The sequence below is a fragment of the Oscillibacter sp. PC13 genome (assembly GCF_900115635.1).
GTDB lineage: Bacteria > Bacillota > Clostridia > Oscillospirales > Oscillospiraceae > Oscillibacter.
Map to the genome: position 1 here is coordinate 57672 of NZ_FOXE01000006.1, position 57514 is coordinate 115185.

The following is a 57514-nucleotide window of genomic DNA, read 5'->3' on the forward strand; positions in this document are numbered from 1 at the left end:
ATGGCAGTCAGGGTGGTGGTGCCAAGGCCCCACATCGTATCGTTAAAAATCACCGGGGTAGAGTAGGTGATAAAGCGTTGAAGAATCGCAGTTCCCGGACAGAACAGCGCACGGGGCTGCAGCGGCACCCGGCGGTTGAAAAGTGCATAGGCCACGACGATGAAAAACTCTACAATACGGGAGAGCAGGGTGGCGATGGCTGCGCCGGTAACACCTAGTGCCGGGGCACCAAATTTGCCAAAGATGAGGAGATAATTTAAAAATGTGTTCAACAGCATGGAGACTGCAAAAACACTCATCCCCATGACAGGATTTTCCGTGCTGCGCTGCACGCCGATATAGACAGAACTGGCGGCGTTGAACAAATAGCTGAAGCCTACAATCTGAAGATAGGGCGCACCTGTTTCAATCAGCAGGGCGTTGTCTGTGACAAGCCCCATAAAAAAGTGTGGAAACAGGGACAGAAGCAACGCCACCACTCCCGCAATGGAGACGCCGGTATACAGGGCAACACCCATACAGCGATTAATGCTTTCGGTATCCCCCTTTCCCCAATACTGGCTGACCAGTACCGTCAGGCCGCTGATAAGACCAAAAATGACGAGCTGAACCAGATAGACAGGGGAGTTGGCGGCTGTGACGGCAGAGAGCTCTGTGTTACCCAAAAGTCCCACCATAAAGGTATCCACAAATCCAAGGGAAGTGGTGATGAGATTTTGTAAAATCAACGGCAGAGCCAGCAGCCACATCTGCTTGTAAAAACCCGGCTCCCGCCGGAGAAATGAAAACATATAAAACCTCTTAATTCAGTCATTGTATGTTGGATGGATGAAGGAAAGGTGGCATTTGCGGCCTTTGGCGCTCACAGCATAGGCATCCGGGCGTCGTGGTGGCGCTGGAGCGCTTCGGCGCAGGCGTCAATCTCGGCGAAGGTGGTCTCGGGGCCGAAGCTCAGGCGGATGACACCGCCAGCCACTTTTTTCGGCAGGTGCAGAGACGATACCACATGACTGGGCTTTCCCTGATGGCAGGCGGAACCGGCAGAGATACAGATGCCCTGGGCGCCTAAATCGTTGACGATGTTCTGACTGGGCCATCCTACTAGGGAAAACGCCAGAATGTGGGGGGCAGTGCCGCTGCCCACCAGCTGTAAATCCGGAATTTCCGTGAGTTTCCGGATTGCATATTCCCGGATCTCTGCCATATGTCGCAGCTTCTCCGGAAGACCATCCGCACGCAGTTCCACGGCCTTTGCAAAGCCGGCAATTTGAGCGGTGGCCTCCGTGCCGGATCGCAGTCCAAACTCCTGGCCGCCGCCGGCCAGCAGGGGCCTTGGGCTTCGGACCCGGCTGCCAATATACAATGCGCCGATTCCCTTGGGGCCGCCAACCTTGTGTGCGGAAATCGTGACGAAATCTGCCCCCAGAGCCTTGGCGGAAAAGGGAAGTTTTAAAAATCCCTGTACCGCATCTGTATGAAGCAGCGTTTTGGGATTTCGCGCGGAAAGCCCTTTCGCAATTTTTGCGATGGGGTAAACGCTGCCCAATTCGTTGTTCACCATCATGATAGAAACCAGCGCCGTGTCCGGCCGCACAGCGTCCAGTACCTGCTCCGCCGTAATGACCCCGTGGCCGTCCGGACTGAGGCGGGTGATCTCATACCCCTGCAGCTCCATCCAGCGGCAGCACTCCAGCACGGCGCTGTGTTCCACCGCAGTGGTGACAATGTGCTTTCCCAGGTGCCGGTTCTGCCAGCAGGCGGCGGTGATGGCCCAGTTGTCCCCCTCGGTGCCGCAGGAGGTAAAGAAGAGCTGCCTGGTCTCGCAGCCAAGTGCGTCCGCCACAGTTTTCCGCCATGTGTCTATCCGCTTTTTCATCTCTTGCCCGGCGGGATACTGGGAACTGGGATTGCCGTACTGCTCCGTCAGCACGGTGTACATGGCATCGGCCACTTCTTTTGGAACCGGTGTAGTAGCCGCATGGTCCAGATAAATCATTGTAAAAAGCCTCCCCGTATTGGGACTTGCCCAAATACGTCAAATCACATATAATAAAGGTGCGTTTAGCATTATATAGAGGTTTTGAAGAAAGTGCAAGGAGATTCCATGAAAGTTGCCATTTACACCTTGGGCTGCAAGGTGAACCAATATGAGACCCAGGCCATGGAGCAGGCCATCCATGCCAGGGGCCACCAGACGGTGCCCTTTTCTGAGGCGGCGGACGTCTATGTGGTGAACACCTGCTCCGTTACCGCCGTCAGCGACCAGAAGTCCCGCCAGGTGCTTCACCGGGTCCGGCGGCAGCATCCGGAGGCGGTGCTGGCGGTGTGCGGCTGCTATCCCCAGACCCATGCCGACGACGTGCGGGAGCTGGATGTGGATTTAATTGCCGGCACCGGGGACCGCACCGGTTTTATTGACTTGCTGGAGCGGACAGTGGTGGCGAAGGCAGCGGGAATGACCGCGCCGCTGGAGGCCGTTGACCAGTCCTTTGAGCGCCGGGTGTTTGAGGTTCTGCCTGCCGGCGGAATGGAGAACCGGACCCGGGCGATGCTGAAGGTGGAGGACGGCTGCGTCAACTTCTGCTCCTACTGCATCATTCCCTATGCCCGCGGGCCGGTGCGCTCCCTGCCGCTTGCGCAGGCGGCGGAGCAGGCGGCGGTGCTGCAGGCCGACGGTTACCGGGAGATTGTGCTGACAGGCATCGAAATTTCCTCCTGGGGCCACGACTTTAAAAACGGTTTGACGCTGATTGATTTGGTGGAGGCGGTCTCCGCCGCCGCGCCCGGCGTCCGAATCCGGCTGGGCAGCCTGGAGCCCCGCACCATTACCGGGGAGTTCTGCCGCCGGGCATCCGCCCTGCCGGACCTTTGCCCGCAGTTCCACCTGTCTTTGCAAAGCGGCTGCGACGCCACATTAAAGCGAATGAACCGGAAGTATGACACAGGGCGCTATCTGGAGTCTGTGGAGCTGCTGAAAAAGACCTTTGACCGCCCTGCCGTGACCACAGACCTCATCACTGGCTTCCCGGAGGAGACGGAGGAGGAATTTGAAAAGACGCTGGAATTTATCCGTCGGTGCGGATTTGCCCAGATGCATATCTTCCCCTATTCCATCCGGCCCGGCACTCCGGCGGCACGGATGACCCAGGTGCCGAAGGCGGTCAAGGAGGAGCGGGCAAGACGGGCCGCGTCCGTTGCGGCCGAGCTTCACGCGGCATATCTGCAGGGCTGCGTGGGGGAGACTTATCCGGTGCTGTTTGAGCAGCCGCGGGACGGAAAATTTTCCGGCCACGCACCTAACTATATGGAGGTGCTGGCCGGCGGTACGAACCTCCACAACCAGGTGCGGCAGGTAAAGATTACAGAGGTTCGGGGAGAGTATCTGGTGGGAGAACGTTTGGAGAAACAGGAAGGACGCTGAATGAAAAGTCATTTTTTTGCCTATATCTCCCGGATGCGGTTTATCCAGCGCTGGGCGCTGATGCGCAACACGGCGCCGGAAAATGTGCAGGAACACAGCCACCAGGTGGCGGTGCTGGCCCATGCGCTGGCAGTCATCCGCAATGAGAAGTTCGGGGGAAAGACCGATCCCGGTGCGGTGGCGGTGGCGGCGCTGTATCACGATGCCAGCGAGATTTTAACCGGCGACATGCCGACGCCCATCAAGTACGACAACCCCGCTATCCGCAGCGCCTACAAGGATGTGGAGGCGGTGGCGGAACGGAAGCTTCTGGAGATGCTGCCGGAGGAGCTGCAGGGGGTTTACGCACCGCTGCTGACTGTCCGGGATGCGGAGACGGCACAGCTGGTGAAGGCGGCGGACAAGCTCTCTGCCTATATCAAGTGCGTGGAGGAATTGAAGGCGGGCAACACGGAGTTTCGGGAGGCCGCTGCCCAGACCCGCAGGGCGCTGGAGAGCTATGGCCTTCCGGAGGTGGCCTATTTTCTGGAAACCTTCCTGGACAGCTTCTCCCTGACGCTGGACGAGCTGAAATAAGAGAGGGGCACATATGGAGACATACGATGAGCAGATCCGCGCCCTGCGCGGACAGCTGCTCCGCCAAGAGCACCTGAAAACCCGGCTGGAGAGCCTGAGACATCAGCTGCGCCGTCTGGAAGAGCGGGAGGCGGAACTGGCAGAAAGCCGTGCGGCAGAACAGGCGGATGTGGACCGGCTGGAGGGCGGAAGCCTTGCGGCCTACTTTTACCGCTTCACCGGCGCTCTGGAGGACCGGCTGGACCGGGAGCGGGAGGAGGCCTATCAGGCCGCCGTGCGGCACGATGCCGTCTGCCGGGAGCTGGATGCGGTGCGTCAGGACATAGAGACGGCGGAGACAGAGCTTCGGACACTGTGCGGTGGCGAGGAACGTTACCGCAGTCTGCTGGCGGAGAAGGCCGCGGCCCTGAAGGCTGCCGGCGCACCGGTGGGCGGCCGCCTGCGGCAGATGGAGGAGCGCCTGGCGTATCTTACAGGACAGCAGCGGGAGCTGCGGGAAGCCGTTGAAGCGGGAGAGAAGACGCTGCGGACAGCGGACGGCATTCTTGCCAGCCTTTCCAGTGCCGAGGGCTGGGGCACCTGGGATCTGCTTGGCGGCGGACTTTTGACGGATCTTGCCAAACACGGCCATCTGGATGACGCCCAGCGGAAGGTAGAGCACCTGCAGGTGCAGCTGCGGCGCTTCCGGACGGAGCTGACCGATGTGACCATCCAGGCGGATCTGCAGGTGCAGATCGATGGATTCCTGGGATTTGCCGACTACTTTTTTGATGGCCTGTTTGCGGATTGGGCCGTGCTGGATCGGATTCACAACTCACAGAGAAAGGTGCAGGGAACCAGGGACCAGATCTGGAGCGTGCTGGCCAGACTGCGGGATATGGAGGCGGCCGTTGTCCGGGAGACGGAGAGTCTGCGGGCGGAGTCCGACAATCTGATTATACAGGCGTAACGGCAAAGCGCGTCCGGGAATGTTCCCGGACGCGCTTTTTGATGAAAGGAAGCGCCGCTGTGCATAGAGGAACAGACAGGGAAGCCTGGGGTAAAGGACGATGTACCCACTCAGTTCAGGGTATCAGATGCCTCCGTAAAAAGCTCCGTCACCCGCGCCGCTGTGGCGGGATGGGAGGTCAGCTCCGGATCCTCGGCCAGCAGGGCATCCGCAGCGGCCTGTGCCTCCTGCAGAAGTTCTGTGCCGCAGCCGAGATCCGCAATCTTCAGTCCCGGCAGACCGTGCTGTCGGACGCCGAAAAAGTCCCCGGGGCCCCGGAGCCGCAGATCCTCCTCAGCAATTTTGAAGCCGTCGCAGGTTTGCGTCATCACCTTCAGACGCTGACGGGTTTCTTCGCTGCGATTATCGGAAATCAGGACGCAATAGGACTGCCAGCTGCCTCGGCCCACCCGGCCACGCAGTTGGTGAAGCTGAGAGAGGCCGAACCGCTCCGCATTTTCGATCACCATAATTGCGGCATTCGGCACGTCCACGCCCACCTCGATGACGGTGGTGGACACTAGGATGTGGGCCTCTCCCGCGGCAAAGGCGGCCATGACGGCGTCCTTCTCCCGGGGCTTCATCTTGCCGTGGACGAAGGATACCTTCAAATCCGGGAAAACCTCCTGCTGCAGCATGGCCGCATAAGCGGTGACGGCCTTCCGCTCATCGGGGAGCTCGTCGTTTTCCTCTACCATCGGACAGACAATATAGGCCTGCCGCCCCTCCGCGGCCAGCTTGCGGATGAACTGATAGACCCGGGGATGGTAGCTGCCGGGGACGGCAAAGGTCTCGATGGGAAGACGTCCGGGGGGCAGCTGGTCAATGATGGAGACATCCAGGTCGCCGTACAGAATCAGCGCCAGAGTCCGGGGAATCGGCGTGGCGGACATGACCAGCGTGTGGGGATGCAGTCCCTTGGCGGAGAGCGCCGCCCGCTGGGCCACACCGAAGCGATGCTGTTCGTCTGTTACTACCAGCCCCAAATCCGCAAAATCCACACCTCCGGAAAGCAGGGCGTGGGTGCCGATGATAAAGTTCAGCTCTCCTGCCGCCAGTTTGGCGGCGACGGCCTTTTTCTCTCTGGCGGGGGTGGAGCCGGTGAGCAGGGCGCAGCGGATACCAAGGCCCTCCATCAGGGGATCCAGACCCGCGTAATGCTGCTGAGCCAAGATTTCCGTGGGGGCCATCAACGCCGCCTGCCGGCCGTTTTTTACGCAGAAGTACACGCAGGCGGCGGCCACCATGGTCTTGCCGGAGCCTACATCCCCCTGGCATAAGCGGTTCATGGGGACACCGGAGCGCATGTCAGAGAGCGCTTCCTCCACACAGCGGCGTTGGGCACCGGTGAGAGAGAAAGGCAGGGCACGGTAGAACACGTCCATCTCCACGCTGCGGCAGGGGGGGACAGACACCACCTCCCGCCGTGAGCGAATGCGGCGCAGGCCGATGGCGAAGAGAAACAGTTCCTCGAAGGCCAGGCGCCGCCGGGCAATATCCAATGCTTCGGCGGATTCCGGAAAGTGGATATTCTCGTAGGCGTATTCAATGCGGCAGAGCTGATGATCCCGCCGCACTTCATCGGGAAGGGCATCCGGCAGAATCTCCGCGCAGGCATGCAGCCCCTGCCGGACGGATCGGGAGAGAATCAGCTGACTGACTCCTGCGGTGAGAGGATAGATGGGGACGATGCAGCCGGTGACCTCCCGGCGGTTTGCCGGCTCCACCACGGGATTTGCCATCTGCCGGCGGAGAAGGTTACCTTCTGCTTTGCCATAAAAGATATAGGTCTCTCCCTGGTGGAGGCTGTTTTTCAACCAGGCCTGGTTGAAAAAGGTCACATCCAACACGCCGGACTCATCCACCGCCCGGAGCTTGACCAGGTCCAATCCCCTGCGGATATGGGAGACGGTGGGCGGCGAAGTCACCATGGCCGCCACACAGGCAGGCTCCCCGGGGATCAGGTCCGCAATGCGGCGAGTGCTCCGGCGGTCGTCGTATTTTCGGGGAAAATAGGAGATCAGATCCCGCAGCGTTACAATTCCGAGCTTTGCCAGGGCTTTGGCCCGCTGTTCCCCAATGCCCTTAATGAACTGGACCGAGGTGGTCAGGTCTGCCATGGGATCTCCCCTCTCTTTAAAAAGTTTGATACCTGCTATTATAATCGGTTTGGAGAAATTTGAAAAGGAATTCTGCAACAAATCGCGGCAAAATCCTGGCGATGCAGGATTGACGGCCGGAGAATGCGGTGCTATAATATTCCAGTCTGCGGGAAGAGTTTCTGACCGCTGACAGACAAACCATTCTGTCGTTCTGGTGGCAAGGAAGATGTCCGCGCCATAAGACGGGGAAAAGCGGCAAAATCCCGGTGATACGGCGGACCGTTTTGAAGCGGTGCGCGGAATTCCGGTATGTCGTGAAACGGCGAGCCAGCCGTGCGGAGGAACCGTTCCGTGCTGGTGAGACGGTACGTTTCACTCCCCTCTGGATGACAGAGGGGAGTTTCTATTTTATCTGGCAGAGGAGGAAGCGGTATGGAGACCCGCGTGGCTGTGGTGGCCATTATTGTCCGGGAAAATACGGCTGTGGCGGCCCTGAATGAGCTGCTGCACCAGTATGGTGCCTATATCATCGGGCGAATGGGGGTACCCTATCACCGAAGGGGCGTCAATATTATCAGTGTGGCCGTCGACGCCCCGGCGGACGTGATTTCCGCATTGTCCGGAAAGATCGGGCGGCTGGCCGGTATAACGGCGAAGACCGTCTACGCCCCGGAAGAGGCTCTGCAGGGAGCAGACCAATAAAATTTTTGGGAGGAACAACGAAATGAACTGGATGAAAAAAAGCACGGCACTGCTGCTGGCATTGCTGATGACCTTGTCTCTGGCAGCCTGCGGCGGGAAAAACGACCAGCCCGGCGTCACGGACGCCGCGGAGCCGCCGGAAGAGGAACAGGCGGAGCTGACGCCGGAGGCATATTCCATCGCGGCACTGAAGGGTCCCACCGCCATGGGCCTTGTGAAGCTGATGAGCGATGCGGAAAACGGCGGCGAGGTATCCAACGACTATACCTTCACCCTTGCAGGCGCTGCGGACGAGGTAACCCCCGCCCTCATCAAGGGCGAGCTGGACATGGCCTGTGTGCCGGCCAATCTGGCCTCTGTGCTGTACAATAAGACGGAGGGGCAGATTGTGACGCTGGGTATCAATACTCTGGGCGTTTTGTATCTTGTGGAAAACGGCAACGTGGTTCAGTCCATGGCAGACCTTAAGGGCACCACGATTGTGGCGGCCGGCAAGGGCTCCACACCGGAGTACGCCCTGCGGTATCTCCTGAAGGAGAACGGCATTGACCCGGATATAGATGTAACCATCGACTGGAAGAGCGAGCACAGCGAGTGTGTGGCGGCCCTGGCCACAGGCAGCGCCACGATTGCCCTGCTGCCCCAGCCCTTTGTCACCGTGGCGCAGACCAAAATCACAGACCTGCGGGTGGCCCTGGATTTGACGGAGGAGTGGGACGCACTGGAAAACGGCTCCGCCCTGCTGACCGGCGTGGTGGTGGCAAGGCGGGAAGTGGTGGAGAAAAACCCCGCCGCCGTGGACGCCTTCCTTGCTGATTATGCCGCCTCAGTGGAGTGGGTGAACGCCAATACGGCCAACGCCGCGGCGCTGGTTGCAGAGTACGGTATTGTGGAGGCGTCTCCCGTGGCGGAGAAGGCCCTGCCCCACTGCAACATCGTGTGCGTTACCGGTGAGAAGATGCAGGAGAAACTCTCCGGCTATCTCCAGGTACTCTTTGACGCGAATGCGGATTCCGTGGGAGGAAAGCTGCCCAGAGACGATTTTTATTACGGCGCATAATCACACACGCCGCAGCGGAGGAATTCATGAGGAGAGAGACGGGGACATCCCATCACATGCGCTTGTGGGCGGTGGCGTTCTGGCTTTTGGTCTGGCAGGCAGGCAGCATGGTCCTGCGGGCGGCATATCCCCACGGGGCACTGCTGCTGGCCTCACCTCTTTCCGCGGTTCTCCGGCTGACAGAGCTGGCGGGCACCGCTTCCTTCTGGAAGGCGGTTGGGTGGTCTGCCCTGCGGATTCTGGGCGGCTTTGCCCTTGCCTGCGTGGCTGCGGTGCTTCTGGCGGCGCTGGCCGCCGGAAGCCGGCGGTTCAGGGAACTGCTGTATCCGCTGGTGGCGGCGGTGAAGGCGGTGCCGGTGGCCTCCTTCATCATTCTGGCCCTGGTGTGGCTGGATGCGGAAAATCTCTCGTTGTTCATTGCTGCCCTGATGGTGTTTCCGACGGTGTATTTGAATGTGCTGGCAGGCATTGAAGCAACGGATGGCAAACTGCTGGAAATGGCCAAGGTGTTCCAGGTGCCGCTTTCAAGAAGGCTGCGGGGAATTTATGCGCCTCAGGTGCTGCCCTATTTCCGCTCCGCGGTTTCCCTCGGCCTTGGCCTTTGCTGGAAGGCCGGAATTGCGGCGGAGGTGATTGGCCTGCCTGCCGGCTCCATGGGGGAACGGTTGTACACCGCCAAGGTGTACTTCCAGACGCCGGACCTGTTTGCCTGGACTGTCGTTATTGTGGGCGTGTCTGTGGTATTTGAGCGTCTGTTTCTGTGGGGCGTGGATGCGTTGGTACGAAAGGCGGGGGCCGGATGGAAATAAAGGTGGAGAACCTGTGCAAATCCTATGACGGCGTGCAGGTGTTGAAGAACGTTTCCTTTACGGCTGGGCCGGGCGTTACCTGCGTGATGGCGCCCTCTGGCGCCGGAAAGACCACGCTGCTCCGTATTTTGCTGGGGCTGGAGCGTCCCGACAGCGGAAACGTCCGGGGGACTGCGGAAGGACGGTTCGCCGCCGTTTTTCAGGAGGACCGGCTGCTGGAGCAGCTGGACGCCATGGAGAATCTCGGCTTTGTACTGGGAGGCGAGCTGAATCAGGCCGGAGCAGAATCCCTGCTGGCAGAGTTGGGACTGTCAGGGGAGCATGGCAAGCCTGTCCGGGAGTACTCCGGCGGCATGAAGCGGCGGCTGGCCTTGGCCCGGGCGCTGCTGGTTCCCTTTGACGCGCTGGTGCTGGACGAGCCCTTTACCGGGCTGGACGAAGAAAACCGAAAGCATGCCATTGCCTGTATACGATCCAGAACAGCAGGAAAGCCAGTGCTTTTGGTGACACATAGCCGGGATGACGCGGCGGGCCTGGATGCGCAGACAGTTGTGCTGGAGTTATAAAAACAGTAAAAGAACCGTCCTTCCTATCGGGAAGGACGGTTTTATCTGTAAGGTAAAAATTAATCATGTGGTTTTGATGGAAGGACTGGAATTGCTGGGGAAACTATGGTACAATAACCTCTCATAGGTGATATCTCATCACATGAAAAGAATCAGATACGGTTTGACAAACCGGAAGGAGCGTATACCGCATGATCAAAATTACCACCGACAGCACCTGCGATTTGCCGTACCATCTGCTGGAACAATATGATGTGTCTGTCATTCCGCTGGGGATTGTCAAGGGAGATCGGCTTTATCAGGACGGGATAAATATCCATACAGAGGATATTGCCGCCCACGTGGATGCAGGCGGGGATATTACTACGACCAATGCTGTGAATATTGCGGATTACGAGGACCTGTTCCGAACAATGACTGCCAGATACGATGCCGTGATTCACCTGAATCTGGGCATGGGATTTTCCAGCTGCTATCAAAATGCCAAACTGGCGGCAGAGGAGGTTCCGGAGGTCTATGTGGTGGACTCCGCCAATCTGACGGTGGGTCACGGTATCCTGGTGCTGGCAGCGGCAGAGGCTGCGGCAGCAGGCAAGACAGTCAGTGAAATTCTGGCTATGCTGGAGGATATGGTCTCCCGGGTGGAAACCAGCTTTGTGCTGGATCGGCTGGACTATATGAAAAAGGGTGGGCGGTGCTCTTCTGTCACGGCACTGGGTGCCAACCTTTTAAAGCTGCATCCCTGTGTGGAGGTCATTGACGGGAAAATGTCTGTGACGAAGAAATACCGGGGCTCCATGGAAAAGGTGCTGGCGGAATATGTACGTGACCGCCTGGCCGGGCGGACGGATATTGATACCAAGCGGGTATTTTTGGTAGATACCTGTCGGACGCCGGGACTGGTGGATGTAGCCAGAAAAGCCCTGTTGGCAGATGGCCGCTTTGAAGAAATTGTGGAGAGCCAGGCGGGATGTACTATCTTCTGCCATTGCGGTCCGGACACGCTGGGGCTGGTCTATCTGCGGAAGAAATAAGAATATAAAGGGGAGCGGACGGTCTAATCTGTCCACTCCCTCTTCTTACGTAAAAATCGGGCTTTTGCAGAAGTTGGCGGAGGATCTTATCGCCCTTGATATCGCCGGAGAGGGGTCAGCCTTTTGACTGATAAATCACATCGTTCAGCTTTCCGTCGTAACCATAGACCTTGGCGACAACCTTGTCGGTAAAGGCAACGGGCTTGGGCTCGCCGGTCAGATCCCGGGCCATCTTACGCAGCTCATGGATGTCCTTCACCGGGAGACCGGCATCCAGCAGCCGCTCCCGAAGCCCCTGGTGTTTCGGATTGACGGCAATGCCCCGCTGGGTGACCAGCACATCGATAGTATCGCCCATCGTGGACTTGGTGCCCACACGATCTAGTACGGCTGCCCGGCGCTGGCGCAGCAAGGGTGTTACAATCACTGTCAGCTTGGCGCCATAGGCAATGTCGGTATGTCCGCCGCTGCCGCCCATAATGAGGCCGTTGGAATCGGTGTGGATATTGACGTTGAACTCTGTGTCAATCTCTGTAGCACCCAGCATGACAGTGGTCAAATGGGCAGCCACGCAGCTCTTCGCGCACATGTCCGCATAGTGGCCGCAGGCGATCTCCTGATGCCGCACATCATTCTTCAGGGATTCAACTGCTTTCAAATCAAAGCACTGGGTATCGACAATTTTGTTGAAATAGCCTTGTTCCAGAAGGTCGATGAACAGGCCGTTGATGCCACCCAGAATGCAGGCACCGTGAACACCTCTGCGATCCATAGCCTCTTTTAAAAATTTGGTTGTCGCCAGGGAGGTTCTGCCGCCGCCGGTTTGATAGACAAAACCATCCTCAAAATAACCGGAGTTTTCAAAAACCTGAACAGCTGTCTTGGCAATTTTTAGTCCGATGGGATCCTTGCTGATGGTAGTGATACCAGAGGCGATGCCGGAGGTATCTCCGATGGAGTCTACCTTTACCACATAGTCTACGTACCGCTCGTCGATGGAGATGGGGGTCAGCGGATAGTCCACCAGATAGTCGGTGATGACAACCACCTTGTCGGCAAACTGGGCGTCAGCAAAGGCGTAGCCCATGGGACCAAAGGCGGAGGGACCGTCCACACCATTCATGTTGCCCTGGCAGTCCGCCGCAGAGGCGGCGATGAAAGCAATGTCGATGTGGGCCTCGCCGGTGGCCAGCGCGTGGGGGCGGTTGCCGTGGGTGCGGAAAATGGCGGGTGTTTCCAGATACCCCTCGGAAATAGTGGTGCCCACGCACTTGTGAATGAAGTTCGTGTCAATGCCCGTGACTACCTTGCTTTTAATCATGTCCGCAAGGCAGCCATGGGAGCCGTGGATGGAGCTGGCGCTGACGGTGATGTCATGAAAGCCCAGCTCCTCAATCTTTGCCATGACCATGGGAAGCACCTGGTCGCCGTCCCGCAGATGGTGATGGAAGGATACGGTCATGCCGTCCTTCAGTCCGCACAGGCGGATGGCTTCTTCAATTGAAGCGACAAGTTTTCCTTTCATGAACGATGCACCCCATTTATTTTTTCGTATTCCGCCACGGTGTTCCGGGCGATGATGATCACAGGGCCGTCTACCAGCTCTCCGTTGACCGCGACAACGCCCTTGCCCTGCGCCTCAGCCTCTTCGGCGCCCTTCACGATGGCCAGTGCCCACTCGTAGCGCTCCTTGGTGGGGGAGAAAATGTCGTTGACAACCTCCACCTGGCCGGGATAAATACAGGCCTTGCCATTAAAGCCCATGTTTTTCACCATGCGGGTCTCCTCCGCCAGGCCGTCGTTGTCGTGGATATCCCAGGTATAGGGGGTGTCCAGGGCATCGATGCCGGCGGCCCGGGCGGCAATCACCAGGCGGGAACGGGCGTAGGCAATGTCGTATCCCTCGTGGGTGCGGGTGGCCTTCATATCCAGGGCCAAATCCATGGCGCCCAGGTACAGGCCCACCATGCGGGGGCTGGCGGTTGCGATTTCAAAAGCATGCTCAATGGAGGCGGCGGTTTCCAGGAGAGGAAGCAGCTTCACGCCGCCTGCTTCCATGCCGTGGGCCTTTTCGATTTCCGTGATATAGGCGTCAATGGTGCGGATGTCATCGGCGGTATAGATTTTGGTAGGCATGATGACGTCCGGCTTTTCCGGGATGACGGCGTCGAGATCTGCCTGCCAGAAGGGCGTGGTCAGGGAGTTGATGCGGATGATCAGCTCACAGTCATAGTGGAAGGTGCGCATGGCGTGCTTGGTGAGGATACGGGCGGAGTCCTTCTCCGCCAGGGCCACGGCATCCTCCAGGTCGATGATGATGCTGTCGGCGCCGTAGACATCGCCGTTGAGCAGGTTGCCGGGCTTGGAGCCGGGCATGAAGAGCATGGTACGTCTCATTCGTCAGCACCTCCCTGTGCGCGGAGGACAGCCGCTTCCACCCTGGCGCGGATGACATAGTCCAGAGCGCCCTTGTCCTCAATTTTGATAAGGGCGGAGGTCACGCCCATCTCCTGGGCCATGCCCTTTGCCGCCGCAATCAGCTGATCGCCGAACTGAACCTTGACGATACTTTTCAGCTCCACCTCAATCCCCTCCCCGTCCCGGGGGCTGATGGTGATGAGTGCGTCGTTTTTGGTTGCCGTTCCCGCCGACGCTTCTTTTTTTATTTTCATAATTACGTTCACCTGCTCATCTATAAAGTTTTGGTTGCAGAACACTAGACTTTGGCGGCCTTGGCTTTACCCTTTGCCCACTGGAACACGGGCCACAGCAGGGCGACAACTGTCAAAACCAGCAGCACACAGCTGATGGGACGAGACAAATAGTAGCCGATAACATCTCCCCGGGCCATGACCAAAGACTGGGAGAATCCATTTTCCGCCATACCGCCCAGAATTACCGCCAGCACAATGGGGGTCGGTGTGAAGCCGGTGCGGCGCATTAAGTAGCCGATAATGCCGAATGCCAGCGCAATGTATACGTCGTACATATTGCCGTTGGCAGTATAAGCGCCAATCATGCAAAGCACGATCAAAATGGGAGCCAGGCTGCTGATGGGTACTCCCGCCAGGCGGGTCAGGGAAGGCCCAATTAAAATGCCTACAATACCCATCAGAATATTCGCAATCATAAAGCCAATCATGATAGGATAAACCTTATCGGCTTGATCGGTGAAGAGGCTGTTGCCGGGAATCAAGCCGTGGATCATCATACCGCCTAGAATTACTGCAGCTGTGGAACTGCCGGGGACACCCAGTGTAAACAGCGGAATGAAGCTGCCGCCGGTGACGGCGTTGTTGGAAGCCTCTGAAGCACACACACCGGCAATGCTGCCCCTTCCAAACTCGTCCGGATTTTTGGATACGCGCTTGGCAGAGTCATAGGCCACCCAGCAGGCCACGTCGCCGCCTGCGCCGGGCATGATGCCGATGAGCAGGCCGATGATGCTGGAACGGATGGCGTTGGGAAGCAGCTGCAGCATGGTCTTACCGGAGGGAACCATGCGCTTCATGGACTCCACCATACCGTGATTCAGATTTCCATCTGAATCTTCAAACATTTTTTCATTGGCCTTGGCCCAGTCCTCGGCCAAAATTAAGACCTGAGAAATGGCGAAAAGACCGATCATGGTTGGGACGATGGTAATGCCGGAATGCAGCCACGCCTTCCCGAAGGTGAAGCGAAGCTGGCCGGTCATGGCATCCATACCGACCGTGGAGATTAAAAGGCCAAAGGCGCCGGAGGCCAGACCTTTGATGGGGGCGTCCTTAACCAGGCTGCCGATGATGGTCAGACCGAAGATTGCAATCAGAAAGTATTCCGAGGAACTGAACATCAAAGCGACTTTGGAAAGGGACGGGGCAATCATCAGCAGCATGACGCCGCTGAAAAAGCCGCCACAAATGGATCCAAAGGTTGCGATGCCGATGGCCTCCAACCCCTTTCCCTGTTTGGTCAGCTCATAGCCGTCCAGGGCAGTTGCCGCAGAGGCGGTGGTACCCGGCGTGTGCAGTAAAATGGCAGTAAAGGATCCGCCGTAAACTGCAGAGGTGTAAATTGTGGTCAGCATGACGAGAGCGGCCGTGGGGGAAAGCGTATAGGTCAACGGCATCATCAAGGCTGCGGCGATGGTTCCGCCAAGACCCGGCAGGATGCCGATGATCATACCGCCCAAAATGCCAACTATCATGGCCAGCAGGACCTCCGGCTGTAGCAGCGCCATAAAGGCGTTTGCAATAACACTCATAAAACGATGCTCCTTTTCTTCAAACGGACTGGCTGCTCAGGGCAAAGCTGCGTGCAGAAAAACTACAAACATTAGGTAGACGAAAAGCAGGGTGCCGATAGTAACCCCGGCAATCAGTTTGATGTTACGACACCGGAAAAACAGCATAACAACCGGAATAAAGATCGCGGTCGCAGTAAAAAAACCGAGAAAATCCAAGCCAATTGCGTAAGCGACAGTGATGACGAAGAGCGCGAAAGGCATTTTGTTCTGTTCCCACTTCAAGAGCCGGATATCCTTCTTTTCCTGTACATTTGTGGCCGCAATGCTCTTGCGCACACCGTCAACAAAGGTCCAGACCATCAATATCATAAACACACCGAGGGCCATGCGGGGAAACCGCGCCGCCTCGGGCATCATTTTCGTAGTCAAGTAGAAGAGATATACGCCAAGGATCATCAGAAGTACACTGATATAGACATCCTGATGGATAATTCTTTTTTTGTTCATATTGGTTCGTTCTCCTTTACCTTTCATCTGGCTTCCCCGCTGCATGCAGCAGGGAAGCCAGATGCCGGGAGCTCACTGGTTCATGAAAATTATGCCAGTTATGCCGGGAAGCAAGTTACTGCCAACCAAGGACGGGCTTCAGTTTCTCAATGACCTTTTCGGTATCCTTTGCATAGGCCAACAGGTCGTCGCCATTCATGTAGTTGACATTGATGCCGAGATCGGTCATGGCGGCGATGTGCTCGGGATTGTTGATGGCTTTCTCAAAGGCATCCTGCAGGATTTTGACGACTTCTGGGTCGCCGCCGGCAGGCATGAAGTAGCCGCGGTCGGAACCAGCGACCAGGTTGTTGCCAGTAAGTTCATTGTAGGTGGGAACGTCGGGAAGCATATCGCAGGCTTCGGGAGCAAATACACAGAGAGCGGACAACTCACCGTTTTTCACCTGTGTGGCACCGTCGCCTACATTGGCCATCCAGAGATCAATGTGGCCGCCCAGCAGCATCGGCTTAACCTCGCCGGAGCTCTTACCCTGAACGGTGGAGAGCTTGATATCGGGATGCAGTTCCTTCATGCGCTCGACCATCATGTTGTCATCGGAGTCCACGCCGGAGGCACCGATCACCAGCTCATTGGTCTTGGCATATTCGATCATGCTGTTGAAGTCAGTCCAGCGGGTCTCACCGGGCTGGCAGTACAGCGTGGCCCAGTCACTAACCTGGTTGGCAATCATGGTGAAATTATCCAAGTTGGTGGTGCGGTTATTGGCGGGGTTCATATAGCCGCCATAAAAGGAAGGCAGCGTCAGAAGAGAAATGGTATAGCCATCCGGATCGGCTGCGGCAACCTCATCCCATCCCAGCCAGCCGCTGGCACCGGGATTGTTGACAACCGTAATGGAGGCACCGCCCAGTTCCTCCTCTACATAGGGCATCAGGATCCGGGCACCGTTATCACCGGAGCTGCCGGCGGCCCAGGGAATGACCAGAGTGATGGGTTTGGTGGGAAAGTCGACGGTGGTGGAATCGGGGGTTTCTGCCTGCTGCTCGGTGGAAGGTTTATCTGCCGGAGCGGATTCTTGCTTGCTGTCGCCGCAGGCGGTCAGGGACAGGCACAGAGCAAACAGCAATGCAAGAGCGATGAGTCTGTTTCTTTTCATGTTGAGTTCCTCCTAAAAATTCAGAAATCTGGAGACATTTCAAATGGGATATCTGGATTCCGGAAGAACTGCAAAACAACTGGTATCCGAATATCCCAATAGAAATGCCGCCGCACTGTGAGAGCGGACACGACTTTGTGAAAAGCCTCACATCTATCATATCAGCAAAATCCGTGCCGAAGCCGAAAGAACATCAAAATGACTTTTTTTTTGGCAAAGTTGCCTATTTTGTCAAATTCGTTTTTCTGTTTTCTACAAAAAACTGCCGAATGGAATGGAAAAATCTCACAGAATGTGATGGGCGTTTGCTTGCGGTGATTCAGTGAGACAAAAAACGAGAAATATGAAACGAAAATAAAACATTTTGCCAAAGGAACTGTTGACATGTTTTTTATATTTGTAGTACCTTAAGTACGACAGCAAGAACACGTACAGAAGGGCGGCGGCACAAGTTGATTCGAATTCTGTTTATTATTCCCTATCAGGAGATGGAGCAGGAGGTTGCCAAGCTGATTGACAATTTCCCGTGTGAAGAGAAAATTGAATATAAATGTGTACTTTACATGTACATCGATCTGCATAACTACAAGCGGGACTGGCCCTGCGATGTAATTGTCGCGCGGGGATATTCCGCAGATGTCATCGCCGCTGAACAGACAGAAGTCCCGGTAATTAAAATCAATTTTACCAGTGCGGATGCCATCAACGCGATTCAGGCCTGCCGGGAGAAGTTTCACTCCAAGAAAATTGCAATTATTGGACATCCGAGCTTGGCAATTTCCTCTGAGACGATTCAAAAAATCTGCGATATTCCCATCGATATTTACACGATGAATGGGCCGGATGTAGACATCCCGGCAATTGTTCATGCCGCCCTGCAAAATGGAAACGATACGATTATCGGTGGAGGCACAGCCTGCCGCTGTGCCAAAAGCCTGCATGTAAATAATTACAACTCCCTGACCAATCCGGAAACGCTTTATCATGCGGTGAACGACGCGGTGCAGACCGTACGGATTCAGCGGCAGGAACGAGTGAAGACACAGACGCTCCAAACGATTATCGACAACTCTAGCGAGGGGTTTCTCCTCATGAATGCAGACGGAGTTATCAGCAGCTGCAACCGGTTTGTGGAAATATTGCTTCGTGCGGACACAGATGAGATTGTGGGAAAATCATACAGCCAGTTCCTGCCGGAGTTTATTGAAAGCTTTTCCAAGGTGCTGCGGACACAGCAGCCTGCCGAAAATGAGATTTTTCGTCGGGCCGGGAAGATTTACATGGCAAACATTGTTCCAACCATTATAGATGGAACGGTGGACAGTGTATTTATTGACTGCCATGATATCAGCAGCATTCAGGAGATGGAGAACCAGATTCGAAAAAAGCTGTTTGCCAAAGGTATGGTGACGCGGTACCAGTTTGACGACATTATTTATAGAAGCGTACAGATGAAACATTTGATTGAAAGCGCAAAGGAATTTGCGGCTGTGGATTCCAATGTGTTGATTTATGGAGAAACCGGGACCGGGAAAGAGCTGTTTGCGCAGAGCATCCATGTAGCCAGCCGCCGATCCAACCGTCCGTTCATTGCTGTCAACTGCGCTGCAATTCCGGAACACCTTCTGGAAAGTGAGATGTTTGGTTACATCGGCGGCGCATTTACCGGATCGGCAAAGGAAGGAAAACGGGGTTTATTCGAACTGGCCCACAATGGAACACTGTTTCTGGACGAGATCGCCGAATTGCCGTATTCCTTTCAAGGAAAGCTGCTGCGGGTACTCCAGGAGCAGGAGATCCGGCGGATCGGGGATGATAAGGTCATTCCGGTGGACGTGCGCATCATTGCCGCCACAAACCAGAACCTGGAGGCGATGATTGACCAAAATAAATTCCGCAGGGACCTTTATTTCCGGCTGAATGTGCTCTGCCTGTTCGTCCCGCCCCTCCGCCAGCGGACAGAGGATATCGTGCCGATATTCCTGTCATTCCTGCGGGCCTATGCAGTGAAGTTTGAAAAGACGCTGCCACATCTCACGGGACGGGCGCAGGCCCTGCTGCAAAATTACAGATGGCTTGGAAATATCCGGGAACTGCGCAATGTGGCGGAACGCTTTATGGTACTGTATACGGATGGATGCGATATTGAAACAGTTTTGGCGGACAGTATTTTTCCATCCAGGAATTATCCGGCAGAAAGAACGGCAGGAACGATGGCGGAGAAAATGCCGGAACGGGAACGGATTCAGGCGGCGCTGCAGGCCACTGGAAGCAGGGAGGAGGCAGCTGCAAGGCTGGGCATGAGCCGTTCTACTCTTTGGCGTAAAATGAAACAATATGGCTTTCTGGGAGATACGGCAGAAGCGGTGCTTTAAACATGGAAAAGGCCTTGGAAATACTAGAGTATTTCCAAGGCCTTTTCAAAAGAAAGGAAGATTTCATATTGACGGATGCTGCCAGTCAATTCATTTGCTGTGCTCTGCAATATTCAGCAATCGCAGAACGCTTTCAAAGGTGTATCGATAGTTTTCACGGCTGTGAAACTGGGATTCGGAGAAGGGGATTGCCTGCCGGTTGATGGGAAAAACCGCGCTGATGCCCATCTCAGGCATTTCGCAGATGGACTCGGTTTCAGGTGTGATGCCGCCAACAATGGCAACGACTGGAACCCCGTGCTGCTGAGCGCGCTTCCCCACACCGCTGATGACCTTGCCGCGAATACTTTGACTATCCAGACGGCCTTCTCCGGTGATGACCAGATTGCAGTTTTGAAGAAGCGTGTCAAACTGTACCAAGTCCAATACAGCTTCGATGCCGGGCTTCAGCGTTGCATGAAGAAAGGCCATCATACCAGCGCCAAATCCGCCGGCGGCGCCGGCACCAGGAATATTTGCAACGGAAAGACCCAGTTCTTTCTGGATGATATTATCAAACACCAGCAGCTGAAAGTCCAGAAATTCCACCATTGTTTTGTCGGCTCCCTTCTGGGGGCCGAAGACATAGGCCGCACCGGTGGGACCATGAAGCGGGTTGTCAATATCACACATGGCGGTTAACTGAACACCACGGAGGAATCGGTCAGATTCCCGCAGATCAATTTTGGCAATGCGATGTAAGCTGTTGCCAACAGGGATAAAGGAGTGCCCCTCTGTATCCAGAAAACGTACGCCCAAGGCGGCGGCACAACCACATCCCCCATCGTTGGTACAGCTGCCGCCCAGTCCCAGCAGAATGCGGGTGTTTCCATGCTCCACCGCATGACGAATCTGCTGACCAACGCCATAAGTGCTGGTATCACAGGGGTTCTTCTGATCCCCCACCAGCGGAAGCCCTGCGGAAGATGCCATTTCAATGACTGCCTGCTTCCCCTCCAGCTGCAGGTAGGTGGCACGCATGGTTTCCCCATAAGGCCCCTGGACCGGGATGGTGACCTCCGTTCCGTGGCACGCTTCCCGGAAGCAGGCAACCGTTCCCTCGCCGCCGTCAGCTACCGGAATGGTGACAACCTCACAGCTGGGGATAAGCTTGCGGAAGCTGTCTTTTGCAATGGAACAAATTTCCTGACTGGACAAAGTGCCCTTGAAGGAATCCGAGACGATGATGCACTTCTTCATAGATTTACGGATTGACCACGTTGATGGGGCTGCCGGCCAAATATGCCTTCAAATTTTCCACAGCGCAGTCCATAATTCGCTGGCGACTCTCCTTGGGACCCCAGGAGATATGTGGCGTAATAATGCAGTTTTTGGCCTTCAGCAACGGGTTGTCGCCCCGGATGGGCTCCGTGGAAACCACGTCCAGGCCGGCAGCAGCGACTTTGCCCGAATTCAGAGCGTCTGCCAAATCCTGCTCCACCACCATCTGTCCGCGGCTGTTATTAATGATGATGACGCCGTCCTTCATCTTGGCAATGTTCTCCTTGTTGATGATGCCGGTATTGAAGGGGAAGAGAGGCATCTGCAGCCCTAAAACATCGGACTGGGTGAAGAGTTCCTCCAGAGAAACGTATTCCACGCCCAGTTTGTGGGCGGCCTCTGTTTCTTTGCCATCATAAGTAATGACCCGCATTCCAAGCGCCTTGGCAATCTCGGCGGTGTGAATGCCGATATTGCCGCAGCCCAGAAGGCCATAGGTCTTGCCAGCCAGCTCAATAAGGGGATAATCCCAGTAGCACCAATCGGCGCAGTTCTCCCACTTGCCCTCGTGGACGGTCCGATCATGATGGCCGATGTGGTGGCAGACCTCCAGCAAAAGTGCAATGGCAAATTGACTGACGGAGTGGGTTCCGTAGACCGGAACATTCGTCACGGGAATTCCTTTTTCCTTGGCATACGCCACATCCACCACGTTGTAACCGGTGGCCAGCATACTGATGAATTTCATGCTGGGGCAGGCATCAATCACCCGGCGGCTGATAGGAGTTTTATTGGTATAGACAGCCTCTGCATCGCCAATGCGCGCAATGATTTCATCCTCATTCGTCAATGAGGTCCGGCTATAGACCTTCAGATCGCCCAGTTCCTCCAATCCGCTCCAACTTAGATCACCGGGATTCTCTGTGTAACCGTCCAGAATTACGATTTTCATTTGACTACCTCCATCATTTAAATTGTGCATATTACCAAATGCGGTGGAATGTCTCACTCTAATTTTATATATAGCAGAGTTTTGGCTGGCATTGTTACAAAAAATAGCGTATAATATTTGTAAATATGACAAATTTGAAATTTTCTGCGGACAAAGGGAGAGAGAACATGCGGATTAACCGGCAACATGCGCAGAGCATCGTAAATGAGATGAAGGGATCGATTCACCGGGATATGAACATTATGAATCAGGAGGGAGTGATCATTGCCAGCACCAATCCTACACGATGCGGGCAGCTGCATCAGGGGGCTGCAGAGTTGATTGAAAGGAGGTTGCCATGTCTGACAGTCAGAGAGGATAATCCAGCTCATGGCGTCCAGGCTGGGATCAACTTGCCGATTGTGATTGATAATGAATTGGCCGGCGTCATCGGAATCACGGGAAATCCTGATGAGGTTTCCATTTTTGGCGACATTATCAAACGTATGACAGAAATTATGCTGGAAAGTGTTCGGCAAAAGGAGAACTCCGATCTGATGGATCGGGCCAAGGGCTTGTTTATGGAGAATTGGCTATTTACCGACCAGCCTGACTGGCCAGAGCTGGAGGTCCGTGGACGCCTGCTGGGGATTGATATTGCGGAGCCTTATACAATTGCGATTCTGCAGCCGGCAAAGGCCATCCGGACAGATCATGACCGCGCTGACAGAATGGAGGAGATGCAGAGCAGCCTGATTTTGCAAATGATTCAAAGGCACCTTCGGACAAACCGGAACCATTGTTGTGCAGTCATTCGAAATCGCATTATTGTATTGCTGCACCGGAGCAGCCGCTCGGAGAGTGCTTCCATGATCGGGAAGATCTGCCAGGACATTGAGAGCTATTATTCCACGCAGGTGGCCGGTGGAATCAGCAGTGTCTCACAGAGTCCGGCAGATATCCGGCGCTGCTATTTGGAGGCACAGACGGCCAGCGCCATTGCGGTACAGTCAGCCCAAAGCAGCGTGTTGTTTTATGACGAGGTATCCCTGGAATTTATCATGCAAAGCATCCCCCGGCCCATCACAGAGGATTTGCGGCGTCTGGTATTTGCTGCCTGCCAAGAGGATGAGCGGAAAGAACTGCTTCATACCATTCGCCTGTACTTTGACTGCGGCGGAAGTATCCAGCGTTGTGCCGATGCCAGTTTTGTTCATCGCAATACCTTCCAGTACCGAATGGACTGCCTGAGGAAAAAAACGGGATATGATCTCCGGATACCAAAGGATGCAGTGCTGCTGTATTTGGCTGCATATGCGGATTTGGATCCTTAAAGCTCCGTGGCCTGTTAGAGTGCGGAGCACATAAAGCCCGGCTTTCGCCGCCTGCGTATGCATGATATCATGATGCAAGGCCTGCTTTTACAGCATAAAAAGGGGCTGAAAATTAATTTTCAGCCCCTTTTGGCACCCCGGACCAGACTCTAACTGGTGGCCTGTCGCTTAGGAGGCGACCGCTCTATACAACTGAGCTACCGGGGCATGCATATGATATTGAATTTTGGGAGAAGGTGAAACAGAGGAAAAAACACTGATAAAGCATTCCTGAACCTGCACCGCAGCTGCAGGCCGGTGAAATGGACAACTTTTATTTTACCTGTTTCTGCCCCGGCTGTCAATCATGAAACCGGGCCGCCGCATTTGACAGCGGCCCGGTTTGAAAATCAAATGACCCGGAGACGAATGACATTGGGGAGCGCGGCCAGTTCCTCTACCACAGAGGCCTCCGGCTGTGCGCCAAGATCGACAATGGTATAGGCGTAATCTCCTTTGGATTTGTTGCTCATGTTTTCCACATTGACGCTGTCGCGAGAGAGCAGTGTGGTGATACCTGCCAGCATGGCCGGTACATTTCTGTGAATGAGGCACAGCCGGCAGATGCCGCTACGCTCCTGGCTGACCGCTGGGAGATTCACGGAGTTGCGGATGTTGCCGTTCTCCAGATAGTCCCGCAGCTCATCCACAGCCATCACGGCGCAGTTTTGCTCACTTTCCGGCGTAGAGGCTCCCAGGTGCGGCATGGCAATCACATGCGGGGCCTGCACCAGGCGATTGTTGGGAAAGTCGGTGATATAAGCGGCCACCCAGCCGGTGTCCAGAGCCGCCAGCATGGCGTCGTCATCCACAATTTCTCCGCGGGCCAGGTTGATGAACCGGACGCCGCGCTTCATGGCGGCGATGGCTTTTGCATCAATCATCTGTTTGGTCTTATCCGTAAAGTGAATGTGAATGGTAATATAGTCCGCCCGCTTATAGAGCTCGTTGATATCCTTCACCACATGAATGTGGCGGTCCAACCGCAGAGCAGCGTCCACGGATAGAAAGGGATCGTACCCATAGACATCCATACCCATGGAAAGGGCGATGTTGGCGACCAGCGAACCGATAGCTCCCAAACCGATGACGCCAAGCGTCTTTTTATAAAGCTCCGGACCAATGAAGGCGGCCTTTCCCTTTTCCACCACAGTGGTGACATCCACGCCGGCGGCTACCTGCTGGCGGACCCATTGAATGGAACCGTCCACATCCCGGGAACCCATCAGCATGGCGCACAGCACAAGCTCCTTTACAGCATTGGCATTGGCTCCGGGCGTGTTGAATACAGCGATTCCTGCTTCTGAGCAGCGCTCCAGGGGAATGTTGTTGACACCCGCACCCGCCCGGGAGATGGCCAACAGGTTCTCGGGGAACGCATAGTCCAAAAGCTTTGCAGAGCGGACCAGAATGGCATCCTCTTTGGTTTCAGAATCGGAGACGGTATAAAGCTCCGGATCCAGACGATTCAATCCAACGGGAGAAATTTTGTTGAATGTTTTTACGCGATACATGGCAAATTGCCTCCTGGGGTGGTCCCAGCGGACCACAATACTTGCGGAGGAACGTGCGGCGCTGGCGCCGCTTCACTCCGCAGCAATGTCTATCATAAAAAGAAAAAAGCGGGGCGTCAATACGCGAAACGGCGAAAAAAGACAGCTGGCAAAAGGTTTCTTTGTGGAAAAAGGTATTACTTTTTTGGCGGACGATTTAAAAGAGAAAACATCTTGGAAATATCAAAAAAATGTTGAGATTTCTATTGAAATACCGAAAAAGGCAGAATATAATATAATACCGTGTGTAAAGAATTGAGTCGCCGGACCGGAGCGGGAGCCCCCTGCGGCACCGCCGCACAGAAGGAGTATGGAAGTATGCAGAATGAACATTTGAGAAACGTTGCCATTATCGCCCACGTTGACCACGGCAAAACGACGCTGGTGGATGAGATGCTCAAGCAGGGCGGCGTCTATCGGGAAAACCAGGAGACTGTGGAGCGCGTGATGGACTCCGGTGATCTGGAGCGGGAGCGGGGCATTACCATTCTGGCCAAAAATACCGCCATCCAGTATGGCGATACAAAGATTAATATTGTGGATACCCCGGGCCATGCTGACTTTGGCGGAGAGGTAGAGCGAATTTTGAAGATGGTCAACGGCGTCATTCTGCTGGTGGATGCCGCCGAGGGGCCGATGCCGCAAACCCGTTTTGTGCTGTCCAAGGCGCTGGAGCTGGGGCACCGGGTCATCGTGGTGGTCAACAAGATTGACCGGCCGGATCAGCGGATTCACGAAGTCATTGACGAGGTGCTGGAGCTTCTGATGGATTTGGATGCCACGCCTGAGCAGCTGGACAGCCCCATGCTGTTTTGCTCTGGGCGCCAGGGCACCGCTTCCTACTCCCCCGACGTGGTGGGGACGGATCTGAAGCCGCTGTTTGAAACGATTCTGGAGTATATCCCTGCTCCGGAGGCAGACGTGGATCAGCCGTTCCAGATGCTGGTCAGTTCCATTGATTACAATGAGTTTGTGGGACGGATTGCCATCGGCCGCATTGAGCGGGGAACCCTGAAGCAGAACCAGGAGATTGCCGTGTGCAATTACCACGATCCGGAGGCGGTGCTCCGCAAGGCCAAGGCTACGGCTATTTATGAATTTGAGGGCCTCAGCCGGAAGGCGGTGACAGAGTCTACTGCGGGTAATATTATTGCCATGAGCGGCATCCCTGATATCACCATCGGCGATACCATCTGTGCACCGTCTGCTGTGGAGGCGCTGCCGTTTGTGAAGATCAGCGCTCCCACGCTGGAGATGACCTTCTCTGTCAATGACTCACCCTTTGCCGGCCGGGAGGGCAAGTTTGTCACCTCCCGTCAACTGCGGGAGCGGCTGTACCGGGAGACGCTGAAGGATGTGTCCCTGCGGGTTACGGAGACGGATCGGGATACGGCGTTCAATGTGGCGGGCCGCGGCGAAATGTCTTTGTCTATCCTCATTGAAACCATGCGCCGGGAGGGATATGAGTTTCAGGTATCTCCCGCCCGCGTTCTGTACAAGGAAATTGACGGAAAGCGGTGCGAGCCCATCGAGCGTTTGGTGGTGGACGTGCCGGCTGACTGCGTCGGATCCGTCATTGAAAAACTGGGGCAGCGAAAGGCTGATATGGTGGAGATGACGCCGGTGGGCGAGCGTATGAAGGTGGAGTTCCTGATTCCGGCACGGGGCCTCTTCGGCTATCGCAACGATTTCCTCACGGATACCAAGGGCGAGGGTATTATGGCCTCGGTCTTTGATTCCTATGCTCCTTATAAGGGTGATATCTCCCGCCGCGGTACGGGCTCGATGATTTCTTTTGAAACCGGCGAGTCCATTACCTATGGTTTGTTCAATGCCCAGGAGCGCGGAACCCTGTTTATCGGCGCCGGCGTGCCGGTTTACGGCGGCATGGTCATCGGCGTCAGCCCCCGCAGCGAGGATATGACGGTGAACGTCTGCAAAAAGAAGCAGCTGACCAACACCCGGGCCAGCGGATCGGATGAGGCCCTGCGGTTGGTGCCTCCCAAGCAGATGAGCCTGGAGCAATGCCTGGAGTTCCTGGCAGATGACGAACTGTTGGAGGTCACACCCAAGAGCCTGCGGATGCGCAAATCCATCCTGGATCACGAAAAGCGTATGAAGGCCCTTCACGGGAAAAAATAAAAGTTTCTTGGAACAGAAGGTATAGATAGGACCGTATTCAGCAGCGGCAGGCATAAAATCCTGCCGCTGCTTTTTCTGCTCCCCAATACCGTGGAAATACTTGGGCGTTTGAGGAACTTTTTGCGTGTTCCTGCGTCTGTATAAACAACTTACCGAAAGGATGGCGTATTATGAAAAAGACTCTTGTAAAATTGTTTTCTCTGGTACTGTGCGCCGCCATGCTGTGTGCTGTCGGTGCGGCTGCCGCGGAAGAGACGTCCCCTGCCCGTCTTGGACCGGTTCAGGTCTGGGGAACTGTAACCTGGACTGAAAACGGAAGCCTGTTCCTGAAGAACAGCAATGAAAGCGACCCCAATCAGGAGATCATTGTCCATGTGAGTGACGACACGATTCTGATGGATGCCGTGTCCGGCCTTCCAATGGAAAAAACGGCAATTCAGGATGGGGATATTGTCTATGCATGGGTGGGGCCGGCTATGACCATGAGCCTGCCGCCCCAGGCCACTGCTGCTGTGGTGGTTGGAAATATCCCTGCGGACTATGCGGTTCCCCAGTATTACCAAGCAGCAGAGCTCCAGCCGCAGGCTGTAATTGCCATCTATCCCGTGCCTCCGCTGACACAGGTGACATTGACCGCCACCAGCGGCAAGACACTGACCATCACGGATGATGCAGAGATCGTCCCCTATTTAACAAAGAACATCGTAAGACTGGAGGATCTGGTTCCCGGTACGGAATTTATGGTCTGGAGCGATGCACAGGGAAATCCGCAGCGGGTCATGGTGTTCCCCTATGCCTACCGGGGCTATGCGGAACAGACGGAAAACGGGCGCCCGATTGTCAATGGGCAGATGCTGGACGCATCGATTAAGACGGACAGCGATGGGATTGTAATGCTTCCCATACGAGCCACGGCTGAGGTGCTTGGGTTGGAGGTCTCCTGGGAGAACGGCAATGGGGCTGTTGTGAAGGAAAACGGGAAGACGGTCTTTACGGCGCTGCCGGGCCAGGAGGCTGTGCTGCCCGACGGCGAGGAGGCACCCTATGGGATCTGCATGTTTGAAGATGGAACCACATATCTGCCTGAATCCTGCCTGATGTCCCTTCTGAATCTGTTCCGGGTGGGATAAGCATTTACATAACGTCCGCCGTTCTGCGCACACTGGAGGGCAGAGGTGATCAATATGGAAGAACAGGAACTGCCCTTGGGACTTGGGATGGCACTTGCCCAGCATCCGGGAGCGCTGCAGAGGTTTGCTGCCCTTTCGGAGGCGGAACGGCAATCTGTAATTGACAGCGCGCATGCTGTCCGGTCCAAGGCGGAAATGCAGACCTTGGTGGATTATCTGACAGCGGATATGTAAAAGGGAGCGGCATCTGCCGCTCCCTTTTTTACGCAATTTATGCGGTGAACCGCAGGTGAAACCGGGCACCGGAATGACCGGCGAAGACAACATAACCATCTGCCGGCAAAGGAATGCTGGAGTCATTCCACAAAACCGAGGAGGCAACCAACTGCCAGTTGGCATTATAAACCCAGAAGCCACCGCTTTCTGGAAGCTGAACCGTCATGATTTTCCCGGCGGCCGCGCCTGTCCGGTACCAGCGGGCACAGCCGTCTGAGGGAATGGTGGTGTAGGACCAACCGGTGCCTGCAAACAGATTGGGGATACCCGATACGGACAGATAGGCGGTGTGATTGGCCTCCATCCAAGCGGCCTGTCCCTGCGTGGAAAGATGCAAATCCTGGCCATCCCGTCCGCCTGTGCCGGGCAGCTGCAGTTCATACAGAGCTGTGGTGCTGTCAACAATTCGGGCAGCACCCACATAGCCTGGAATGTGCTCTGGCTGCGGGGCGGCGGCAGAAGTGGCGAGACTAAGATACACTTGAGAGCTATACTTCTCATGCAGCGGGACAAAGCTCTGGGCCGCAGCGGCATTCCAGGCAGCCAACGCCTCGGGAGAGGGCGTATTCTCCGGAACCATCACGGCCGCGTAGTTGGAGGTTGGCAGAATGCCAAGGCCGGGCAGCTGTGTGAATCCCTTCTGGTACAAATAAAGTTGTCCATTGCGCTCTGGCACCAGCTTGAGAAGGACGGTTCCAGCGGTATTCCGGAAAGAGCCGTCATTATAGTAGGAGAGAACCTGTACGGGGACGTCAGAAGCATTCAGATACCGCAGAGACATTGTCCCTTCTGCGGAGAGCTGAATCTGATACTGTGCGGAAGTGGAGGCATAATATCCGGCTTTCCCCAGCAATGATTCCGGCATCACAGCTGGTTCGGCAGCCGGAAGTTCCGGAACCGTTTCGTCCACCGGAATACCCTGCTCCTTCAGCAGGGACAGCGCGATTCGGGCAGCGGCAAGTTCATTATAAGTGGAGACGCCTCCGGAGGACACCACTGCCACAGACAGGCTGTATTCCGGAATCACCAGCAGGCCGGCATGATAGCGAAGGGTATCGCCGCCCTTCACCAAAGCGGTGATGCCGCTTTGGCAGAAAGGATACCAATTCACGGCGTCCCACCCAAGGCCAAAGGACAGCTGATCCAGATCGTCCTCCGGCCAAATACCCGTTTGATACTCTGGAGCGGCCATTGCATCCAGCGAGGATTGGCGCAGCAAACTGGATTCCGTGAGGGCCCCGCCAAAAGCGGCCAAATCGGCAGCGGTGGCATACAACCCTCCGGCACCGACAACTCCCAGGCAGTCTTTGGGAAGGGCGCGGGGATCGGTTCCCTGATAGGTTTTTGCCAGACGGCTCTCCTCGAATTTGTCACTTGGAGAAAAGGTATCCTCCAGATGCAGCGGTTCCAGGATATGCTGATTCATATAGGTTGGGAAACTCTGACGGGAAACAGCCTCCACCATCAACTCTGCCAGGGTGAAGCCGTCATTACAGTAGACGCTGTAAGCGCCCGGATCTGCTTTCAGGCGCTGTGTGGCCAGCTGGTCCAGCAGCCCCTCTGCGGCCCCACGGTCCGGGTCGTCAAACAGCAGGGCACTGTCAAAGGTGGAGCCCATTAGACCGGAGGAGTGGTTCAGGAGCATCCGCACGGTGATGTCTTTGTATCGGCTGTCCTTCATGCGGAAATTGGGAAGATACTGCGTGACCGGTGCATCCAAGAGAACTTTGCCCTGCTCAACCAGCTGCATTACTGCGGCGGTGGTGTAAATTTTGCTGACGGATCCAATACCGTACAACTCCTCACCTGTCAGAGCACGATTCTCCGTCCGGGAGTAATTTCCAACGTGACCGGAGAGCAGAATCTCCCCGTTTTGCCATACGGCGTATTGGAGGCTGTCGGCACCGCCGTATTCCATGGCACCGGAGGCAGCCAGGGCAGCCTCGACAGCACTCCCGCCCGCAGCCGAGGAGGGTGTCAAAAGACTCGCAGCCACAAGCACGGCCAGAATAAAAGCAGTCCAGCGCTTTTTTAATATGTGCATCCATTTACTCCCTTCCCGGTTTCAGCGAAATGACCGGCTGGAATTTTAGAAGGCTGTCTGAAAGAATCCGTGGATTTCCCATGAGAATAGGCTCATAGCAATCAAGTTTTTTGCGTGCTGCAGCGGATGGAGGCAGCGGCAAAGGCAATGCCCAACCCGCCGCATAGGGTACACAGCGCCAGCATCGCATTGACCCCGCCCAAATCGATGGCATAGCCCGCCAGGAGATTCCCCACCATGCCGCCAAGACCATTGGAGGCAATCATCATCACGGTCTGCCCGCGGACGCGGTCTGCGATGGGGACGCTTTCGTTGGCATAGTAGACAGAAGAGGGGGTAAAGAGTCCATACCCCAGCATCTGAATAGGCTGTACGGCAAGAACCCATCCAAGGGAGGGAGTCAGTAAAAACAGAAATGGCTTCAGCGCCATAAAAGAGACCGCCAGAGACAACGTACCCTTGCTGCCAAGGCGCCGCCACAAATGCGGAAAGAGAAGCGCCGCCGGAAGCTCAGAGGCCCCCATCAAAAACAATGCAATTCCAAGATGAGTGGAGTTGCCCCCCCGATCTGTTACAATATTCACCATAAAATTGACGATGGGCATCACTGCTGTCATGCCAAAAAATGCAGCTGCCAGCATCAGAGAAAAAGAGCGGCTGCTGCGCAGCAGATACCAAACAGAATGCGGAGCTTCACAGGGAGAACGCTTGGGCAGAAGCTCCGTCGGGAAAGTAGGGTAGAGAGCCACGGCGATAATCAGCAGACTCAGAAGCATCCCGTGCACCAGCAGAACAGATTCCACACCGAAACGGGCCGCCTGACCGCCCAGCACCACGCAGATAACCGCATAGGCAAACGAACCCAGGCCGCGGCCCAGACTGTAATTCACCTGCAGGCCGGTGTTGATGAACTGCACTGCCATGGAATCCACCAGAGGATACGTATTCAGTTCGACCACGCCAAGCGCCAGGAAAATGAGGGCAGTTCCAGCGAAACCAGGACGGGTACAATAAAAAATAACGTTGACTGCCAAGGCAACGATCAAGGAGGTGCCCAGAATCCGTTTTAAGGGAACGTGTGGGTTCCGATCTGCCCAGCCGCCCAAAAAAGGTTGGGCCAGAATTCCGGATAGGCAGCGGAGCGCAGCAAACACTCCCGCCTCCCCGCTGGAAAAGCCGCGGCCCAAGAGAAGGGCGGTCTGAAACCCGGAAAAGGCACCGAACATCGACCAATAAATCAACTGCACCAGAATATACATCCCATTGACCCGGCGCAGAGAGGGAAGCTCCTTCATCGGATACCTCCTGTTGCTGTCAGGGTGCCTAAAAGCGGTTCAAAGTCCACACCTTCCCGCATGGGAAGATTCTCCAGGGCGGTCCGCTCCGCACAGATACGCACGAAGTCCACGGCTTTGGCAGCGGCATCCGGAAGGGAGGCGCCCTGCACCAGTGCGCCGGTGAGCACGCTGGCAAATACATCTCCAGTTCCGTGGAACTCGCGGGGAATCCGGGAGGTCTGCACTGCAGTGGAGCGTCCTGTTTTGGCATCAAAGCACATGGCACCAGTCTGCTCCGGAGAGAGAACAGCACCGGTGAGCACCACGGAACGGCGCCCATCCATGCTCAGCCTTTCCACGATTTCGCAGTAACCTGTCTTCCCCTCCTGCAGGGCTGTATATGGCAGATTCAGCAAAAGGGCTGCTTCCGTCAGATTGGGGGTGATGACATCCGCACACGCTGCCAAGCGGGCCATTCCAGTGCACATGGCTGGCGTATAAGTCTGATAAATCTCACCGTGGTCGCCCATTACCGGGTCCACAACAACAATGGTGTCCCTGCCGCGGAAGTCCTGCAAAAAATGTTCCACCAGGCCAATTTGCTGCACGCTTCCAAGAAAACCGCTGTAGATCGACTGAAACTGCAGGTTGAGAGATTTCCAGTGAGCGGCGACCTTTGGGATTTCCTCTGTCATGTCCAAAAAGGTGAAGCCCTCAAAGCCGCCGGTATGCGTGGAAAGGAATGCCGTTGGCAGAGGGCAGCATTGAACTCCCATGGCAGAGAGAATGGGAATGGCAACCGTAAGGGAACAACGGCCAAATCCGGATAAATCATGGATGGCAGCAACGCGGGGCGTAGGCATAATGGCTCCTCTTTTCTATGATTTCCAAGTGAATTTTCTTTATTGTACCGTAGTTTTTCCTATTGTTCAAGTGCGCGGAATATGGTATACTAAGTTTAACTTTGTTCGATGGACACATGATTCTGCTACTCATGTACTGTGTCTTATTGTATCCATGAAAGATGCGCCTGTGATGGAATTGGTAGACATGCGAGATTTAGGTTCTCGTGCAGCGATGCGTGTGGGTTCGAGTCCCTTCAGGCGCACCACGTCGGAGCAAAGTCCGCTTTGCTCCGACGTCTTTTTATACCTACGACAAAAAAGACGTCATCCGCCAGCTCCCTTGCTCTTCCTTTCCAAATCGAACCCGCATTCACTGGGCTTCGATTTGGTGGGCCGCTTTGCGGGCGGCTGTTTTTCGTTTCTGGCAAAAATATCGGTTTTAACCGACCTTTCCAACTCTAAATAGCTTGAACCCTGTTACCGCTGGCAAGGTGTTCGAGCTATTTGTTTTAAAGAACATTTCAAGTCTTGCAAAAGCGTTTCAAAAATATTGGCTGGACCTGTTTTGAAAATTGAGTTTGAGAAATGAGGAGAGGATACAAATGACCGCAAGTCAGGTTCTATCCGCTACACTTCCCTTTTGGGAGAAGTTGTCCGAACAAGACCGGGAGATGTTCTCTACAGGCTGCCTCACTAAGAGCTTTGCCAAAGGCGAGATTATCAACCGCTTTGACGAGGGATGCCAGGGAGCAATTCTCCTCCAGAACGGTCAAATCCGTATCTATATCGTTTCAGACGAGGGGAGGGAGGTTACACTCTACCGCCTGCATACGGGAGACATTTGCGTGCTGTCAGCGTCGTGCCTCTTGGACTCTATTGCCTTTGACGTAGCGATTGAGGCCATGGAGCGGACAGAGGCTCTGCTGCTCCCCTCTGCTGCCCTGCACCAAGTCATGGAACGGAATCCCTATGTGGACTTGTTTCTGGCTAAGACTGCTAATGAACGGTTCTCTGACGTAATGTGGACGATGCAGCGAATTTTGTTCTGCGGTGCGGATCGGCGGGTGGCGGCATTTTTATGGGACGAGATGATAAAGACTGGGAGGATGTCCCTCTCTTACACCCACGACGAGATTGCCCGCTGTATCGGCAGCGCCAGGGAGGTTGTCACCCGGATCTTGAAGTATTTTGCCCAAGAGGGGATCCTTGCGCTGGAGCGCGGCAAGGTCCTTATTCTGGACCGGGAAAAATTGCAGGCTTGTTTGTGACTCTGTCACAGACATCTCCGCGTCTGCCTGGTATGATGAAAGCAAGTAAGAACGACGGATATTTTGCGGGGAGGCGGTAGATATGGTATCAAAACGGTACGCGGAGCCAGATCAGCAGGTCTGTGTGGCCTGCGGTGCCTGCGAAAAGATATGTCCGAAAGGCGCTGTCAGCGTCTGGCGGGGGTGCTGGTCTGTTGTCGATTTGGAGCTCTGCGTCGGGTGTGGAAAGTGTGCCAAGATCTGCCCGGCAGGATGCATCCGGATGAAGGAGAGAGTGCTGGCATGAGAGAAAAACACTGGTATGACTATCTGTGGATCTGGGCTCTCCTTTACTTTCTCCTCGGCTTTTTCAACATCCTGTTTGCATGGCTGGGGATGATTGATTTTCTCCTTCCCTTGGGCATTGCCGTTGTGCGGGGGGATAAAGCGTTCTGCAACTCCCTTTGCGGCCGGGGACAGTTGTTCAATAGACTGGGGAGTGGATGTAAGCTCTCCCGCGGCAGGCCCGCACCGAAGTGGATGTCCGCCAAATGGTTTCGCGTCGGTTTCTTGATTTTCTTCCTGACGATGTTCGGGAATATGGTGTTCCAGACATACTTGGTGGCTGCTGGAGCGGGGACGCTGCGGGAGGCCGTCAAACTCTTCTGGACATTTCGTGTCCCCTGGGGGTGGGCGTACGCTGCTGGCACAGTGTCTGACTGGGTTGCCCAATTCAGCTTTGGCTTTTACAGCTTGATGCTGACCTCCGCCCTAATTGGCCTGGTTGTGATGGTGCTGTACAGACCCAGAACCTGGTGTACGTTCTGCCCCATGGGGACGATGACGCAGGGAATTTGCAAACTGAAAAACGCCGGGGGACAAAAAGATTCAGCGTAATAGCGTAATAGAACGATAAACCCAATCAATTAAGGAGGCAAGTATGATGAAACAATACAAGAAAATGCTCCTTGCCGCGATGGCGGTGGCTACAGTGGCGGTGAGTATTGGCACAGCGTCCGCTCTGGCGGCGGAGGTGCCGGCGCCAGCCACCTGTCCGGCGTATGTGGACGCAGACGGTGACGGTGTCTGTGACAACCGTGGGATCAGAAAGGGCCTTGTTGACGCAGATGGTGATGGTGTCTGCGACTTCCAGGGTCACGGCTGGGGAACACACGGGATGAGACGAGGCCACGGGGCGTGTCGGGATTCCGGTTGATAAACAAGGGCAGGGCGCTAGGATACGCCCTGCTCTTTTTCGATGACCGGTGTTTGGGAGACAGAATAGAATACGTCTACAACCAAACAGGAGACGACTGACCAGATGACGGCACATTGGGTAAGTCCATTCAAGAATTCCGCCCAATAGGTGGAATTCTTTCGCTTCGACACATAGTCCCTTTTTCAATAGCCATTACGCGCTCACACTGCTGTGCTAAAGCGACAAGGCCGGAGAAAACAGAGCACGGAAGAGCCTTGAGAACACAATTTTCGACTGAAATTTCCTGAAGAATGCATGTAACGGGAAGGAGCATTTCCTGAGGTCCAGGCTGTAAGGAAATGTGAACGGTCCCGTATAAAACGAGGGGCAGGGCTTCAAACTAGCAGGGAGGCGGCGCATTCTGGAGGCCGCACAGTCTGACAAACGGAAAGGAAATCGGATATGCCGGAAAAAATTGTGATTGCCCTGGGCGGCAATGCCCTTCAGTCCAAGGACAGCGCCCCTACGGCAGAGGCACAGCTGGAAGTTGTAAAAAAGACCTGCGAATACGTGGCAGAAATCAGTGGACGGGGATATGAGATCGCGGTTGTTCACGGCAATGGGCCGCAAGTGGGGCGGATCGTACAAGCCAGTGAGGCGGCAAAAGATGTGGTGCCTCCCATGCCCTTCGACGTGTGCGGTGCGATGAGCCAGGGATATATTGGGTATCACATCCAGCAGGCGCTGAAATATGCCCTGAACAAGCGGGACCGAAATTACCCTGTGGTGACCATTGCCACACAGGTGGTGGTGGACCGGAGCGATCCGGCCTTCCAAAATCCTACAAAGCCTATCGGCAGCTTTTACACCCAGGAGGAGGCACAGGCCCTTTCGGCGGAGAAGGGCTACACCATGCGGGAGGACTCCGGCCGTGGCTGGCGGCGGGTGGTTGCATCGCCTATCCCCCGGCGAATTGTTGAGATCCATGCGGTAAAGCTCCTGTGGGATGATGCTATCGTCATCACCTGCGGCGGAGGCGGTGTGCCCGTGGTGGAAAATGCAGATGGTACACTGGAGGGTGTGGCAGCGGTGATCGACAAGGATCTGGCGGCAGAGCTTCTGGCAGAGCAGGTGGGAGCAGATGTGCTGCTGATCCTGACAGAAGTGGAAAAGGTGGCCATTCGATATGGAAAGCCCGATCAGCAGGATTTGGGGCATATGAGCCTGGCAGAGGCGGCCAGATATGTGGAAGAGGGGCATTTTGCACCGGGCAGTATGCTCCCAAAGGTGGAGGCAGCCATGAAATTTGTCAGGGCGAACCCCGGCAAAAAGGCCATTATCACAAGTTTGGACAAGGCGCTGGAAGCGCTGGATGGCAAGACTGGTACGGTGGTGACATTCGCATAAGAAAAAAACCGCGCCGGAGGCGGGTGTGTATAAAATAGTGTGGCAGATGAACGCAGGCAAGCACAGACAGAAGCGATTGTGAAATTTGAACGGATTTCTGATTGATATCGGAACCGCCCGGACAAAAAGTTCGGGCGGTTTTGGTGCAGATGGTTGAATGATTTTCTTTTTGCTGATATTCTTTATTTATTAAGCGAATGAAATAAATCGGCATTTGGGGAGAAAGACTTATGGTGAAAATCAAGAATGCTTTGTTCTCAGAACAAGGTATGAAAATAGTGAATACACTATTTCTCCTATCCTTAATTGATCAGAAATAGCGGGATTATTTTTATTGCCTATATCGTTTGGATAGCTTATCTGATATACGGGATCAGAACGACATTATCCAAGACAATTGAAGCTGTATATTTTGCGTTTTCCATGTTTGCAGCAGCTATGATTGCGATTAATGCTGTGCTCTTGGCCAAAAGTTTATAGTGGCAACTCCCGGATTACCGGGCTACTGCAAAATCTTTCAGAACAAAAAGGCGCACTTCTATACCCTCCTATCGGGAGTATCGTGCATCCTGGGCAGTTTCATTCCCTGCCGTCAGAAGGCTGCGTCATGACCTTCCGGCAAGGTTGGCTATATCCCCTTGCGCCGCTAAAGCGGCTATCCCCCGTAGGTTGCCGTCCGCAACTGTTTCATAAACTGTTCGCTGACAGCCAGTTTGAATAATATGTGAAAAGAATCCTCCGTATGATCTAAACCATACGGAGGATTCACTGTTTTACGGACACCGCCCTATCGGCGCGGTTTTTCCCCTGGATAAAGTGTTCTCAGACAGCAGCAGCAATGGCCTGGCCCATGGCAGCACAGCCGACCTTCGTTTTCCCGGGTTCCATGATATCTCCGGTTCGCAGACCGCTTTCCAGTGTTTTATTGACAGCTGTTTCGATGGCATCCGCCTCTGCGGGCATCCCAAGGCTGTATCGGAGCATCATGGCCGCCGCCAGAATCATACCGATGGGATTGGCCAGATCCTGGCCTGCAATATCAGGGGCAGATCCGTGAATGGGCTCATAGAGGCCTCGGGTGCCTTCTCCCAAAGCGGAGGAGGGGATCATACCAATGGAACCGGTAATCTGGCTGGCCTCGTCAGAGAGAATGTCGCCGAAGAGGTTTTCCGTCACAATCACATCAAACTGGCTGGGATCCCGGACAATCTGCATGGAGCAGTTGTCCACATACATATGGCGGACCTCTACCTCCGGATACTCCTCGGCAATGCGGTTCACAATTTTCCGCCAGAGCTTGGAGGAGTCCAGAACATTGGCCTTATCCACGGAACAAAGCCGCTTGGAGCGCTTCATGGCCGTGTCAAAGCCAACACGGACGATACGCTCGATCTCGTGCTGGGAGTATGCCATCACATCGGAGGCGGCCTCCTCTCCATTGCGCTGATAGGTCTTGTGCTCACCGAAATAGGCGCCCCCGATGAGTTCCCGGACGACCATGAAATCAATCCCGCGTTCCACAATGTCTGCCCGCAGCGGGCTGGCCTCTTTCAGCTGGGGAATCAATTTGGAAGGGCGCAGATTGGCATACAGGCCCATGCCGGCGCGGAGGGCCAGCAGGCCCTTTTCCGGCCGGATGGCGGGATCAATGGTGTCCCACTTGGGCCCTCCGATGGCAGAGAGCAGGGCGCTGTCAGACGCTAGGCAGGTTTTCAGACTGGACTCCGGCAGGGGTACGCCGAAGGCGTCGATGGCATTGCCGCCCATGGGGGCTTCCTCATAACGGAAGGTATGTCCGAACTTGTTGGCGACCACATCCAAGACAGCCAAAGCCTGGGCCATGATTTCCGGGCCGATGCCGTCGCCCCGGATAATTGCAATTGTCTTTTCCATACTGTTTTATCCTTTCAGGGACGCCATGAGGCCGCCCTTTTGAATCATATCCTTGATAAAATCGGGGAAGGGCTCGGCTTGATAGGTCTCGCCCTTGGTGACATTGGTGATGACGCCGGTGTCGAAGTCGACAGATACCTCGTCCCCGTCTGAAATGCCGTCGCTAGCGGCTTCGCACTCCAGAATGGCCAGGCCGATGTTGATGGCGTTGCGGTAAAAGATGCGGGCAAAGGTCTTGGCAATGACGCAGCTGATGCCCGCGGCCCGGATGGCAACGGGAGCGTGCTCCCGGGAGGATCCGCAGCCGAAGTTCCAGCCGCCCACCATGATGTCGCCGCCGTGGACCTTCTTTACAAACTCCGTGTCGATGTCCTCCATGCAGTGGCTGGCCAGCTCTTTTTCGTCCTGGGTGGCCAGATACCGAGCGGGGATGATGACATCAGTGTCGATGTGATCGCCGTACTTATGAACTTTACCGTGTGCATTCATGCTTCCATGACCTCCTTGGGATGGGTGATGTGGCCGGTAACGGCGCTGGCGGCCGCCACGGCGGGAGAGGCGAGATAGACCTCGCTGTCCACGTGGCCCATACGGCCCACGAAGTTGCGGTTGGTGGTGGAGACGCAGCGCTCACCTGCGGCCAGGATGCCCATGTAGCCGCCAAGGCACGGCCCGCAGGTGGGGGTGGAGACAATGCAGCCGGAGTCCAGGAAGATCTCCGTATAGCCCTGCTTGATGCACTGGCGGTAGACGTCCTGGGTGGCAGGGATGATGATGGCCCGGATGCCCTTTGCCACCTTCTTTCCCTTGAGCACGGCAGCGGCAGCGGCCATATCTGCGATCTGTCCATTGGTACAGGAGCCAATGACCACCTGGTCAATGGCAACGTTGCCGCCTTCTGCGGCGGGGTGGGCGTTTTCCGGCAGATGGGGATAGGCAACTGTGCAGTCGATTTCTCCCAAATCCAAGTCGATGACCTGCTCGTATACCGCGTCCGGATCCGCCTCGTAAACGGTGTAGGGCCGGTTGACGCGGCCGTCCACATAGGCCCGGGTAACTTCATCTACGGCGAAAATACCGTTTTTCGCGCCGGCCTCAATGGCCATATTGGAGATGGTGAGGCGGTCAAAAATGCTGAGATTCTTCAGCCCGGGGCCGGAGAATTCCAGGGAGCGGTACAAGGCACCGTCCACTCCGATCTTGCCAATCAGGTGAAGAATGACATCCTTGCCGCTGACATAGGGGCGGAAAGAGCCGATGATGTTCACCTTGATGGCGGCAGGCACCTTGAACCAGGTCTCACCAACTGCCATGGCCGCGCCCATATCCGTGGAGCCAACGCCAGTGGAGAAGGCGCCCAGGGCACCGTAGGTACAAGTGTGGGAGTCCGCGCCGACGCAGGCCTCGCCGGGGGCGATCAGACCCTTTTCCGGAATCAGGGCATGCTCAATGCCCATTTGGCCCACGTCGTAATAATTGTCCAGGTCAAACCGGCGGGCAAAAGTCCGGCACTGCTTGCATTGGGTAGCGGCCTTAATGTCCTTGTTGGGAGCAAAGTGATCCATCACCATGACGATTTTGCTCTTGTCGAACACCTTGTCAAAGCCGGCCTTTTCAAATTCGTTAATGGCCACCGGAGAGGTGATGTCGTTGCCAAGAACCATATCCAGCTTGGCCTTGATCAGCTGGCCAGCCCGCACCTCAGGGAGCCCTGCGTGGGCAGCCAGGATTTTTTGTGTCATTGTCATTCCCATGTTGTGCTGTCTCCTTTCCTCAGCCCGCCGTAATTTTGTTGATACCGTTTACATAGGCGCGAATAGAGGACTCGATGATATCTGTAGAGATACCGGTGCCGGTGTAGACCTCGCCATTGTGGCTGATTTTCACTACGGCCTCACCCAAGGAGTCCTCGCCATCCGTGACAGCGTTGAGGCTGAAGCTCTCCAGATTCACATCCAGATCTGTAATGCGGTTAATGGCCTTGAACGCCGCATCCAGGGGGCCGCTGCCAAGGGAAACCTCTTCAAAGGACTGGCCGTCTTTGGAAATTTTAATGCAGGCGGTGTTGGCAATTTCATTGCCGGTATTGACCACATGTCCAACCAGCTCGTAGGTGGGGATATCATCCCGGCGGTAGCTGAGGGCCAGTGCCTCCAGATCGGAGTTCGTGATGCTTTTCTTCTTGTCTGCAAGGGCTTTGAAGCGGGCAAAGACGTCGTCCAGCTGAGTATCGCTGAGCTCGTAGCCCATGTCCACCAGACGGTCCCGCAGAGCGTGCTTGCCGGAGTGTTTGCCCAGGACCATGGTGTTTTGGGGAATGCCCACATCAGTGGACTTCATAATCTCATAGGTGGCGGCATTGGCGGCCACGCCGTGCTGATGAATGCCAGACTCATGGGCAAACGCATTGGCACCCACAATGGCTTTGCTGGGGGCGATGGGTACGCCGGTGATGCTGGAGAGGAGCTTGCTGGTTTTATAGATTTGCTTGGTGTTGATGCCGGTTTCGGCGTCATAGTAGTCGGCCCGTGTCTTAATATTCATGGCGATTTCCTCCAGGCTGGCATTGCCTGCCCGCTCGCCGATGCCATTGACGGTGCATTCCACCTGTGTGGCACCGGCCCGGACACAGGCCAGGGTATTGGCCACGGCCAGACCCAGATCGTCGTGGCAGTGGACGGAAATATCCACCTGGTCGATCCCTTCCACGTTGGCCTTGAGGTAGCGGATAAGAGAGCTCATCTCCTCCGGTGTAGAGTAGCCCACAGTGTCAGGAACATTCAAGACGGTGGCACCGGCCTTGACGGCGGCGGTGTAGCAGCGGGCGAGAAACTCCTTGTCAGAACGGGAGGCGTCCTCTGCGGAGAATTCGATGTCCGCGCATTTGGACTTGGCATAGGCTACATTTTCAGCGATGCTGGCCAGCACCTGCTCCCGGGACATCTTCAGCTTATACTCCATGTGGATATCGCTGGTGGCCAGGAAAACATGAATGCGTGGATGCTTGGCGACCTTTACGGCGTCCCAGGCAGCGTCAATGTCGCCCTTGGTGCAGCGTGCCAAACTCGCCACGGTGCAGTTGGTGACCACGCCGGCAATAGACTGTACACTTTTAAAATCCTCGGGGGAGGAGATGGCAAAGCCGGCTTCGATGACATCCACACCCAAGGCATCCAGCTGCCGGGCCATGTCCAGCTTTTCCGGCAGATTCATGCTGCAGCCGGGGGACTGCTCGCCGTCCCGGAGTGTAGTGTCAAAAATTTTGATTCGTCTCATGGAAAGTTCCTCCTTATTTGTGGCTTTTTCTGTTTCAGGCAGCCCCGGGCAACAAAAAAAGCCTTCGTCTCTCAAAATAAGAGACGAAAGCTCACTTCCGCGGTACCACTCTTGTTGATATAAAAATATCCACTCTCCGTATCGGTCCCATTCGGAACGAATACTGCCTCGCTGGTAACGGTGAGGAACCCGTTCACACCTACGGCCCAAAAAGGCTTTCAGCGGACTGCTCAAGGGCCAGTATATCGTCTGTCTGCATACCGTCTCGCAGCAACCGGCGGCTCTCTGAAATGCGCGCAGCGACTTTTTCCCTGTCATGGCATTTGTACTGTATTGGTTCAGACTTTACACGATTCTGAACAAGTTGTCAAGAGTATATTTAAAAAAATCAAAAAAGGGAGAAAATCAGACGCTGGAAAAGCGGAAAGACATTGTGCGGGAAGGGTTACTGTCTTGCCGCAGGAATCAAAAGTCCCAGAATGCCGCACAGCGCGGCCGGAACCACCCAGCCAAATCCGAGATCGGCCAGAGGCAGGCGGCTCAACAGTAAAATGGGGGTGCCATAGGTGCTGATGACGGTCAAAAGACTCGTGATCAAGGCACCAAACGCTGCCAGACGAAATACCCAATCGTTTGAAATCCAGCGCTGAAAGAAGGCCAGCACAATCAAAACCAGGGTAGGAGGGTAGACGATACTCAGCACAGGGGATGCGATGGAAACAATCTGATCAAGGCCGATGCTGGACACCACAGCGCTGAACACACAGATCAGAACAACAAGAAACTTGTATGAAATGCGTCCGCTGGAGAGCCCTGAGAAGTAAGCTGCGGCAGAACTTACCAGGGCCACTGCCGTAGTAATGCAGGCCAGCGCCACAACCACGGCAAACAGCAACGTGCCGGCACTGCCCATCAGATTTTGAACAATGGAAACAACCAGATAGGTGCGGTTAACGGAGAGATCAAAAAAGCGGGAGGTGGTGACTCCCAAATAGGTTAGTCCCAGATAGACCACCAGCAGTGCAGTGCCTGCCACTATACCCGCACCGGCGACTACCCGGGATTTCGCGCGGGTAGTGGTATGGCCCTTCTCTTCAGCACTTTTCAGGATGATGATACCAAACACCACGGCAGCTAATACATCCATCGTTTGGTAACCGGCCTCGATTCCATTGGCAGGGACGTTCTCAACAAGAGTCCGGCTTGGCACGGGGCCGATGGGATCTATTACACCCCGAACAATCAAAATGAGGAGCCCCGCAAGCAGAGCCGGAGTCAAAAATTTTCCGACAATGTCCACCACTGCGGATTCCCGCAGACAAAGCAGCAAAATCAACAGAAAAAACAGCGCTGAAAACAGCAGCGGACTGAAACCGGCCACCAGTGGAGCCACAGACATCTCGTAAGTGGTGGCAGCGGTTCGGGGGATGGCCAGCATGGGGCCGATACAAAGAACAATGGCACTCATCAGCAAAGTGGCGGGGATTTTCCCAAGAGGACGGGTAATACCATCCGGGCTGCCACAGCGCAGCATGGCAAACAAGGCCACCAGGGCCAGACCAATATCCGCCAAATAGTAGCAAAGAAATCCTAAAAACCACTGGGATCCGGACTGCAGTCCGAGGTAGGGGGGAAAAATAACATTTCCGGCTCCAAAAAACATGGAGAACAGAGCAAAGCCAATGACAAAGATATCGGTCTTATGAGTCGTGCGCTTCATGAGTGCCTCCTTGCAGGAACGTTGGCAGGCTGTCCGCACCATGGGGACAAAAAAGGCCGCTTTCCATGCAAGCGACACATTACGAAACAGCCTGAATCAAACAAAAACCATTATAAAATGCGGGCATCCAAAAGTCAACCTTGTGTAAAACTGATAAAATTTGCGCATAGAAATCGTCAAAAGAACATATGGTACGCCTCCCACAAGCGGGATGGAACTTTTGAGGAAACAGCTGCGTCTGAACTGAAAAAGAGGAGAGCTTCCTCCAGATAGCAGACAGGAGACAGAAATGAGACGAAATTTGAAAATCAGGTTCCGGATGATGCTGCTGGCAACTGCCATGGCGCTGCTATTGACGGCGTGCGGCACAGCAAAGGATGTGGGAACCTCTGCTCCGGTGGAGAGCACGGGTGCAGAAGATGGCGTGGACGGTACTGTGGAGATGCCTGTGGAGCGGCCGGAAGATGAGACGGAACTCGGGGAGATCCAGAATGCTGACGGCTCCACCGCCATCATAGCGGACGGAGAGGAATTGCTGCCGGACGGCGCTGAACCCAGGCCGGGAGTGGGGCAGCGGCCTGCGGACAACACCCAGCACCCGGAGCTCGGTGGGCGGCCGGCCAACCCCGCAGAAAAACCAGAGGGACAGCCGGTGGAGAAGCCCACGGATTCTCCCGCACAGAAACCGGAGAATACGCCTGCGGAACAGGAGCACGTGGATCTGAACGCCTTTTACAACACGTTGGCCTCAGGTGCCGGCTGGCCGGCTATGATGCAGGCTGAAGGAGAGACCATGGACGCGTTCTACACAGGGCTGGCGGAACTGGCCACGGAGCAGTGCGGCGTGTACATGGCCATGATCTCTGCCGTGGCCGGGGAGATTGCCTTGGTGGAGGTTTCCAACGCGGCGGATGTCCAGACAGTAAAAGATATTTTTCAGGCTCGAATCAACTATCAGGTGGGAGATCATGAAAACCCCGGCGGCGCATGGTATCCAGACTCCATCCAGGTATGGGAAAACAACTCCCGCATTGTCACCCAAGGCAATTACGTGATGATGATTGCCATGGAGGGTGCTGACGATATTGTGGCCAGTTTCAATGCGTTATTTGTATAAAACTGCAGAAAAAAACGGACTTCTTTTAGAAGCCCGTTTTTTTGTGGAAATTTTAGATTTCGATCAGATCATACTCCCGTGTACCCAGCCCAAGCTTTTCAGCGTGCTCCAGACAAACCCGCCAGTCGGTGTCCGGATTGGCGGCGACCAGACGGTCAGAGCAATTGCAATCATAGCCCTCGTCAAAGAGCAGGGAACCTTGCAGGGCCGGCTGGGCGTTGACCGCATCGGCACAGGCCTGATCCAAGGCGACAGGGTCAAAAGAGGCAAACATGCCCACATCCGGCGTGATAGGTGCATCATTTTCCGCGTGGCAGTCACAGCAGGGGGAGACATCTACAACCAATGACACATGGAAACAGGGGCGGCCATCCACCACTGCTTTGGTGTATTCCGCCATCTTTTTGTTCAGCATGGCGGGGGCTTCATCATTTCGGGAGACAATGGCGTCTTTCGGACAGATGGCAAGACAGCGGGCACAGCCAACGCACTTTTCAGTGTCAATGGAGGCTTTTCCATCTGCACCGAACTGGGGGGCACTGTGAGCACAGATCCTGGAACAGGCATGGCATCCAATGCAGAGATCTTGCTTGACATAGGGCTTTCCGGAGTTGTGCTGCTCCATTTTTCCCGCCCGGGAACCACAGCCCATGCCGATATTTTTCAAACAGCCGCCCATACCAGCCTGCTCATGTCCCTTAAAGTGGGTGAGGGAGATGAAGACATCAGCATCCATGACAGCCCGGCCAATCTTAGCAGCTTTTACATACTCGCCGCCCTTTACGGGAACCTCCACATCGTCGTTGCCCTTCAAACCATCGGCAATGAGGATATGGCAGCCGGTGGAATAGGGGGTAAAACCATTGACATAGGCTGATTCAATATGGTCCAGCGCATTTTTGCGGCCGCCCACATATAAGGTGTTGCAGTCCGTCAAGAAGGGTTTACCGCCATGGCTTTTTACCAAATCTGCTACTGCCTTCGCCCAGTTGGGACGAAGATAGGCCAGATTGCCCGGCTCGCCGAAATGCATCTTGATGGCCACGTATTTGCCGTCCATATCGATGTCGCCAAAGCCTGCGGTCATCATCAGACGGGCCAGCTTCTGGGGCAGGTTTTCACGCCAGCTGGGGGCGCGGAAATCCGCAAAGTATACCTTTGACTTCTCAGACATTTTTGATAACTCCTTTTTCTTGGATCGTTGTTAGAGAGTGGGGGATTGAGCCCCCGCCGTTTTTTTAATCGATATCCACGCTGACATGATCGGTTCCGTGCTCGTCGAACTCAGACAGGTACGCATCGATGCGGTCCATCAGCTCCCCATAATTTTCACGGGTCAAAGGTTCGCCGTCCATATCCTTCAAGGCGAGCTCCTCTGCCAGAATTTCATAAAAAACGATGTCCTCATAGTTTTCGATGGCTTCGTGAATGCCGCCGTCGGCATAGGCCCTGGATGGAATCAGCTCCCCGCGGTACAACTCCACCAGCTTGCTCATATCGTGCTGCAGGCAGTGGGAAAAAATAAGGCTTTCCACTTGATCGTATTCCTTGATACGGTCATTTTCCCGGGTGGAGTTGATCACCCAGTTCCCGATGTACGTCAGATCCAGCAGATAGCGGTACTGCTGTTCCGTCAATTCAATTTTCATGGGCAAACACCTCCCAGATACTCCTATATAGCATGATTATAGCAAAGACAATACAAAAATTCCATATAAAAAACCGGGTAAAAAGACTAAAATCTGTCTTGCGGCGGGCAAAAGCACATAGTATAATATATAATTTGGGAAATACCACATAATCAGAGTATGCAGTATGCGGCAGACGTGTGATAGCCGCGGCCTGAAAAGGAGCTTTGTGACAATGGATAATCGCCCTATTGGTGTGTTTGACTCAGGCCTCGGCGGCTTGACGGCAGTGCGCTCCCTGCGGCAGATTTTGCCTGAAGAAAACCTGGTTTATTTTGGCGACACCGCACGGGTCCCCTATGGCGGGCGCGCCAGGGAGACCATTTTAAAATACGCGCGGCAGGACGTGCGCTTTTTGCGCTCCTTTGACTTGAAGGCAATTTTAATTGCCTGCGGTACGGTGTCCACCACATCTCTGGAGACGCTGCAGACAGAAAATGACCTGCCCATTGTGGGCGTTGTGGAACCTACCTGTCGCCGGGCGGTGGCAGTGACGAAGAATAAAAAAGTAGGAATGATTGCCACATTGGCTTCCGTGCGATCCAGCGCCTATGAGACAACCATTCACCGGTTGTCTCCAGAGACAGAGGTGTTTTCCAGACCCTGCCCCCTGTTTGTGCCGCTGACGGAGAACGGCCGCATCCACCGGGGGGATGTAGTCATTGAGACGGTGGCGCGGGAGTATTTGGAACCATTGAAGGTGACCGGCGTCGACACATTGATTCTGGGATGCACACACTACCCGCTGCTGACAGATATCATTGGGGATGTCTGCGGACCGGATGTGACGCTGGTCTCTGCAGGAGAGGAGTCTGCATTCGAATTGAAGCGGCTGCTGAAAGCAAACGGTCTCCGGGCAGATGAACATCAGCGTGGAGAAGTGGAGTTTTACGTCAGCGAACGACCGGAGGACTTTGAGCAGATCGCATCGCTGTTTTTGCAGGAGAATATGCACCACAGTGCACGGAGGATTGACATTGACCAATATTAATCGGGAGAAGATGCCAGTGCTGCTGTCCATCCGGGGAGAGCAGTATTTCGACGATATTGATCCGGATGCCACAGAACTGATGACGGACGGAACGCTGGAGTCCACAGAGGCGGGATTCCTGCTGACTTATCAGGAGTCAGAACTCACTGGTATGGAGGGAACCACCACTACCTTTGAGGTGCGTGGTCCCTTGGTGATTCTGACCCGGTCCGGAAAGGTGAATTCCCAGATGGTATTTGAAGAGGGACGGCAGCATACATCCCTGTATGAGACACCATTTGGGGAGTTAACGGTGGATATCCAGACCAGCACACTGAAACACAACCTGAGCGAAGGCGGCGGACTGATGGAGATCAAATACTCCATTGCAGTGGAGCACACAGTTACCGGAAGAAACTGCTTTAAAATCAGGGTGAAACGGAAAAACTGAATACCCATATTTTTAAGTTACGAATGAGAGGGATACTTCAATGATTCATATGATTCAAAACGCAAAAGATCAGGCTGCAGCATTGGCAATGGCGGCCTATCAGGCCGCGGTTGCAGATGGGACGCTGCCGCAGGCCGATGTAAAAACTGCGCCGGTGGAGATTCCGAAGGACGCCGCAAACGGCGACTTTACCACAACCTTTGCACTGGCGGCCTCCAAGGCGCTGCGCCAGCCGCCCCGGAACATTGCACAGACACTGCTGGACCACATGGATTTATCGGGCAGCTATTTTGCCTCTGCAGAAATTGCTGGCCCTGGCTTTTTGAACTTCCGCCTTGCGCCCAACTGGTATGCAGATGTGATGGCAGCCGTGGAAAGCGAGGGAGCGGTTTATGGCACTTCCGCAAACCTGAAGGGCCAGAAAATTATGGTGGAGTTCGTCTCCGCGAATCCAACCGGGCCCATGCACATGGGCAATGCCCGCGGGGGTGTCCTGGGTGACACGCTGGCTGCTGTGCTGGAAGCCTGCGGTGCAGAGGTAACAAGAGAGTTTTATGTCAATGATGCAGGGCACCAGATTGACAAGTTTGCCCACTCCATTGAAGCCCGCTATCTCCAGATTATCAAAGGGGAAGACGCGGTGCCGTTTCCTGAGGACGGATATCAGGGCGGGGACATCAAGGACCTGGCTCAGTCCTACTACGAGCAGAACGGAGACAAGCTGCTGGATGTGCCGGAGGCGGAGCGGCAGGCGACACTGGCCCAGTATGGACTTCGCGTGAACCTGCCTAAGATGAAATCGGATCTCCAGCGGTACAAGATCGAATACGACAATTGGTTTTATGAGTCTACTCTGCATGAAAGCGGCTATGTGGCCGAAACGGTGTCTCTTTTGACGGAGCGGGGGTGGACGTATGAGAAGGACGGCGCGCTGTGGCTGAAGACCGCCGATATCCTGCGGGATCACTTCCGGAAGGCCGGCAAGAAGGAAAAGGATATTGAAAAGCTGGATCTGAAGGACGATGTGCTCCGCCGGGCTAACGGATTTTATACCTACTTTGCCGCTGACATTGCCTATCACCGCAATAAGTTTTCCGTCCGGGGCTTTGATCGGGTCATCAACATCTGGGGCGCCGACCACCACGGCCATGTGGCCCGGCTGAAGGGTGCGCTGGATGCCCTGGGGCTGGACGGCAGTGGGAAGCTGGATATTGTTTTGATGCAGCTGGTAAAGCTCCTGCGGGACGGCGAGGTGGTGCGTATGAGCAAGCGCACCGGAAAGGCCATTTCCCTCTCCGACCTGCTGGATGAAATTCCTGTGGATGCCGCCCGGTGGTTTTTCAATGCCAAGCCTGATACGCAGATGGAATTTGACCTGGGGCTGGCGGTGCGGGAGGATAGTGAAAACCCCATTTACTATGTGGAATACGCCCATGCCCGTATCTGCTCGCTGCTGCGGGCGCTGGCGGAGGAAGGCGTTGGTGTGCCGAAGCAGGCAGATGTGGACATGTCCCTGCTGGCTGGTGAAACAGAGCTGGCATTGATCAAGCAGATTTCCCAGTTCTGCGAAGAGATTCGGCTGGCGGCCCGGGATTATGATCCAAGCCACATCAACCGTTATCTCCAGGAGTTGGCAGGCTGCTTCCACCGGTTCTATACCGTGTGCCGCATCCGGGGAGAAGAGCCCGCTGTGCAGGCGGCCCGTTTGAAGCTGGCGGATGACACCAGAATTGTACTGAAGAACGGTCTGAAGCTCATTGGCGTAGACGCTCCTGAGAAGATGTAATCCAGTGAAGCACCGCACCGACAACGGTGCGGTGCCTCCAAACAAACGGGAATGCGGCCATTGGGTTCACGGAGGATTTTGATATCAAAGAGGAACAACAAGGTATGGAACGGACAGAGCAGATGAACGGGATCGGTACACAACCGGGAAGATGGCGGCTGGCGGCAAAGGCTGCCTTTCCGGTAACCATTCCTGTTTTAACAGGATTTTTGTGCTTGGGCATGGCCTATGGCGTGCTGATGCAGAGTAAGGGCTATGGACCATTTTGGGCAGTGCTGATGAGTGCCATTGCCTTTGGGGGCAGTATGCAGTTTGTGGCCATCACCTTGCTGACCACGGCATTTGACCCGGTGCAGGCATTTTTACTGTCTATTATGGTCAATGCAAGACACCTTTTTTACGGTCTCAGCCTGTTGGAGAAGTACCGGGGGCTTGGGAAGGTGCGGGCTTTTCTCATTTATACCCTGTGTGACGAGACGTTCTCTCTTATTTCCACTGTGGATCCTCCGCTGGAAGTCGCACCCCGGGACTTCTATCTATGCATCTCTTTGATGGATTACCTTTACTGGATTGTGGGCACTGCCATAGGCGGTATTTTGGGAAATTTCCTGACCTTTGATACCACCGGGCTGGACTTCGCGCTGACGGCGCTGTTCGTGGTGCTGTTTTTGGAGCAGTGGAAAAAGCGGGAAAATCGCCCGGCAGGCATTATCGGGATTTCCTGCGCAGTGATGAGCCTGCTGGTATTTGGACCGGACAATCTGGTTATTCCAGCCATGGTGCTGATGATGGCCGTGCTGCTGGGAGGGAGGAAAACGTTATGTACCTGACACCGATGCAGACGCTGCTGATGATTCTGGCTGTAGCGGCCGGGACGCAGCTGACCCGCTGGCTTCCGTTCTTACTGTTTCCGGAGAATAGATGTCCTCCGGCAGTGGTGACATATTTGGGACGGGTTCTGCCCACCGCTGTGATGGGACTGCTGGTGGTGTACTGTCTGAAGTCTGTCTCCGTTTTCCAGGCACCCTATGGGCTTCCGGAATTGGTAGCCGTGGCAGCTGTTGTGATACTCCACAAGTGGAAGGGCAATGTGCTGCTGTCCATCGCGGGCGGCACAGTGCTTTACATGCTGCTGGTGCAGGCGGTCTTTGCATAATGGAAGAGACGCTTTTTACGGAGTTGAAAAGTTTGCATAGACTGGGGGGAACTGCATAAAATGGGACTGTGGCCCTGTGCCGCAGTCTTTTTTTATGGGGAGGCTATATGCGGAAACAGTTGCTTTTGTGGGAACTGGCAGGCTTTTTGATGACAGCGGCACTGGGGACAGCGCTGCATTTCAGCTATGACTGGAGCGGCGGATGGGATGTGGCTGCGGCGTTTTCCGCTGTAAACGAGTCCACCTGGGAGCATATGAAGCTGCTGTTTTTCCCAATATTTTTATTCTCCGTGGTGCAGGTGTGTCTGATGGGACGAAACTATCCAAACTTTTTGGCGGTGCGGGCGGTTGGCGCGATAACGGGCGTTTTGCTGCTCCCAGTGCTTTTTTATACGTATACCGGCATACTGGGATATCGTATCATGTGGCTGGATATTGCGGTGTTCCTCTTGGCAGATTTTGGAGCGTTTGCTGTGGATTTTTACTTGCTGCAAAGGGGGCGCTTTACTTCCGGGTGGCAGCAGGTATTGGGCCTGCTGCTTTTGTGGGGGATGGCATTCCTGTTTGTATACTTTACTTTTCGGCCGCCGGGAGTGGCCTTGTGGCAGGATATGAAAACGGGAAATTATGGAATTCTATAAAAAGCGCCTCTCCATTCGGAGAGGCGCTTTCTGCATACCGGAAATACTTCCTGTGGGACAAAGGAATTTCCTGCTGAGTGGAACGAAAAGAGAAACAGCCGCTGCAGGAAATCTGTTCACAGGGATTTTACAACTGCCCCGCCTTGACCACTCGCGCTATCAAGAGGTATAATACCTCTATTATAATTAAAATCATGTAGAGGAGATCTGCAAATGGAGACGATAAAACGAAAACCTGTAGCGCCGTTTTATGCTGTGGCGGCGGTGTGGCTGACTTATGCGCTGCTGTTTCCGCTGTATGAGCCAATGCACTATGTGCTGCTGGCGGCAATTTCTGCAGCGGTGTTCTTTCTGGTGAATGTCATTTGCAAAGGCGGCGGGAGTATTGGCGGCAATACGGAACAGGCGGCGGCCAAGACAGAGGAAAAGTCCAAAGAGGAGAGCACCGGTAATCCCGAGCTGGATAAAATGCTGAAAGACGGCCGCCTCGCTGTTACCGAGATGAAGCGGCTGGACGACAACATCGCCGATCCCGGGATTTCCGCCGACATTGTGCGGCTGGAGCAGGTATCCCAGAAAATCTTTGACGAGGTGCGGCGGGATCCGAAGAAGCTGCCGCAAATTCGAAAGTTCATGGACTACTACCTGCCCACCACGCTGAAGCTGCTGAACAGCTATGACCGGATGAGCGCCGCCGGTATTTCCGGCGAGAATATTGATGCGACTCTCGCCAAGGTGGAGGGGATGATGCGCACCATCGTGGCAGCGTTTGAAAAGCAGCTGGACAGCCTGTACGGCGCGGAGGCGCTGGACATCTCCACGGACATCACCGTGCTGGAGAATATGATGGCGCGGGAAGGCCTGACAGGGAATCCGCTGAAGGCGGAGACCACCCCCAAAGAGGACCCGGATATCAAGCTGGAGCTGTGAGAGGAGTGGGCGATGAAGGGACTGTGGAAGCGGATCGGGAGCTTTTTGCTGACGGTCTGCTGCGCCCTGGGCTTTGGCCTTGTGGGTCTCAAATGGCTGACCGAGGGGACGAACCGGTTTGTCCGGGTCTGCGCTTTGGTCTGGCTGGCGGGGGCTGTGATCTGGCTGGTCCGCGCCGTCCGGGAATACCGGGCGCTGTCAAAGCCGGAACGAAAGGCCGGGACTGAAAAGACAAAGAATCAAGACCATGTAAATATTGGAGGAAACGACCATGTCTGACGAACTGAACACCATGCCTGAGTTGACACTCGACCCGCAGAGCGCGGCTGCAGAGGCCGTGCCGGAGCTGACGCTGGATCCGGCGGGACCGGCGACGCCTGCCGCCCCGGCTCCGGAGCCTGCAAAGCCCGAGGTAACCCCCGTCCAGATGGACGACAAGCTCCTGAGCGACGCAGAAAAAAAGGCGGTGGAGGACTTCTCCAAAAAGATCGACCTCACAGACTCCAATTTGATTCTGCAGTACGGTGCCGCCGCCCAGAAGAACGTGGCCGGCTTTTCAGAGAATGCACTGAACTCCGTAAAAACCAAGGATTTGGGAGAGGTGGGCAAGTCCCTCTCCGAACTGGTGGTAGAGCTGAAGGGCTTTGGCGAGGAAGAGGAGAAAAAGGGCCTTTTTGGATTTTTGAAGAAGTCCGGCAGCAAGCTGGAGACCATGAAGGCCCAATATGCCAAGGTGGAGACCAATGTGGATAAGATCTCCAGGGAGTTGGAGCAGCATCAGGTGACGCTTTTGAAGGATGTGGCCATGTTTGATCAGATGTACGAGCTGAACTTGAAATATTACAAAGAACTGACCATGTATATTTTGGCGGGCAAAAAGAAGCTGGAGAGTGTGCGGGCCAATGATCTGCCGGCACTAAAGGCCAAGGCGGAGCAGTCCGGCGCCCAGGAGGATGCCCAGGCTTATAACGATATGGTGCAGATGTGCGAGCGGTTTGAGAAAAAACTCCACGACCTGGAGTTGACCCGGATGATTTCCGTCCAGATGGGACCGCAGACCCGGCTGCTGCAGAACAATGACACACTGATGGTGGAAAAAATCCAGAGCTCTCTGGTAAACACAATTCCCCTGTGGAAGAGTCAAATGGTGCTGGCGCTGGGGTTGGAGCACAGCCGTCAGGCTACCGCTGCCCAGAGCGCGGTGACGGAAATGACCAACGAGCTTTTGAAGAAGAACGCCGACATGCTGAAGATGGGAACAGTTCAGACCGCCAAGGAAGCGGAACGGAGCGTTGTGGATATTGAGACGCTGCAGCACACAAACCAGCAGCTGATTTCCACGTTGGATGAAGTACTGAATATTCAGCGGGAGGGCGCCGCCAAGCGCAAGGCCGCTGAGGTGGAGCTGGGCCGCATTGAGGGTGAATTGAAACAAAAGCTGATGGAGCTGCACAACTGAGAAGGATGCGGCTTTTGGCACTGCATGAAAATGGGAACGCGCCCTGCGCATAAGAAGCAATGCCGCGCAGCGGCAGAAAAAACGGTTTGCGGCAAATTTTGAGAGCTGCATGCGGGACTCCATGGGATGGGATATTCCAGTATGAGGAGGCGTGACGCCTCATTCTAAATCAGAGGGAACATACGATGAAAATTTTTCAAAAACGCTCTGTAGCGGCTGCGGTCATGGTGCTGGCCATTGTGGCTGGCATCCTGATTGGCCAGGCAAAGCGCCCCGCCGATACCGGTGAGGCGTCCACTGCCGTTGTGGGGACGTACCAGTATATCCTGGATACGGAGAACGCCGTAACGGAGAAGACCAAGGAATACGTCGATGCGGTGAATGCCTCGCTGTTTGCCCAGACCGGCGCTCAAATTGCCGTGGAGGTGGTGGATACCACTGGTGGCACGGATATTGCCGACTATGCACAGCAGGAATTTGAGCGGCTGGGCGTTGGGGCCAGAGAGACGGACAACGGCGTTCTGCTGATTTTGGCGCTGGAGAATCTGTATAACGGCGTACCGGACGGCGATTACTACATTGCCTGGGGAAACGGATTCAGCAGCGATGAGAAAAATGCCCTTCAGAGCATTTTGTGGGATACGATGGAAGCGGATTTTGCTGTGAAGGACTACGACGCGGCGGTGCGGAAAACGTTTGATGCACTGGTGAAGTATCTGGCCGATCTCTATGGTGTTACGGTGAGGGAGAACTACATTCCAGCCGTCAGGGAGAATTACAGCGCACGTTCCGGGAATTACAGCACCCAGACCAGCGGCTATTTGGCACCCACCGCAGGAATGCTGCTGGGCAACCTTGTGGGGGTAGTGCTGGTATTGTTTGTGGTATGGGTTGTCCTGGACGGACTGCGGTGGTCCAGATACCGCAGCCGCTATCTGATGCCCGGCATGGGCATTCCAACCGTCCGATACTATCCCATCTTCTGGGGACGGCCCCGGCGGCGGAGACCGCCGCCCCCACCCAGAGGCCCCCGGCCGCCCAGAGGCGGATCCGGTGGGCCGCGCCCGCCCTATAGCGGGGGTAGCCGCAGACCGCCGACCGGTGGTTCACGGCCGGGCCGCGGAGGTGGATTTGGCGGAAGTTTCGGCGGCGGCTCCTTTGGTGGGGGCGCAGGCCGCGGAGGTGGATTTGGCGGAGGCTTTGGCGGCGGTTCCTTCGGTGGGGGCGCAGGCCGCGGAGGACGCCGATAAGAAAAATGAGAACCGGCACGGTGGCGAAAACCGTGCCGGTTCTTTCTCATTATTCAGCTTCCCGCAGACGTTCCACAAGGGTGGATCTGGCTGCCCGGCGGTACACCGCCAGGGGTACTGTGATGCCAAGCAGGGCGAAAATGGGCGACACAATGGCGAGGGGGAGCAAAGTTGGGCGATAGGTGAAGAACCAAAACATGCTGCTCATGGCCGCGTTCAGCACCGGGCCCAGAGCCAGCGTCAGCGCCAGGGAGAATGCTACGGAACCAAGCGCATAGAGAAGCCCCTCGTATACCAGCATCCGCTTCAGCTGGCTGCCCGTCATGCCAATGGACTGCAAAACCGCAAATTCCCGCTTTCTGGTTAAAATGCCGGTCATGACGGCGTTGAAGAAGTTCAGCACACCGACCAGCCCTACAATGAAGCTCAATATCCCGCCGCACAGCTGAAACATGGAGCGGAAACTGTCAAATTCCACTGCATAGGTGGATTTGCTCTCATAGTCAAACTGGGGATTCTGCGTTTCCGTGTAGTCCGCCAGGAAGGACTCCATGGCACCGTTCGTCTCGGCGGTGGTATCAAAAGCATAGAGCATCACCGTGTCTGTGCCGGTGTCCCGGAGAAATGTCTGATCATTCAGCACGAACTCATCACTGCCGTAGTACCGGTAGCTGAGAGCAGAGGGTACGGACACCAAAGCTGCTACTGTGTAATTGACGTCTCGGTATTCCGTTGCACGGCTGGCCCAAGGCACACCCTCTGGAACCTTGCTGTAGGGGCCGTAGATTTCCCCTGTGCCGGGGTTATAATATTCATACTCATCCACATAACGGATGGTCACAGTATCGCCCAGCTGTGCCCAGTGGGAATCCATTTCCGGACGGCCATAGTCGTCCTCGTTGTACACGGCGGCAATATACTGCCCGCCCGGATCATACAGCTTGGAGAGATCCCCCTCCAGCACATCCAGCCTGTCCAGAGCAAAGTGCTCCATGCCATAGAGCTGGGCATGGTCACTCATCTTGCCGTCCGGGGTGCGTTCTATGAGAGACACCATCCGGTCCAGCTCCTCCTGGCTATTCCAACGGCTCTGGATGGAACGATAGTAGTCCTCATCCACGAACTCCTCCGCCGCACGGGTAAGACCGTAGACCTTCCCTCCATCGATAATGCCGCCCTGGACAGTCACTTGGTCGATTACCTTCTGGGGAACGGCCATGTCAGAATTGAAGGCATCGCCACCGGTTTGGAAGTATCCGGCGTCTGCCAGGATAAAGTCTGAGGATACAAAATTCGCTAAATATTTGTCCATGTCAAAGCCGTTGGTAAAGGTAACGGTCACTGTCAGCAGCACGACTGCAAGAGACAGGGACAGGACAGTGACGATGGTTTTACCCCGGCTGCGGCCTAAATTGGCCAGCGCCATGGAGAGCAGCGACACGCCGCTGGACCGCCTTTTTTTTCGATGGATGGTCCCACCCTCGGTGTACCGCACCGCCTCAATGGGAGGGACACTGGCCGCCATGCGGCCGGGCCTGCGGCAGGAGAGAAGTACCGTGAACAGGGAGAACAGGGCGGATACCAGAAAAATGACCGGATTCAAAGAGACGACGCTGACAATCCCGTCCAGCCGCGCAACAACGATGGGTGTCAGCTGGGCACCGATAAACCACCCCAGGATCAAACCGAGGGGGACACCGGCGGCAGACAGCGTGACTGCCTGCTGACGAATCATCCGCCGCAGTTGCCGGCCTGTGGTGCCGATGGTTTTCAGCAATCCGTAAAACCGGATATCATTGGTGACGGAGATTTGGAACACATTGTAAATGATGAGATAACCAGTGAAAATGATTAGCAGGACCATAGCGGCGATGGCAGCTGCCGTGGCCGGGTCAATGTTTTCCGCCAGCTGGGCTCCGGTATAGCCCCAGTTGACGCCAGTGGCGATGTAGTTATCCCCGGCGGCACGGCTTTCACTCTGATAGCCGTGATTTGCAAGCACTTGTTCCATGTCCCGATCGATATGCAGGGCATTTTGGAACATGACGTCCAGGTTCCAGGCTCCAGTATTGTCCGCTGCGGCGGAGGGGTCTACCTGCAGTGCTTCCAGCACTGCGTTTACCCGGCTTTCCGGAATGAGAATATGGCTGGCTACGATGGCCTGATCGTACGTCCACCAACCACAAAGCGTAAAAGTTTGCGTGGTGGGATGTCCGTCTACCTGAAAGGTAACGGTGAATTTTGTGCCCAACTCCGGTTTTACGCCAAGCAGATTCAAAACCCGGGTATCCGTGGCGGCTTCATCGGTGCCTTCCTCAGGCAGACGGCCTTCTACCGGGTCGCAGTACATCCAGTGGGCTTGGGTGACGTCGGAATACCCGACCTCTACATGAGACTTGTGAAAGGGGATGTCCGCAGGCATACCCAAAAATCGCCGCAGGCCCCACTCGCGGATGAGAGGATCGGTTTTCAGATCGCCGAACTGTTCCTCCGTCAGGTACTTGAAGGTGCCGTGGCTCCAGCCGCCGCACTGGCGGAAATTGGACTGCTGAAATCCGTCATTGATAGACAGGGCGATGGTAAAGAGCGAAGTAAACAGGACTGTGGTTAGGGCAATCGCCAGAATGGCGATGATGTTCCGGCCCCTGGCGGCATTCATGGACGCCCGGCCCAAATGGCGAATGCACTTGCTGTTTGCAACACGAATCATAGCCTCTCACCCCCGGGTATCCCGACTGCTGCTCTGGGGAGTGTTCCTCTCTGGGGAGGGAATCGCGCAGACAGTTCCCGGAGTTCCTCCCGAGGGGAAAATCCGGCCATCTTCAATGCGGACGATGCGATCTGCCATCTGGGCAATCTCTTCATTATGAGTGATCATGACAATCGTCTGCGTAAATTTCTCACTGGTGACTTTCAGAAGACCCATGACGTCCTGGCTGGTGACAGAGTCCAGGTTTCCAGTGGGCT

The 57514-nt window shown here is 55.2% G+C and carries 54 protein-coding genes, 2 tRNA genes and 1 other annotated feature (2 of these 57 only partly in view); of the genes, 31 read left to right on the forward strand and 25 right to left on the reverse strand.

Annotation, left to right across the window (positions count from 1 at the left end; genetic code table 11):
- Window positions 1-791, reverse strand: partial view of an MATE family efflux transporter gene (locus BMZ81_RS04765; protein ID WP_091129259.1) — the 5' portion only. It extends 598 nt beyond the left edge of the window; 791 of the gene's 1389 nt are visible here — the first part of the coding sequence; its start codon is at window positions 789-791; its stop codon lies beyond the left edge, outside the window.
- A 71-nt stretch (window positions 792-862) separates the two neighbouring features.
- Complete coding sequence (locus BMZ81_RS04770; protein ID WP_091129262.1) at window positions 863-1996, reverse strand: cysteine desulfurase family protein; 1134 nt, start codon at window positions 1994-1996, stop codon at window positions 863-865.
- A 108-nt stretch (window positions 1997-2104) separates the two neighbouring features.
- On the opposite strand from BMZ81_RS04770, the gene mtaB reads away from it, so the two are divergent.
- From mtaB to BMZ81_RS04785, 3 genes are read left to right on the forward strand one after another with little or no spacing between them, the layout of a single operon-like run.
- Entirely contained in the window at window positions 2105-3421 is a 1317-nt protein-coding gene (gene mtaB / locus BMZ81_RS04775; protein ID WP_091129263.1) for a tRNA (N(6)-L-threonylcarbamoyladenosine(37)-C(2))-methylthiotransferase MtaB, read from the forward strand.
- Window positions 3422-3997, forward strand: coding sequence for a 5'-deoxynucleotidase (gene yfbR, locus BMZ81_RS04780; protein ID WP_091129267.1), 576 nt, complete (start codon window positions 3422-3424; stop codon window positions 3995-3997).
- A gap of 13 nt (window positions 3998-4010) precedes the next feature.
- Entirely contained in the window at window positions 4011-4946 is a 936-nt protein-coding gene (locus tag BMZ81_RS04785) for a hypothetical protein (RefSeq protein ID WP_091129268.1), read from the forward strand.
- Between the two features lie 110 nt (window positions 4947-5056).
- Here the strand turns inward: BMZ81_RS04785 and recG are convergent, their stop codons facing one another.
- Complete coding sequence (gene recG / locus BMZ81_RS04790) at window positions 5057-7105, reverse strand: ATP-dependent DNA helicase RecG (RefSeq protein WP_091129271.1); 2049 nt, start codon at window positions 7103-7105, stop codon at window positions 5057-5059.
- Window positions 7106-7519: 414 nt separating this feature from the next.
- Between recG and BMZ81_RS04795 the strand changes: the two genes are divergently transcribed.
- From BMZ81_RS04795 to BMZ81_RS04815, 5 genes are all read left to right on the forward strand, one after another.
- Window positions 7520-7789 carry a TM1266 family iron-only hydrogenase system putative regulator gene (locus BMZ81_RS04795; RefSeq protein ID WP_091129272.1) on the forward strand — a complete coding sequence of 90 codons (270 nt, stop codon included), beginning with the start codon at window positions 7520-7522 and terminating at the stop codon, window positions 7787-7789.
- A gap of 31 nt (window positions 7790-7820) precedes the next feature.
- Window positions 7821-8849: an ABC transporter substrate-binding protein gene (locus tag BMZ81_RS04800; RefSeq protein WP_091129476.1), complete on the forward strand. Its 1029-nt coding sequence runs from the start codon at window positions 7821-7823 to the stop codon at window positions 8847-8849.
- A 26-nt stretch (window positions 8850-8875) separates the two neighbouring features.
- The gene (locus BMZ81_RS04805) at window positions 8876-9658 is read left to right on the forward strand and encodes an ABC transporter permease (protein WP_091129275.1); all 783 of its coding nucleotides are present in this window, start codon (window positions 8876-8878) and stop codon (window positions 9656-9658) included.
- On the forward strand, window positions 9649-10224 hold the full coding sequence (locus BMZ81_RS04810; protein WP_091129278.1) for an ATP-binding cassette domain-containing protein: 576 nt from the start codon (window positions 9649-9651) through the stop codon (window positions 10222-10224). The genes BMZ81_RS04805 and BMZ81_RS04810 overlap by 10 nt, the downstream gene beginning before the upstream one ends.
- A gap of 191 nt (window positions 10225-10415) precedes the next feature.
- The gene (locus BMZ81_RS04815) at window positions 10416-11258 is read left to right on the forward strand and encodes a DegV family protein (RefSeq protein WP_091129280.1); all 843 of its coding nucleotides are present in this window, start codon (window positions 10416-10418) and stop codon (window positions 11256-11258) included.
- A 115-nt stretch (window positions 11259-11373) separates the two neighbouring features.
- Here the strand turns inward: BMZ81_RS04815 and citF are convergent, their stop codons facing one another.
- The 6 genes from citF to BMZ81_RS04845 form a co-directional block, all read right to left on the reverse strand.
- A complete protein-coding gene (gene citF, locus BMZ81_RS04820) occupies window positions 11374-12783 on the reverse strand; it encodes a citrate lyase subunit alpha (protein ID WP_091129283.1) in 1410 nt (469 codons plus the stop codon).
- The gene (locus tag BMZ81_RS04825; protein ID WP_091129285.1) at window positions 12780-13655 is read right to left on the reverse strand and encodes an HpcH/HpaI aldolase/citrate lyase family protein; all 876 of its coding nucleotides are present in this window, start codon (window positions 13653-13655) and stop codon (window positions 12780-12782) included. Before BMZ81_RS04825 ends, citF begins: the two co-directional genes overlap by 4 nt.
- A complete protein-coding gene (citD, locus tag BMZ81_RS04830) occupies window positions 13652-13930 on the reverse strand; it encodes a citrate lyase acyl carrier protein (protein ID WP_091129288.1) in 279 nt (92 codons plus the stop codon). The genes BMZ81_RS04825 and citD overlap by 4 nt, the downstream gene beginning before the upstream one ends.
- Before the next feature lie 44 nt (window positions 13931-13974).
- Window positions 13975-15504 carry a tripartite tricarboxylate transporter permease gene (locus BMZ81_RS04835; protein ID WP_091129290.1) on the reverse strand — a complete coding sequence of 510 codons (1530 nt, stop codon included), beginning with the start codon at window positions 15502-15504 and terminating at the stop codon, window positions 13975-13977.
- A 36-nt stretch (window positions 15505-15540) separates the two neighbouring features.
- Window positions 15541-15993 carry a tripartite tricarboxylate transporter TctB family protein gene (locus BMZ81_RS04840; protein ID WP_177187203.1) on the reverse strand — a complete coding sequence of 151 codons (453 nt, stop codon included), beginning with the start codon at window positions 15991-15993 and terminating at the stop codon, window positions 15541-15543.
- A gap of 115 nt (window positions 15994-16108) precedes the next feature.
- Window positions 16109-17152 carry a tripartite tricarboxylate transporter substrate binding protein gene (locus BMZ81_RS04845; RefSeq protein WP_091129296.1) on the reverse strand — a complete coding sequence of 348 codons (1044 nt, stop codon included), beginning with the start codon at window positions 17150-17152 and terminating at the stop codon, window positions 16109-16111.
- 452 nt (window positions 17153-17604) lie between these two features.
- Here BMZ81_RS04845 and BMZ81_RS04855 point away from each other — a divergent pair, with 452 nt between their 5' ends.
- A complete protein-coding gene (locus BMZ81_RS04855) occupies window positions 17605-19527 on the forward strand; it encodes a sigma 54-interacting transcriptional regulator (protein WP_091129301.1) in 1923 nt (640 codons plus the stop codon).
- 90 nt (window positions 19528-19617) lie between these two features.
- Here BMZ81_RS04855 and BMZ81_RS04860 read toward each other — a convergent pair whose 3' ends face one another.
- Together BMZ81_RS04860 and BMZ81_RS04865 are read right to left on the reverse strand one after the other, a co-directional pair.
- On the reverse strand, window positions 19618-20766 hold the full coding sequence (locus tag BMZ81_RS04860) for a glycerate kinase family protein (protein WP_091129304.1): 1149 nt from the start codon (window positions 20764-20766) through the stop codon (window positions 19618-19620).
- Window positions 20767-20770: 4 nt separating this feature from the next.
- Window positions 20771-21739: a D-2-hydroxyacid dehydrogenase gene (locus tag BMZ81_RS04865; protein WP_091129306.1), complete on the reverse strand. Its 969-nt coding sequence runs from the start codon at window positions 21737-21739 to the stop codon at window positions 20771-20773.
- A 167-nt stretch (window positions 21740-21906) separates the two neighbouring features.
- Here BMZ81_RS04865 and BMZ81_RS04870 point away from each other — a divergent pair, with 167 nt between their 5' ends.
- Window positions 21907-23052, forward strand: coding sequence for a CdaR family transcriptional regulator (locus tag BMZ81_RS04870; RefSeq protein WP_177187204.1), 1146 nt, complete (start codon window positions 21907-21909; stop codon window positions 23050-23052).
- 130 nt (window positions 23053-23182) lie between these two features.
- On the opposite strand, the gene BMZ81_RS04875 is transcribed toward BMZ81_RS04870, so the two are convergent.
- Together BMZ81_RS04875 and BMZ81_RS04880 are read right to left on the reverse strand one after the other, a co-directional pair.
- A tRNA-Arg gene (locus tag BMZ81_RS04875) sits at window positions 23183-23259 on the reverse strand.
- 182 nt (window positions 23260-23441) lie between these two features.
- The gene (locus BMZ81_RS04880) at window positions 23442-24605 is read right to left on the reverse strand and encodes a phosphoglycerate dehydrogenase (protein WP_091129313.1); all 1164 of its coding nucleotides are present in this window, start codon (window positions 24603-24605) and stop codon (window positions 23442-23444) included.
- Here BMZ81_RS04880 and BMZ81_RS04885 point away from each other — a divergent pair.
- The 4 genes from BMZ81_RS04885 to BMZ81_RS04900 all read left to right on the forward strand — a co-directional run bounded on the left by BMZ81_RS04885 (window position 24583) and on the right by BMZ81_RS04900 (window position 28150).
- On the forward strand, window positions 24583-24903 hold the full coding sequence (locus tag BMZ81_RS04885) for a hypothetical protein (RefSeq protein WP_143072736.1): 321 nt from the start codon (window positions 24583-24585) through the stop codon (window positions 24901-24903). The genes BMZ81_RS04880 and BMZ81_RS04885 overlap by 23 nt on opposite strands.
- Window positions 24904-24962: 59 nt before the next feature.
- Window positions 24963-26786, forward strand: a complete 1824-nt coding sequence (gene typA / locus BMZ81_RS04890; RefSeq protein ID WP_091129318.1) for a translational GTPase TypA — start codon at window positions 24963-24965, stop codon at window positions 26784-26786.
- Window positions 26787-26956: 170 nt separating this feature from the next.
- Window positions 26957-27916 carry a stalk domain-containing protein gene (locus tag BMZ81_RS04895; RefSeq protein ID WP_091129319.1) on the forward strand — a complete coding sequence of 320 codons (960 nt, stop codon included), beginning with the start codon at window positions 26957-26959 and terminating at the stop codon, window positions 27914-27916.
- A 54-nt stretch (window positions 27917-27970) separates the two neighbouring features.
- Window positions 27971-28150: a hypothetical protein gene (locus BMZ81_RS04900; protein ID WP_091129478.1), complete on the forward strand. Its 180-nt coding sequence runs from the start codon at window positions 27971-27973 to the stop codon at window positions 28148-28150.
- A gap of 37 nt (window positions 28151-28187) precedes the next feature.
- Here BMZ81_RS04900 and BMZ81_RS04905 read toward each other — a convergent pair whose 3' ends face one another.
- From BMZ81_RS04905 to BMZ81_RS04915, 3 genes are all read right to left on the reverse strand, one after another.
- On the reverse strand, window positions 28188-30236 hold the full coding sequence (locus BMZ81_RS04905; protein WP_091129322.1) for a serine hydrolase domain-containing protein: 2049 nt from the start codon (window positions 30234-30236) through the stop codon (window positions 28188-28190).
- A gap of 101 nt (window positions 30237-30337) precedes the next feature.
- Window positions 30338-31531: an MFS transporter gene (locus BMZ81_RS04910; protein WP_242942566.1), complete on the reverse strand. Its 1194-nt coding sequence runs from the start codon at window positions 31529-31531 to the stop codon at window positions 30338-30340.
- A complete protein-coding gene (locus BMZ81_RS04915; protein ID WP_091129325.1) occupies window positions 31528-32376 on the reverse strand; it encodes a pyridoxamine kinase in 849 nt (282 codons plus the stop codon). Before BMZ81_RS04915 ends, BMZ81_RS04910 begins: the two co-directional genes overlap by 4 nt.
- Before the next feature lie 163 nt (window positions 32377-32539).
- Here BMZ81_RS04915 and BMZ81_RS04920 point away from each other — a divergent pair.
- The 6 genes from BMZ81_RS04920 to arcC all read left to right on the forward strand — a co-directional run bounded on the left by BMZ81_RS04920 (window position 32540) and on the right by arcC (window position 36210).
- Window positions 32540-32624 (forward strand) — tRNA-Leu (locus BMZ81_RS04920).
- Window positions 32625-32960: 336 nt separating this feature from the next.
- A complete protein-coding gene (locus BMZ81_RS04925) occupies window positions 32961-33626 on the forward strand; it encodes a Crp/Fnr family transcriptional regulator (protein ID WP_091129328.1) in 666 nt (221 codons plus the stop codon).
- A gap of 82 nt (window positions 33627-33708) precedes the next feature.
- The gene (locus BMZ81_RS04930; RefSeq protein ID WP_091129330.1) at window positions 33709-33912 is read left to right on the forward strand and encodes a 4Fe-4S binding protein; all 204 of its coding nucleotides are present in this window, start codon (window positions 33709-33711) and stop codon (window positions 33910-33912) included.
- Window positions 33909-34502 carry a 4Fe-4S binding protein gene (locus tag BMZ81_RS04935; protein ID WP_091129333.1) on the forward strand — a complete coding sequence of 198 codons (594 nt, stop codon included), beginning with the start codon at window positions 33909-33911 and terminating at the stop codon, window positions 34500-34502. The genes BMZ81_RS04930 and BMZ81_RS04935 overlap by 4 nt, the downstream gene beginning before the upstream one ends.
- A gap of 43 nt (window positions 34503-34545) precedes the next feature.
- Window positions 34546-34821, forward strand: coding sequence for a hypothetical protein (locus BMZ81_RS04940; protein ID WP_143072737.1), 276 nt, complete (start codon window positions 34546-34548; stop codon window positions 34819-34821).
- Window positions 34822-35265: 444 nt separating this feature from the next.
- A complete protein-coding gene (arcC, locus tag BMZ81_RS04945; RefSeq protein ID WP_091129338.1) occupies window positions 35266-36210 on the forward strand; it encodes a carbamate kinase in 945 nt (314 codons plus the stop codon).
- Between the two features lie 822 nt (window positions 36211-37032).
- Here the strand turns inward: arcC and leuB are convergent.
- From leuB to brnQ, 5 genes are all read right to left on the reverse strand, one after another.
- Window positions 37033-38103, reverse strand: a complete 1071-nt coding sequence (gene leuB / locus BMZ81_RS04950; protein ID WP_091129340.1) for a 3-isopropylmalate dehydrogenase — start codon at window positions 38101-38103, stop codon at window positions 37033-37035.
- 6 nt (window positions 38104-38109) lie between these two features.
- Window positions 38110-38592 carry a 3-isopropylmalate dehydratase small subunit gene (leuD, locus tag BMZ81_RS04955; protein ID WP_091129342.1) on the reverse strand — a complete coding sequence of 161 codons (483 nt, stop codon included), beginning with the start codon at window positions 38590-38592 and terminating at the stop codon, window positions 38110-38112.
- A complete protein-coding gene (leuC, locus tag BMZ81_RS04960) occupies window positions 38589-39857 on the reverse strand; it encodes a 3-isopropylmalate dehydratase large subunit (RefSeq protein WP_091129345.1) in 1269 nt (422 codons plus the stop codon). Before leuC ends, leuD begins: the two co-directional genes overlap by 4 nt.
- 19 nt (window positions 39858-39876) lie before the next feature.
- Entirely contained in the window at window positions 39877-41421 is a 1545-nt protein-coding gene (locus BMZ81_RS04965; RefSeq protein WP_278308871.1) for a 2-isopropylmalate synthase, read from the reverse strand.
- 34 nt (window positions 41422-41455) lie between these two features.
- Window positions 41456-41706: a binding site (T-box leader), on the reverse strand.
- A 118-nt stretch (window positions 41707-41824) separates the two neighbouring features.
- Window positions 41825-43099, reverse strand: coding sequence for a branched-chain amino acid transport system II carrier protein (gene brnQ / locus BMZ81_RS04970; RefSeq protein WP_091129350.1), 1275 nt, complete (start codon window positions 43097-43099; stop codon window positions 41825-41827).
- 289 nt (window positions 43100-43388) lie between these two features.
- Here brnQ and BMZ81_RS04975 point away from each other — a divergent pair, with 289 nt between their 5' ends.
- A complete protein-coding gene (locus BMZ81_RS04975; RefSeq protein WP_091129352.1) occupies window positions 43389-44216 on the forward strand; it encodes a DUF4358 domain-containing protein in 828 nt (275 codons plus the stop codon).
- Between the two features lie 52 nt (window positions 44217-44268).
- Here the strand turns inward: BMZ81_RS04975 and BMZ81_RS04980 are convergent, their stop codons facing one another.
- Window positions 44269-45390 (reverse strand): DUF362 domain-containing protein, encoded by a 1122-nt coding sequence (locus tag BMZ81_RS04980; protein WP_091129354.1) that lies wholly within the window; start codon window positions 45388-45390, stop codon window positions 44269-44271.
- 64 nt (window positions 45391-45454) lie between these two features.
- On the reverse strand, window positions 45455-45865 hold the full coding sequence (locus BMZ81_RS04985) for a hypothetical protein (RefSeq protein WP_091129356.1): 411 nt from the start codon (window positions 45863-45865) through the stop codon (window positions 45455-45457).
- Window positions 45866-46079: 214 nt separating this feature from the next.
- Between BMZ81_RS04985 and murI the strand changes: the two genes are divergently transcribed.
- The 10 genes from murI (at window position 46080) to BMZ81_RS05035 (ending at window position 54547) form a co-directional block, all read left to right on the forward strand.
- Entirely contained in the window at window positions 46080-46895 is an 816-nt protein-coding gene (gene murI / locus BMZ81_RS04990; protein WP_091129359.1) for a glutamate racemase, read from the forward strand.
- The gene (locus BMZ81_RS04995) at window positions 46882-47325 is read left to right on the forward strand and encodes a YwiB family protein (RefSeq protein ID WP_242942567.1); all 444 of its coding nucleotides are present in this window, start codon (window positions 46882-46884) and stop codon (window positions 47323-47325) included. The genes murI and BMZ81_RS04995 overlap by 14 nt, the downstream gene beginning before the upstream one ends.
- Before the next feature lie 40 nt (window positions 47326-47365).
- A complete protein-coding gene (argS, locus tag BMZ81_RS05000; RefSeq protein WP_091129361.1) occupies window positions 47366-49111 on the forward strand; it encodes an arginine--tRNA ligase in 1746 nt (581 codons plus the stop codon).
- 104 nt (window positions 49112-49215) lie between these two features.
- Entirely contained in the window at window positions 49216-49941 is a 726-nt protein-coding gene (locus tag BMZ81_RS05005; RefSeq protein ID WP_242942568.1) for an AzlC family ABC transporter permease, read from the forward strand.
- Complete coding sequence (locus BMZ81_RS05010) at window positions 49932-50267, forward strand: branched-chain amino acid transporter permease (RefSeq protein ID WP_091129362.1); 336 nt, start codon at window positions 49932-49934, stop codon at window positions 50265-50267. The genes BMZ81_RS05005 and BMZ81_RS05010 overlap by 10 nt, the downstream gene beginning before the upstream one ends.
- Window positions 50268-50374: 107 nt before the next feature.
- Window positions 50375-50908, forward strand: coding sequence for a DUF6512 family protein (locus BMZ81_RS05015; protein WP_091129365.1), 534 nt, complete (start codon window positions 50375-50377; stop codon window positions 50906-50908).
- Window positions 50909-51121: 213 nt separating this feature from the next.
- Entirely contained in the window at window positions 51122-51838 is a 717-nt protein-coding gene (locus BMZ81_RS05020) for a 5-bromo-4-chloroindolyl phosphate hydrolysis family protein (protein WP_091129367.1), read from the forward strand.
- A 12-nt stretch (window positions 51839-51850) separates the two neighbouring features.
- Window positions 51851-52117, forward strand: coding sequence for a hypothetical protein (locus BMZ81_RS05025; protein WP_091129369.1), 267 nt, complete (start codon window positions 51851-51853; stop codon window positions 52115-52117).
- Entirely contained in the window at window positions 52110-53297 is a 1188-nt protein-coding gene (locus tag BMZ81_RS05030) for a toxic anion resistance protein (RefSeq protein ID WP_091129371.1), read from the forward strand. Before BMZ81_RS05025 ends, BMZ81_RS05030 begins: the two co-directional genes overlap by 8 nt.
- A 185-nt stretch (window positions 53298-53482) precedes the next feature.
- Window positions 53483-54547: a TPM domain-containing protein gene (locus tag BMZ81_RS05035; RefSeq protein WP_091129373.1), complete on the forward strand. Its 1065-nt coding sequence runs from the start codon at window positions 53483-53485 to the stop codon at window positions 54545-54547.
- A 49-nt stretch (window positions 54548-54596) separates the two neighbouring features.
- Here BMZ81_RS05035 and BMZ81_RS05040 read toward each other — a convergent pair whose 3' ends face one another.
- Window positions 54597-57257 carry an ABC transporter permease gene (locus BMZ81_RS05040; protein ID WP_177187206.1) on the reverse strand — a complete coding sequence of 887 codons (2661 nt, stop codon included), beginning with the start codon at window positions 57255-57257 and terminating at the stop codon, window positions 54597-54599.
- 6 nt (window positions 57258-57263) lie between these two features.
- Window positions 57264-57514 carry the 3' end of an ABC transporter ATP-binding protein gene (locus tag BMZ81_RS05045; protein ID WP_091129375.1) on the reverse strand. 499 nt of this gene lie beyond the right edge of the window, so the window shows 251 of its 750 coding nt (coding positions 500-750); its start codon lies off the right edge, out of view; it ends in the stop codon at window positions 57264-57266.

Coding starts and splice junctions, on each gene's coding strand:
- BMZ81_RS04770 (WP_091129262.1), bottom strand. CDS start 1,996: ATGATTTATCTGGACCATGCGGCTACTACACCGGTTCCAAAAGAAGTG.
- mtaB (WP_091129263.1), top strand. CDS start 2,105: ATGAAAGTTGCCATTTACACCTTGGGCTGCAAGGTGAACCAATATGAG.
- yfbR (WP_091129267.1), top strand. CDS start 3,422: ATGAAAAGTCATTTTTTTGCCTATATCTCCCGGATGCGGTTTATCCAG.
- BMZ81_RS04785 (WP_091129268.1), top strand. CDS start 4,011: ATGGAGACATACGATGAGCAGATCCGCGCCCTGCGCGGACAGCTGCTC.
- recG (WP_091129271.1), bottom strand. CDS start 7,105: ATGGCAGACCTGACCACCTCGGTCCAGTTCATTAAGGGCATTGGGGAA.
- BMZ81_RS04795 (WP_091129272.1), top strand. CDS start 7,520: ATGGAGACCCGCGTGGCTGTGGTGGCCATTATTGTCCGGGAAAATACG.
- BMZ81_RS04800 (WP_091129476.1), top strand. CDS start 7,821: ATGAAAAAAAGCACGGCACTGCTGCTGGCATTGCTGATGACCTTGTCT.
- BMZ81_RS04805 (WP_091129275.1), top strand. CDS start 8,876: ATGAGGAGAGAGACGGGGACATCCCATCACATGCGCTTGTGGGCGGTG.
- BMZ81_RS04810 (WP_091129278.1), top strand. CDS start 9,649: ATGGAAATAAAGGTGGAGAACCTGTGCAAATCCTATGACGGCGTGCAG.
- BMZ81_RS04815 (WP_091129280.1), top strand. CDS start 10,416: ATGATCAAAATTACCACCGACAGCACCTGCGATTTGCCGTACCATCTG.
- citF (WP_091129283.1), bottom strand. CDS start 12,783: ATGAAAGGAAAACTTGTCGCTTCAATTGAAGAAGCCATCCGCCTGTGC.
- BMZ81_RS04825 (WP_091129285.1), bottom strand. CDS start 13,655: ATGAGACGTACCATGCTCTTCATGCCCGGCTCCAAGCCCGGCAACCTG.
- citD (WP_091129288.1), bottom strand. CDS start 13,930: ATGAAAATAAAAAAAGAAGCGTCGGCGGGAACGGCAACCAAAAACGAC.
- BMZ81_RS04835 (WP_091129290.1), bottom strand. CDS start 15,504: ATGAGTGTTATTGCAAACGCCTTTATGGCGCTGCTACAGCCGGAGGTC.
- BMZ81_RS04840 (WP_177187203.1), bottom strand. CDS start 15,993: ATGAACAAAAAAAGAATTATCCATCAGGATGTCTATATCAGTGTACTT.
- BMZ81_RS04845 (WP_091129296.1), bottom strand. CDS start 17,152: ATGAAAAGAAACAGACTCATCGCTCTTGCATTGCTGTTTGCTCTGTGC.
- BMZ81_RS04860 (WP_091129304.1), bottom strand. CDS start 20,766: ATGAAGAAGTGCATCATCGTCTCGGATTCCTTCAAGGGCACTTTGTCC.
- BMZ81_RS04865 (WP_091129306.1), bottom strand. CDS start 21,739: ATGAAAATCGTAATTCTGGACGGTTACACAGAGAATCCCGGTGATCTA.
- BMZ81_RS04870 (WP_177187204.1), top strand. CDS start 21,907: ATGCGGATTAACCGGCAACATGCGCAGAGCATCGTAAATGAGATGAAG.
- BMZ81_RS04880 (WP_091129313.1), bottom strand. CDS start 24,605: ATGTATCGCGTAAAAACATTCAACAAAATTTCTCCCGTTGGATTGAAT.
- typA (WP_091129318.1), top strand. CDS start 24,963: ATGCAGAATGAACATTTGAGAAACGTTGCCATTATCGCCCACGTTGAC.
- BMZ81_RS04895 (WP_091129319.1), top strand. CDS start 26,957: ATGAAAAAGACTCTTGTAAAATTGTTTTCTCTGGTACTGTGCGCCGCC.
- BMZ81_RS04900 (WP_091129478.1), top strand. CDS start 27,971: ATGGAAGAACAGGAACTGCCCTTGGGACTTGGGATGGCACTTGCCCAG.
- BMZ81_RS04905 (WP_091129322.1), bottom strand. CDS start 30,236: ATGCACATATTAAAAAAGCGCTGGACTGCTTTTATTCTGGCCGTGCTT.
- BMZ81_RS04910 (WP_242942566.1), bottom strand. CDS start 31,531: ATGAAGGAGCTTCCCTCTCTGCGCCGGGTCAATGGGATGTATATTCTG.
- BMZ81_RS04915 (WP_091129325.1), bottom strand. CDS start 32,376: ATGCCTACGCCCCGCGTTGCTGCCATCCATGATTTATCCGGATTTGGC.
- BMZ81_RS04925 (WP_091129328.1), top strand. CDS start 32,961: ATGACCGCAAGTCAGGTTCTATCCGCTACACTTCCCTTTTGGGAGAAG.
- BMZ81_RS04930 (WP_091129330.1), top strand. CDS start 33,709: ATGGTATCAAAACGGTACGCGGAGCCAGATCAGCAGGTCTGTGTGGCC.
- BMZ81_RS04935 (WP_091129333.1), top strand. CDS start 33,909: ATGAGAGAAAAACACTGGTATGACTATCTGTGGATCTGGGCTCTCCTT.
- BMZ81_RS04940 (WP_143072737.1), top strand. CDS start 34,546: ATGATGAAACAATACAAGAAAATGCTCCTTGCCGCGATGGCGGTGGCT.
- arcC (WP_091129338.1), top strand. CDS start 35,266: ATGCCGGAAAAAATTGTGATTGCCCTGGGCGGCAATGCCCTTCAGTCC.
- leuB (WP_091129340.1), bottom strand. CDS start 38,103: ATGGAAAAGACAATTGCAATTATCCGGGGCGACGGCATCGGCCCGGAA.
- leuD (WP_091129342.1), bottom strand. CDS start 38,592: ATGAATGCACACGGTAAAGTTCATAAGTACGGCGATCACATCGACACT.
- leuC (WP_091129345.1), bottom strand. CDS start 39,857: ATGGGAATGACAATGACACAAAAAATCCTGGCTGCCCACGCAGGGCTC.
- brnQ (WP_091129350.1), bottom strand. CDS start 43,099: ATGAAGCGCACGACTCATAAGACCGATATCTTTGTCATTGGCTTTGCT.
- BMZ81_RS04975 (WP_091129352.1), top strand. CDS start 43,389: ATGAGACGAAATTTGAAAATCAGGTTCCGGATGATGCTGCTGGCAACT.
- BMZ81_RS04980 (WP_091129354.1), bottom strand. CDS start 45,390: ATGTCTGAGAAGTCAAAGGTATACTTTGCGGATTTCCGCGCCCCCAGC.
- BMZ81_RS04985 (WP_091129356.1), bottom strand. CDS start 45,865: ATGAAAATTGAATTGACGGAACAGCAGTACCGCTATCTGCTGGATCTG.
- murI (WP_091129359.1), top strand. CDS start 46,080: ATGGATAATCGCCCTATTGGTGTGTTTGACTCAGGCCTCGGCGGCTTG.
- argS (WP_091129361.1), top strand. CDS start 47,366: ATGATTCATATGATTCAAAACGCAAAAGATCAGGCTGCAGCATTGGCA.
- BMZ81_RS05005 (WP_242942568.1), top strand. CDS start 49,216: ATGGAACGGACAGAGCAGATGAACGGGATCGGTACACAACCGGGAAGA.
- BMZ81_RS05010 (WP_091129362.1), top strand. CDS start 49,932: ATGTACCTGACACCGATGCAGACGCTGCTGATGATTCTGGCTGTAGCG.
- BMZ81_RS05015 (WP_091129365.1), top strand. CDS start 50,375: ATGCGGAAACAGTTGCTTTTGTGGGAACTGGCAGGCTTTTTGATGACA.
- BMZ81_RS05020 (WP_091129367.1), top strand. CDS start 51,122: ATGGAGACGATAAAACGAAAACCTGTAGCGCCGTTTTATGCTGTGGCG.
- BMZ81_RS05025 (WP_091129369.1), top strand. CDS start 51,851: ATGAAGGGACTGTGGAAGCGGATCGGGAGCTTTTTGCTGACGGTCTGC.
- BMZ81_RS05030 (WP_091129371.1), top strand. CDS start 52,110: ATGTCTGACGAACTGAACACCATGCCTGAGTTGACACTCGACCCGCAG.
- BMZ81_RS05035 (WP_091129373.1), top strand. CDS start 53,483: ATGAAAATTTTTCAAAAACGCTCTGTAGCGGCTGCGGTCATGGTGCTG.
- BMZ81_RS05040 (WP_177187206.1), bottom strand. CDS start 57,257: ATGATTCGTGTTGCAAACAGCAAGTGCATTCGCCATTTGGGCCGGGCG.